This window comes from Roseibium aggregatum, assembly GCF_014692675.1.
Lineage (GTDB): Bacteria > Pseudomonadota > Alphaproteobacteria > Rhizobiales > Stappiaceae > Roseibium > Roseibium aggregatum_C.
In genome coordinates, this window is record NZ_JABFCZ010000008.1 from 1 (window position 1) to 57,338 (window position 57,338).

General features: G+C 59.7%; 53 protein-coding genes (1 of these 53 running past the window's edge). 23 read left to right on the top strand and 30 right to left on the bottom strand.

The window, feature by feature from the left end; genetic code table 11:
* Both HK439_RS08105 and HK439_RS08110 read left to right on the top strand, forming a co-directional pair.
* A partial coding sequence (locus HK439_RS08105; RefSeq protein ID WP_328804122.1) for a flavoprotein occupies positions 1-257 on the top strand: 257 nt, incomplete at its 5' end.
* Positions 258-434: 177 nt separating this feature from the next.
* Entirely contained in the window at positions 435-1,154 is a 720-nt protein-coding gene (locus HK439_RS08110; RefSeq protein ID WP_190290900.1) for a spermidine synthase, read from the top strand.
* 44 nt (positions 1,155-1,198) lie between these two features.
* Here HK439_RS08110 and HK439_RS08115 read toward each other — a convergent pair whose 3' ends face one another.
* The 7 genes from HK439_RS08115 to HK439_RS08145 form a co-directional block, all read right to left on the bottom strand.
* A complete protein-coding gene (locus HK439_RS08115) occupies positions 1,199-2,446 on the bottom strand; it encodes a cation:proton antiporter (RefSeq protein ID WP_190290901.1) in 1,248 nt (415 codons plus the stop codon).
* Between the two features lie 51 nt (positions 2,447-2,497).
* Entirely contained in the window at positions 2,498-3,115 is a 618-nt protein-coding gene (locus HK439_RS08120; RefSeq protein ID WP_190290902.1) for an O-methyltransferase, read from the bottom strand.
* A gap of 7 nt (positions 3,116-3,122) precedes the next feature.
* Complete coding sequence (locus HK439_RS08125) at positions 3,123-4,427, bottom strand: TRAP transporter large permease (RefSeq protein WP_190290903.1); 1,305 nt, start codon at positions 4,425-4,427, stop codon at positions 3,123-3,125.
* Positions 4,420-4,932, bottom strand: coding sequence for a TRAP transporter small permease (locus HK439_RS08130; protein ID WP_190290904.1), 513 nt, complete (start codon positions 4,930-4,932; stop codon positions 4,420-4,422). Before HK439_RS08130 ends, HK439_RS08125 begins: the two co-directional genes overlap by 8 nt.
* A gap of 7 nt (positions 4,933-4,939) precedes the next feature.
* A complete protein-coding gene (locus tag HK439_RS08135) occupies positions 4,940-5,929 on the bottom strand; it encodes a TRAP transporter substrate-binding protein (protein WP_190290905.1) in 990 nt (329 codons plus the stop codon).
* 631 nt (positions 5,930-6,560) lie between these two features.
* Entirely contained in the window at positions 6,561-7,205 is a 645-nt protein-coding gene (locus tag HK439_RS08140; protein WP_190290906.1) for a glutathione S-transferase family protein, read from the bottom strand.
* A 24-nt stretch (positions 7,206-7,229) separates the two neighbouring features.
* Positions 7,230-7,508 carry a DUF4242 domain-containing protein gene (locus HK439_RS08145; protein ID WP_190290907.1) on the bottom strand — a complete coding sequence of 93 codons (279 nt, stop codon included), beginning with the start codon at positions 7,506-7,508 and terminating at the stop codon, positions 7,230-7,232.
* A gap of 152 nt (positions 7,509-7,660) precedes the next feature.
* Between HK439_RS08145 and HK439_RS08150 the strand changes: the two genes are divergently transcribed.
* Positions 7,661-8,599: a LysR substrate-binding domain-containing protein gene (locus HK439_RS08150; RefSeq protein WP_190290908.1), complete on the top strand. Its 939-nt coding sequence runs from the start codon at positions 7,661-7,663 to the stop codon at positions 8,597-8,599.
* Here the strand turns inward: HK439_RS08150 and HK439_RS08155 are convergent.
* On the bottom strand, positions 8,596-9,171 hold the full coding sequence (locus HK439_RS08155; protein WP_190290909.1) for a TetR/AcrR family transcriptional regulator: 576 nt from the start codon (positions 9,169-9,171) through the stop codon (positions 8,596-8,598). The genes HK439_RS08150 and HK439_RS08155 overlap by 4 nt on opposite strands.
* Positions 9,172-9,292: 121 nt before the next feature.
* Between HK439_RS08155 and HK439_RS08160 the strand changes: the two genes are divergently transcribed.
* Complete coding sequence (locus tag HK439_RS08160) at positions 9,293-10,501, top strand: MFS transporter (RefSeq protein ID WP_190290910.1); 1,209 nt, start codon at positions 9,293-9,295, stop codon at positions 10,499-10,501.
* A 15-nt stretch (positions 10,502-10,516) separates the two neighbouring features.
* Here the strand turns inward: HK439_RS08160 and HK439_RS08165 are convergent, their stop codons facing one another.
* Positions 10,517-11,701: a DUF3095 domain-containing protein gene (locus HK439_RS08165; protein ID WP_190290911.1), complete on the bottom strand. Its 1,185-nt coding sequence runs from the start codon at positions 11,699-11,701 to the stop codon at positions 10,517-10,519.
* 268 nt (positions 11,702-11,969) lie between these two features.
* Here HK439_RS08165 and HK439_RS08170 point away from each other — a divergent pair, with 268 nt between their 5' ends.
* The 6 genes from HK439_RS08170 (at position 11,970) to HK439_RS27110 (ending at position 16,228) form a co-directional block, all read left to right on the top strand.
* Positions 11,970-12,941, top strand: coding sequence for an isopenicillin N synthase family dioxygenase (locus HK439_RS08170; RefSeq protein ID WP_190290912.1), 972 nt, complete (start codon positions 11,970-11,972; stop codon positions 12,939-12,941).
* 261 nt (positions 12,942-13,202) lie between these two features.
* Positions 13,203-13,775, top strand: coding sequence for a hypothetical protein (locus HK439_RS08175; protein ID WP_190290913.1), 573 nt, complete (start codon positions 13,203-13,205; stop codon positions 13,773-13,775).
* A gap of 88 nt (positions 13,776-13,863) precedes the next feature.
* Positions 13,864-14,712: a class I SAM-dependent methyltransferase gene (locus HK439_RS08180; protein ID WP_209011651.1), complete on the top strand. Its 849-nt coding sequence runs from the start codon at positions 13,864-13,866 to the stop codon at positions 14,710-14,712.
* Between the two features lie 251 nt (positions 14,713-14,963).
* Positions 14,964-15,404: a hypothetical protein gene (locus tag HK439_RS08185; RefSeq protein WP_190290914.1), complete on the top strand. Its 441-nt coding sequence runs from the start codon at positions 14,964-14,966 to the stop codon at positions 15,402-15,404.
* 231 nt (positions 15,405-15,635) lie between these two features.
* Positions 15,636-16,004, top strand: a complete 369-nt coding sequence (locus HK439_RS26840) for an SAM-dependent methyltransferase (RefSeq protein ID WP_235987705.1) — start codon at positions 15,636-15,638, stop codon at positions 16,002-16,004.
* A 98-nt stretch (positions 16,005-16,102) separates the two neighbouring features.
* The gene (locus tag HK439_RS27110) at positions 16,103-16,228 is read left to right on the top strand and encodes a hypothetical protein (RefSeq protein ID WP_268956877.1); all 126 of its coding nucleotides are present in this window, start codon (positions 16,103-16,105) and stop codon (positions 16,226-16,228) included.
* A gap of 612 nt (positions 16,229-16,840) precedes the next feature.
* On the opposite strand, the gene HK439_RS08195 is transcribed toward HK439_RS27110, so the two are convergent.
* Positions 16,841-17,779, bottom strand: coding sequence for a sulfurtransferase (locus tag HK439_RS08195; protein ID WP_190290915.1), 939 nt, complete (start codon positions 17,777-17,779; stop codon positions 16,841-16,843).
* Between the two features lie 750 nt (positions 17,780-18,529).
* On the opposite strand from HK439_RS08195, the gene HK439_RS08200 reads away from it, so the two are divergent.
* Entirely contained in the window at positions 18,530-19,537 is a 1,008-nt protein-coding gene (locus tag HK439_RS08200; protein WP_190290916.1) for a TerC family protein, read from the top strand.
* A 378-nt stretch (positions 19,538-19,915) separates the two neighbouring features.
* Here the strand turns inward: HK439_RS08200 and HK439_RS08205 are convergent, their stop codons facing one another.
* From HK439_RS08205 to HK439_RS08255, 12 genes are all read right to left on the bottom strand, one after another.
* Positions 19,916-21,772, bottom strand: a complete 1,857-nt coding sequence (locus HK439_RS08205) for a TniQ family protein (RefSeq protein WP_190290917.1) — start codon at positions 21,770-21,772, stop codon at positions 19,916-19,918.
* Positions 21,773-21,774: 2 nt separating this feature from the next.
* Positions 21,775-22,965, bottom strand: coding sequence for an ATP-binding protein (locus HK439_RS08210; protein ID WP_328804125.1), 1,191 nt, complete (start codon positions 22,963-22,965; stop codon positions 21,775-21,777).
* Positions 22,871-23,485, bottom strand: a complete 615-nt coding sequence (locus tag HK439_RS26845) for a Mu transposase C-terminal domain-containing protein (protein WP_235987706.1) — start codon at positions 23,483-23,485, stop codon at positions 22,871-22,873. The genes HK439_RS08210 and HK439_RS26845 overlap by 95 nt, the downstream gene beginning before the upstream one ends.
* Before the next feature lie 178 nt (positions 23,486-23,663).
* Positions 23,664-24,338, bottom strand: a complete 675-nt coding sequence (locus HK439_RS08215) for a hypothetical protein (RefSeq protein ID WP_190290919.1) — start codon at positions 24,336-24,338, stop codon at positions 23,664-23,666.
* A gap of 590 nt (positions 24,339-24,928) precedes the next feature.
* Entirely contained in the window at positions 24,929-25,444 is a 516-nt protein-coding gene (locus tag HK439_RS08220) for a hypothetical protein (RefSeq protein ID WP_190290920.1), read from the bottom strand.
* Between the two features lie 141 nt (positions 25,445-25,585).
* Positions 25,586-25,900: a hypothetical protein gene (locus HK439_RS08225; protein WP_190290921.1), complete on the bottom strand. Its 315-nt coding sequence runs from the start codon at positions 25,898-25,900 to the stop codon at positions 25,586-25,588.
* A gap of 809 nt (positions 25,901-26,709) precedes the next feature.
* Complete coding sequence (locus HK439_RS08230) at positions 26,710-27,594, bottom strand: diacylglycerol/lipid kinase family protein (protein ID WP_190290922.1); 885 nt, start codon at positions 27,592-27,594, stop codon at positions 26,710-26,712.
* Between the two features lie 114 nt (positions 27,595-27,708).
* Positions 27,709-29,748, bottom strand: a complete 2,040-nt coding sequence (locus tag HK439_RS08235; protein WP_190290923.1) for a bifunctional DedA family/phosphatase PAP2 family protein — start codon at positions 29,746-29,748, stop codon at positions 27,709-27,711.
* A 61-nt stretch (positions 29,749-29,809) separates the two neighbouring features.
* Entirely contained in the window at positions 29,810-30,337 is a 528-nt protein-coding gene (locus HK439_RS08240; RefSeq protein ID WP_190290924.1) for a hypothetical protein, read from the bottom strand.
* A gap of 11 nt (positions 30,338-30,348) precedes the next feature.
* Positions 30,349-31,101, bottom strand: coding sequence for an ABC transporter permease subunit (locus HK439_RS08245; RefSeq protein ID WP_190290925.1), 753 nt, complete (start codon positions 31,099-31,101; stop codon positions 30,349-30,351).
* Positions 31,098-32,003, bottom strand: coding sequence for an ABC transporter ATP-binding protein (locus HK439_RS08250; protein ID WP_190290926.1), 906 nt, complete (start codon positions 32,001-32,003; stop codon positions 31,098-31,100). The genes HK439_RS08245 and HK439_RS08250 overlap by 4 nt, the downstream gene beginning before the upstream one ends.
* Positions 31,993-32,190, bottom strand: a complete 198-nt coding sequence (locus tag HK439_RS08255) for a hypothetical protein (protein ID WP_190290927.1) — start codon at positions 32,188-32,190, stop codon at positions 31,993-31,995. Before HK439_RS08255 ends, HK439_RS08250 begins: the two co-directional genes overlap by 11 nt.
* Positions 32,191-32,485: 295 nt before the next feature.
* Between HK439_RS08255 and mprF the strand changes: the two genes are divergently transcribed.
* Positions 32,486-35,116: a bifunctional lysylphosphatidylglycerol flippase/synthetase MprF gene (mprF, locus tag HK439_RS08260; protein ID WP_190290928.1), complete on the top strand. Its 2,631-nt coding sequence runs from the start codon at positions 32,486-32,488 to the stop codon at positions 35,114-35,116.
* 152 nt (positions 35,117-35,268) lie between these two features.
* Here mprF and HK439_RS08265 read toward each other — a convergent pair whose 3' ends face one another.
* A complete protein-coding gene (locus HK439_RS08265; RefSeq protein WP_190290929.1) occupies positions 35,269-35,649 on the bottom strand; it encodes a PepSY domain-containing protein in 381 nt (126 codons plus the stop codon).
* Between the two features lie 173 nt (positions 35,650-35,822).
* Between HK439_RS08265 and HK439_RS08270 the strand changes: the two genes are divergently transcribed.
* Positions 35,823-36,395: a DUF1003 domain-containing protein gene (locus tag HK439_RS08270; protein ID WP_190290930.1), complete on the top strand. Its 573-nt coding sequence runs from the start codon at positions 35,823-35,825 to the stop codon at positions 36,393-36,395.
* Between the two features lie 11 nt (positions 36,396-36,406).
* Here HK439_RS08270 and HK439_RS08275 read toward each other — a convergent pair whose 3' ends face one another.
* Both HK439_RS08275 and HK439_RS08280 read right to left on the bottom strand, forming a co-directional pair.
* Positions 36,407-37,033 (bottom strand): undecaprenyl-diphosphatase, encoded by a 627-nt coding sequence (locus tag HK439_RS08275; RefSeq protein ID WP_190290931.1) that lies wholly within the window; start codon positions 37,031-37,033, stop codon positions 36,407-36,409.
* Positions 37,034-37,102: 69 nt separating this feature from the next.
* Entirely contained in the window at positions 37,103-37,369 is a 267-nt protein-coding gene (locus HK439_RS08280; protein WP_190290932.1) for a hypothetical protein, read from the bottom strand.
* A gap of 324 nt (positions 37,370-37,693) precedes the next feature.
* Here HK439_RS08280 and HK439_RS08285 point away from each other — a divergent pair, with 324 nt between their 5' ends.
* From HK439_RS08285 to HK439_RS08305, 5 genes are all read left to right on the top strand, one after another.
* Entirely contained in the window at positions 37,694-38,497 is an 804-nt protein-coding gene (locus HK439_RS08285) for a hypothetical protein (protein WP_190290933.1), read from the top strand.
* 205 nt (positions 38,498-38,702) lie between these two features.
* Positions 38,703-38,942, top strand: coding sequence for a hypothetical protein (locus HK439_RS08290; RefSeq protein WP_190290934.1), 240 nt, complete (start codon positions 38,703-38,705; stop codon positions 38,940-38,942).
* Between the two features lie 27 nt (positions 38,943-38,969).
* Positions 38,970-39,425: a DUF2231 domain-containing protein gene (locus HK439_RS08295; protein WP_190290935.1), complete on the top strand. Its 456-nt coding sequence runs from the start codon at positions 38,970-38,972 to the stop codon at positions 39,423-39,425.
* A gap of 66 nt (positions 39,426-39,491) precedes the next feature.
* Complete coding sequence (locus HK439_RS08300) at positions 39,492-40,169, top strand: winged helix-turn-helix domain-containing protein (RefSeq protein WP_190290936.1); 678 nt, start codon at positions 39,492-39,494, stop codon at positions 40,167-40,169.
* Positions 40,170-40,203: 34 nt separating this feature from the next.
* Positions 40,204-41,511, top strand: coding sequence for a sensor histidine kinase (locus HK439_RS08305; RefSeq protein ID WP_190290937.1), 1,308 nt, complete (start codon positions 40,204-40,206; stop codon positions 41,509-41,511).
* A gap of 166 nt (positions 41,512-41,677) precedes the next feature.
* On the opposite strand, the gene HK439_RS08310 is transcribed toward HK439_RS08305, so the two are convergent.
* Entirely contained in the window at positions 41,678-42,193 is a 516-nt protein-coding gene (locus HK439_RS08310) for a hypothetical protein (protein ID WP_190290938.1), read from the bottom strand.
* A gap of 366 nt (positions 42,194-42,559) precedes the next feature.
* Between HK439_RS08310 and HK439_RS26850 the strand changes: the two genes are divergently transcribed.
* The gene (locus HK439_RS26850; RefSeq protein ID WP_190290939.1) at positions 42,560-44,620 is read left to right on the top strand and encodes a J domain-containing protein; all 2,061 of its coding nucleotides are present in this window, start codon (positions 42,560-42,562) and stop codon (positions 44,618-44,620) included.
* 299 nt (positions 44,621-44,919) lie between these two features.
* On the opposite strand, the gene HK439_RS08320 is transcribed toward HK439_RS26850, so the two are convergent.
* The 3 genes from HK439_RS08320 to HK439_RS08330 all read right to left on the bottom strand — a co-directional run bounded on the left by HK439_RS08320 (position 44,920) and on the right by HK439_RS08330 (position 52,412).
* Positions 44,920-46,371, bottom strand: a complete 1,452-nt coding sequence (locus HK439_RS08320; RefSeq protein ID WP_190290940.1) for an argonaute/piwi family protein — start codon at positions 46,369-46,371, stop codon at positions 44,920-44,922.
* A complete protein-coding gene (locus HK439_RS08325) occupies positions 46,371-48,188 on the bottom strand; it encodes an SIR2 family protein (RefSeq protein ID WP_328804123.1) in 1,818 nt (605 codons plus the stop codon). Before HK439_RS08325 ends, HK439_RS08320 begins: the two co-directional genes overlap by 1 nt.
* Before the next feature lie 534 nt (positions 48,189-48,722).
* Complete coding sequence (locus HK439_RS08330; RefSeq protein WP_190290941.1) at positions 48,723-52,412, bottom strand: vitamin B12-dependent ribonucleotide reductase; 3,690 nt, start codon at positions 52,410-52,412, stop codon at positions 48,723-48,725.
* Positions 52,413-53,073: 661 nt separating this feature from the next.
* On the opposite strand from HK439_RS08330, the gene HK439_RS08335 reads away from it, so the two are divergent.
* From HK439_RS08335 to HK439_RS08345, 3 genes are all read left to right on the top strand, one after another.
* Entirely contained in the window at positions 53,074-53,775 is a 702-nt protein-coding gene (locus HK439_RS08335) for a response regulator (protein WP_190290942.1), read from the top strand.
* Positions 53,776-53,939: 164 nt separating this feature from the next.
* Positions 53,940-54,326, top strand: a complete 387-nt coding sequence (locus tag HK439_RS08340; RefSeq protein WP_190290943.1) for an NADH:ubiquinone oxidoreductase subunit NDUFA12 — start codon at positions 53,940-53,942, stop codon at positions 54,324-54,326.
* Between the two features lie 127 nt (positions 54,327-54,453).
* Positions 54,454-55,203: a hypothetical protein gene (locus HK439_RS08345; RefSeq protein ID WP_190290944.1), complete on the top strand. Its 750-nt coding sequence runs from the start codon at positions 54,454-54,456 to the stop codon at positions 55,201-55,203.
* Between the two features lie 69 nt (positions 55,204-55,272).
* On the opposite strand, the gene HK439_RS08350 is transcribed toward HK439_RS08345, so the two are convergent.
* Positions 55,273-55,941 carry an alpha/beta hydrolase gene (locus HK439_RS08350; protein ID WP_190290945.1) on the bottom strand — a complete coding sequence of 223 codons (669 nt, stop codon included), beginning with the start codon at positions 55,939-55,941 and terminating at the stop codon, positions 55,273-55,275.
* A gap of 299 nt (positions 55,942-56,240) precedes the next feature.
* Between HK439_RS08350 and HK439_RS08355 the strand changes: the two genes are divergently transcribed.
* Positions 56,241-57,338, top strand: the 5' portion of a protein-coding gene (locus tag HK439_RS08355; RefSeq protein WP_190291079.1) for a cysteine desulfurase family protein. 72 nt of this gene lie beyond the right edge of the window; the window shows 1,098 of its 1,170 coding nt (coding positions 1-1,098); the start codon lies at positions 56,241-56,243; its stop codon lies off the right edge, out of view.

Here is a 57,338-nt window from a genome sequence, read left to right on the forward strand (position 1 = left end):
CCCGGGCCGCCGACGTCTGCCTGAAGGAACGCCGCCCGCTGGTGCTGCTCGCCCGCGAGGCGCCGCTGCATGCGGGCCATCTGGAAGCCATGCTCAAGGTAACCGGTATGGGAGGCATCGTGTTTCCCCCGGTTCCGCCGTTTTACGCCGGACCGGAAACCCTGGCCGACATGATCCGCCAGATCGCGGCAAGGGCGCTTTTAACCGCCGGTATTGATCCGGGTCCCGCCCTGGACCGCTGGACGGGACTGTCCTGAAGGCGAACGGCCGGCAGAACTGGGTTCACACAATCCGCAACCGGCCGCGATAGTGCACGACCCGTCCGATCAGCGGCAGGTCGATCCCGCCGCCATCATCGTCGCAATCAGGGTGTTTTGCCCATCTTCTCGTACGCCGCCCTTTCCAAAGCGCTTGTCTATCGCCACAGTGGGCCAATGAGCGCTTTATTCGAAGAACTGGACTACGCCCCCACGCCCATCGGCGCGATTTCCTTGCGCCGGCGGCGCATCCTGGCCCTTGAAACCGACGTCTTTGAAATCCTGCTCGGCGACGAGCACCTGATGTCGAGCCTGTTTACCGCCTCCGAAGTGGCGCTTGCCGACAAGGGCCTGGCCGCGCTGAAGGGCAAGGGCTGGGACGTGCTGGTCGGTGGCCTTGGCCTCGGCTACACCGCCCGGGCCGCGCTGGCCCATGAGGCCGTTGCAGACCTCACGGTGGTCGACCTGCTGGAACCGGTGATCCGCTGGCACCGGGAAGGGCTCGTGCCCATGCAGACAGAGCTCGCCGACGATCCGCGCTGCCGGCTGGTGCAGGGCGATTTCTTTGCCCTGGCGGCCTCGGACACCGGCTTCGATGCCGAGCGGCCGGGGCGCCAGTACGATGCCATCCTGATCGACATCGATCACACGCCGGAGCGGTTGCTGCATGGCGGGTCGGCCGGGTTTTATACCGCCGGCGGCTTGCGCGCCTTGCAGCGGTTTCTGAAACCCGGCGGGGTCGTCGGCCTGTGGTCCGACGAGGCGCCGGACGAGGCCATCACGGGGTTGCTCGGCGCCGCCTTCGCCGAGGCCTGGGCCGAGCCGGTCGTTTTCGCAAATCCCTTGCAGGACGGCCGCGAGATCACCCAGGCCGTCTACCTGGGCCGCAAGGCCTGAGCGGGGGATCTTTTACGAATTTCCGGAAGGCGGAGCCCCGCCCGTCAGTCGACGCAGCGCTGGACGACGCCACTCAGGGTCAGGCCCTGGACGATGACGGTGAAGAGAACGACCGCGTAGGTGGCGGCGAGCAGGACGGACTTTTCCGCCACCTCCGGCAGGGACAGGGCCAGCGCGATGGAAATCCCGCCGCGCAACCCGCCCCAGGTCAGCACGGGGATGGTGCCGCGGCTGAACACATGGTTCGCGCTCAGGGCCAGCACCGGCACCGTCACGGCGACGAGCCGCGCGCAAAGCACCAGCGGCACCGCAAGTGCGACCAGCCAGCCGAAGGACGGGTCGAGGCGCAGGATCAACACCTCCAGGCCGATGAGCAGGAACAGCACCGAGTTCAGGATCTCGTCGACCAGCGTCCAGAAGGCGAAGATGTAGCGTTCCGTCCGCTCGCTCATGGCATCGTTCGGCCCGCGGTGGCCGAGAAGGACGCCGGCCACGACGACGGCGATCGGGCCGCTCATGTGCAGCTTGCCGGCCAGCGCATAGGTGCCGGCGACCAGCGCCAGCGAGATCAGCACCTCGATCGTGTAGTCGTCGATGGCGCGCATCGCCCGGTAGGCCAGATAGCCGGCGGCAAGACCGAGTACGGCGCCGCCGAGCGCCTCGATGAAGAACAGTTCGCCGATATGGATAAGATCGATGCCGTCGCCGGAGGCGCCGACCGCCGCCGCCAGCAGCACGGTGAAGATCACCACGCCGACGCCGTCGTTGAAGAGCGACTCGCCGGTCATTTCCGCTTCGAGCGCTTCGGGAACACGCACCGTCTTGAGCGTCGACAGCACCGCCACAGGGTCGGTCGGGCTGATCAGCGCGCCGAACACCAGCGCCCAGGCAAAGGGAACGGCAACGCCGAGCATGTCTGACGCGAGCCAGAAGCCGGTGCCGACGATCCCGGTGGAAATCAGCACTCCGACGGTTGCCATCGAACCCACGATCCATGCCCGGTCCCGAAGCTGCTCGAAATCGACGTGCAACGCGCCTGCGAACAGCAGGAAGGCCAGCATGCCGTCGAGCACCGTCTTCTGGAAATCGACCTGCCGGATGACACCTGCGAGCTCCTCGTAGGGAAGGACGCTGGGGAAGGCGAACTCGACCCCGATCAGCACGAGCGAGGCCGCAAGCCCCATCACCAGCAGGCCGATCGAATGCGGCAGCCGGACGAAGCGGTGATTGACCCAGGCGAAGACGGCCGTCAGCACCAGGAGCATCGAAATCAGGTCGAAAACGGACAGCATGATGGGATGGAGCTAACCAAAGGACGGTCGCTCAGGCAAGCAAGATCCCAATCATACCGAAGCACGGCCGAGGCGGCTGACGACAATGCCGGAGCCGACCGGCAGAACGACGCTGTCCATGCCCTCCGTCGCGCGGACCGCGTCCGCGAAGTCGAGCTGGCGTTCCTCGCCGTCGCGCAGCATGTTGTCGGCGACCAGGATGGCTCCGGGCGCAAGCTCCGGCCGCAGCAGTTCGTAGCTGGGCAGATAAAGATCCTTCCAGTGATCGATCAGGACGAAATCCCAGGGCCCGGAGAGATCGCGCAGGATGTCCAGCGCATCGCCGACCAGAAAGTCGACCACATCGGCCAGGTCCGCTTTGTCCAGCATCTGCCGGGCGAAGGCGGACTTCTCCTCGTAAAGCTCAATCGTCGTCACCCGGCCGCCGGCGGTCCGAGCGGCTGCGGCGAGCCAGAGCGTCGAATAGCCGAACGAGGTGCCGAGTTCCAGGATCCGCGGCGCCTCGAGGCTGCGCGCGAGGACCGCGAGCAGCTGTCCGGTCTCGGGCCCGACTGGCATGAAACGTTCACGCCCGTCGTTGAAGGGCGTCCCGGCCAGGGTCCGGTTCCGGTCCTCGATCAGGCGATGGTACTCGTCGAGAACGGCGGTAAAGCGGGGATCGTCGGTCATGGCTGCGCTACTGGAACATGGCTTGCGGGATCATCAGGGCGATGGACGGGAAGATCACGATCGCCAGCAGGCAGGCCGCCATGGCGAACCAGAACGGCAGCACGCCCTTGAAGATCGTACCCATGGGCACGTCTCCCGCCACGCTCTTGACCACGAAGACGTTGAGACCCACCGGCGGCGTGATCATGCCCATTTCGATGACGATCACGGCGACCACCCCGAACCAGATCGGATCGAAGCCGAGACCGGTGACGATCGGAAAGAAGATCGGGATCGTGACCACAAGCATGGCAAGTCCGTCCATGAACATGCCGAGCACCAGATAGGCGATGACGATCAGCAGAAGGACGCCGTAGGGGCCGAGGCCAGCCGTGGTCATTGCCTCGCCGAGCGTTGCCGGCAGGTGGGTCAGGGCCAGGAACGGGTTGAGCACGCTGGCGCCGATCACGATGAGATAGAGCATCGCGGTCGTGCGCACCGTATCGACTACGGCCTTCACGAAGGCATCGCCTTTCAGCTTGCCGGTAAAGAGCGCCATCAGAATGACCAGACCGGCGCCGACGCCGGCGGCTTCGACCGGTGTGAATACGCCGAGATAGATGCCGCCGATCGACACGACGATCACGATCAGAAGCGGCATGGCGCGCGAAAGCGCCACGAAACGCTGCACGAATGGCAACGCCTCTCCGGGACGGCCTGCTTGCGGGTCGAACAGGGTGATCAGCCCGACGGTGGCCATGAAGAATGCGGTCAGCAGGATGCCCGGCAGAATGCCGGCCATGAACAGCTGGCCGATGCTTTCTTCCGTCAGGATGGCATAGAGCACGAACCCGGTCGAAGGCGGAATGAGAAAGCCGAGCGTGCCGCCGGCCGCAATGGACCCGGTGGACAGCGCATCGGAATAGCCGAACCGTTTCATCTCCGGCAGGGCGACCTTGCCGATGGTTACCGCGGTTGCCACAGACGAGCCGCTGACGGCAGCAAACGCCGCGCAGCCGATGATCGAGGCCGACGCAAGCCCGCCGCGCAGCCAGCCGACCCAGGCGAAGGCGGCTTCGTAAAGGCGGCTGCTGAAGCCTGCGACCGAGGCGATGTTGCCCATCAGGATGAACAGCGGGACGACGGTCAGGGAATAGTTAGAAGTTGCCGAGAAGGCCTCGGTCACCAGCAGCGCATTGGCGGACCGGTCGCCGTTGAGGATGACGGTTCCGAAATAGCCGACCGCGAGCATCGCCATGCCCACCGGCATGCGCAGGATCATCAGCACGAACATTGCGCCAAGGCCGCTGACGCCGATCATGAAATCACTCACCGTGGCGCGCTCCTGCACGAAGGATATCTATCAGTTGAAGAAGGAGCACGATGGCATAAAGCGCCGCGCCCAGGACGAGCAGTCCGTAGAAAGGCCACAGCGGGATCTGCAGCATGTTGGTGGCGTCGCCGTATTCGGCCGCGTCCGCCAGTTTCTTCCAGGACCGCATGGCCAGCATCGCCAGGATATAGATCGCGATGCCGCGGGAAAGGATGTCGCCGAGAAGGCGGCCATAGCGCCCGATCTTGTGGTCGAAGACGTCGACGCGAATGTGGATCTCGTCGCGCGCCGCTGCCGGCATCGCCAGCATCACCAGCACCACCGACGCAAGCTGGATGATTTCGTTGCCGCCCAGGATCGGCGCCTCGAAGACGTAGCGCATGATCACGCCGGCAAAGGTCGCGACCAGCAACAGGCCCAGGGCCAGCGACGACAGGAGGGTGAGCAGGCGAACGGCCCATTCGACGGGTGTCGAACGGGCCAGTTCCTGTTTTGCGGTTTTCACTTTCGCATCACTCGCTCTTCAGCGCCTTGACATAGGCCGATGCGTCGAGGCCGGCGGCATCCGCATCGGCGATGACCTTCTTCACGACCGGCGCGGACGCTGCATTGAACTTGGCGGCTTCGGCGTCGGACAGGACGATCACTTCCTTGCCTTCGGTTGCCTTGAACTTCGCAAGCGCCTTGTCGGCAATGCCGAGCCAGGCCTTGTTGCCGTTCAGGGCTGCCGTCTTGCCCGCATCGAGCACGACCTTCTGCTGATCGTCGCTCAGACCGTCGAAGCTGTCGCGGTTCATGATGAGGAAAAAGCTGGAGATCGTCGAGTCCATGCCCATGGTGATGTATTTGGTCACCTCGGCCAGCTTGAACGCGCCGAGCGTCGTCGCATCGATCATGGCGCCGTCGATCACGCCGGTCTGCATGGCGTTGTAGATTTCAGGCGCCGGCATGGATACCGGGGTCGCGCCCCAGGCCTCGACGACGAGACCGGCGTTGCGCGACGGCACGCGGATCTTCAGACCCTTCAGGTCGTTAAGCGAGCGGATCGGTTTTTCCGCCGTGAACAGCAGGTTCGGCGCGTTGTTCCACAGGGCGAGCAACTGTACGCGGCGATACTCCTTGGCGAGCATGTCGGTATGGGCCTGAATCTTCGCGGTGCCGGTTTCCGCGTCGATGACGCCGGGCAGTTCGGTCAGCAGGGTCTTGGGGAAGTTCGATGCGGTGTAGCCCGGCAGACCGAAGGCGATGTCGGTCACGCCGTCAACCGCGCGGTTATACTGTTCCTTCGGGCCCGGGCCCAGTTCGCCGCCCATGAACACGGTGACGGTGACGTCGCCGTTGGTGCCGGCCTTAATCGCCTCGGCCATGGGCTTGTAGACCTTGTCGACGACGAAGTGGCTCGGCGGCTGGAAGTCCGCAAGCTTCAGCTCGGTTGCCGATGCTGCAGACGCGGTAAGGACCAGCGCGGCCGCCAGGGCGGCGTAAAGTTTCCTCGGTGTCATTGCATTTCCTCCTTTTTGATGGATCGTCTTGCCTGATGGTGACGGGGTGTCAGGTCTCCGCTCGCGCGCCGTTCCCGTCCAGGCGCGGATCAGTTGTCCTCGCGGCAATCCGGTGCCGGGACAAGCTGCAGAAGGCTGTCGGTGGATTTCCCATTCGGACCTGAATTTCCAATCCTGATCTGGTTTCTGATAGCGGCCGGCCGGGGAGGGCAGAAATTGAATGTCCGTCCCGATTATTCAAAAAGCGCAGAGCAGGCCGTGTTGCCGCCGCGCTCCGGGCCGGCGGGTTAACGGACCTGTGCGTGCCGGGCGAAAAGGAAGGAGAGGACGGCAGGCGACGGTGCGGCGCCGGTACCTTTGATGATGCGGGCCATATGCAACTCTCCCGTTCGCACCCGGTTTCCCGGAGGAGGCATCGCTGAATGGATGTCTGCGAACCGGACCGGGACCGGCCGGTCGGACGTCTGCGGCCCTCCTCCGCTGCCTACACTTATGCAGAGCTTTCCTGTTTCGAAGCAATACGCGTATTCGATACGCAGCGTTCACAATTTTGGACGATGGGACATGGGGAAGCGGAATGCGCGAACGGTTTGCGGGATCGATGGGGGCATCCGTCGCCGGGCTGTCGGCCTCAGTTTATTGCTTCGGATGATGTCTCGTTGTGGCGGGCGATGACTTCCCGGTACGATGCCCGCTCTTGGACGGCCGTGCACAATGCGGCAAGCCGCGAATGCCGCCCGAACAGGCCCTGCCGGTCGGCAGACCATTCGGTGAGCATGGTCAGATAGACATCGAGGGCAGTGAAGCCGCGCGGAAGAAAATAGGGCGCGCCCCTGATGGCCTGGTCCATGGTCGTGAAGAAGTCTTCCAGATGCTCTTCTGCGCGCAGGCGGACGGTCTCGTTGGCAGTCTCGTCCAGCGTGAACTGCTCCGGGTGCCAGGCTCTTGAGAAGATCGGATATCCATTCGCCGCCATACCGGCGAGCCAGAAGAGAAAAGCCGGCCGGTCGGGGTCACCCGGCATCGGGACAAGTCCGGCGGCGGGATGGCGCTCCCCCAGGACGAGCGTGATGGCCGACGTTTCGCCGATGACCTCGCCGTCCGGCAGGGCGAGGGCGGGGATCCGGCAAAGCGGGTTCTTGGTGCGATAGGCATCTTTGCGATGCGCATCGCCGGCCATGTCGATACGGTATCGCTGGTAGGGCGCGCCGATTTCCTCAAGCAGGACCTCGGGCGCAATCGAGCCGGAAAGGCGCTCCCAGTAGAGAGTGTACATGGCGATCGGTGTTCCTGTCGAAGCTTATGCCGATTTTGCGGTCGTCGGGTCGATCATCCGGCCGATTTCCGTAATGCGTGTCGCGGGAAAGCCGCTTTTTTCCGCGTGTTCGCGGATCGCGTCTTCGTGTTCGGCAAGATAGACGCAGAACGTCTTGTCGCCGGCCACATAGGAATGCTGCCACTGGATGCCGGGGCCGAGGTCCACAAGGGCCGCGTTGGAGGTTCTGGCCGCACCGCAAAGGTCAGCCTCGCTCATGGCGCCGACGCCGGGGAGCTCGCGTTCGATCACATACTTTTTCATGGCTTTCTCCTGATGGGAGCGGTTGGTTGGTCTAAATATTTTGTTTGCGGCCGGAACCTGTCCTCCTGGATCGTTTTCAGTCTGACAGGTTCTTGGCGATTTTCAGCTCAGATAAACTTTCAAGCCATAAAGCAGTGCTTTATAGCTAATGCATGAAGCTGGCTTACCTGAATGCCTTGCGCGCCCTTGAGGCCACCCTGCGTACCGGGACCTTCAGCCGGGCGGCGGCGGAGTTGGGCGTCACCACCGCCGCGGTCGGACAGCAGATCAGGAACCTGGAAGCCTATCTCGGCAAGACATTGTTTCTGCGCACGCCGACGGGTGTCGTCGCCACCGAGGATGCGCTTCGTATCAAGGCCCGGCTGACCACCGGATTTTCGGTCATCGGCGAAGTCCTGGCGGAAATGAGCGACATGGGAACCGCGCGCCGGGTCGCCATCACGCTGCCGGAATCGTTTGCGGAAAACTGGTTCACCAGCCGTCTCTCGGAGTTTTACCGGCTGAATTCGGAAGTGGATTTGCGCCTCAATGCCGCGAACCGCCGGATCGACCTGTCGTCGGAAGGCTTCGATTTCGCCCTCCGCTACAGCCCGCCTCCGGACGATGGGTTCGAAGCAATCGACCTGTTCGGTGACCATGTGCTCCCGGTTTGCACGCCGGGATTTGCCGATAAATACGGATTGCGTAACCGGTCGAACGATCTGCGCGGGGTTCGGCTGGTCCATCTGGACAACCGGACGCCGGATCCTGAATGGGCAAACTGGAACGACTGGTGCCGTGCCTTCGGCTACGACACGGACGATACAGTCGATGTCATGCGGTTTTCCCGGATCAGTTCGGGCCTGAATGCCGCCATTGCCGGGCAGGGACTGGTCCTGTGCGGCGTGATCGAGGCCTATGATGCGATCATGGCCGGCACGCTGGAAATGCCCTTCGGTCCTGCCAGGAGCGTTCCGGCCGGCTATCGCTATCGCCTGTTGTGGGTTCGGGGCCGGCCGCTCAGTCCGATGCAGGTACGGTTCCGGTCATGGGTGCAGGATCTGGCCGAAAAATTCCGGCGGGATGTGGCGGACCTCGGCTGTTTCGTCTAGCGCTCGGCGCCTGCCAGGAGCTGCGCGGCAGCTGATCCGGCCGCCTGGATATACTGCGTATTCCCGTGAATTAGGGACAGGTTCATGCTTCCCTCGATGAGCACCATGATCTGGCGGGCAAGGAGCGCCGGGTCCTTCAATCCTGCCGTTTCCAGCTGTTGGGACAGCCAGCGCTCGACGGCTTCCTTGTGGGAACTTGCCGCTTTTTTCGCGGGATGACCCGGCATATCCGCAAGCTCCGCGGCTATGCGCGAAAACCCCGAACCGAGCCACGTGTCCCGGTCGGCCCAGGCCTGCAGCTCTTTGAAAAGATTTGCCACTATCGCAGCCGGTTCGGCTGTCTCCGGGCCGGCCCATTTCCGGAATTGCGGCATCAGATGCCGGTGCAGGTCTCCAAGTGCCGCAGCGGCGATGTCGTCCTTGCTCTTGAAGTGGTAATAGACGGTGCGCTTCGTCAGCCTCGCACGCTCGGCAATGGCATCGACGCTGACCCGGGAAAAACCCTCGCGATAGAACAGGCTGTAGGCGGCCTGCAGGATGCGGTCTCTTGTGCTGGGGGGCTCGGCGCTCATGCCGTTTATGTATACTAACTAGTGAGGCGACACAATTCCCACCGGGTGCCATGATCCGGTCCCTCGCAAACAGGCTAAGCTGGGCCGCCCGGCGATCAACGCTTTTCGAAGGTGCGTACGCATGGATAACACGATCACAAAAGCCGAACCCCGGTACCGGTGGGTTATCGTCACGGCGGCGGCCCTTATCCTTGGCATCGCCATGGGCACGCTGGTCAACGGGCTTTCCGCATTTCTCGTGCCGCTGGAAACCCATTTCGGATGGGAGCGGGCCGAGGTCGCGGCGATCAATTCCATTGGCCTGATCGGCATTGCGGCGGGCGGGATCGTTATGGGGCTGCTCGCTGACCGTATCGCGATCCGGACGATCTGCCTGCTTGGCGCCGGGAGCTTGTCCCTGGCGCTTCTGCTTGCCGCGCATGCGCAGGCTCTGTGGCAGTTCTACGCGCTGTTCTTCGCCGCCGGCGTTATCGGCGGCGGCGCCCTGTTCGCGCCGGTGATAGCCCTGGTCGGCGGCTGGTTCCGCGCCGGTGCCGGGCTCGCGATCGGAATAGCGTCGGCGGGGCAGGCCCTCGGCCAGGGGCTGGTGCCCTATGTTGCCGGGTATCTTATCCAGATGTCCGGATGGGCAACCGCTTTCACGATGCTCGGAATCTTTGCGGCCGTGACACTGGTGCCGCTTTCCCTCGTGATGCTCGATCCGCGGAGGCCCGGCACACAGGCTGCCGGAGCCGCCGATGACAGCCCGCGTCTGTCGCCGAAGATCGTGCTTCCGGCGCTTTCGCTGGCCGTCCTGGGCTGTTGCGCGGGCATGGCCGTGCCATTGATCCATCTGGTCCCGCTGATCCAGGGCGTCAGCGGCGTCGGCGCCGAGGCCGGCGGGCCGTTGCTCTTGATGCTTGTTGCCGCCATCGGCGGGCGTGTCTTCTTTGGCCGTCTTGCGGACATCATCGGTCCCATGCGGGCATGGATGGCCGCGACCGCGTGGCAGACAGCGCTGATGCTCGGGTTCGTGATGCTCGGTTCGATCCAGTCCTTCTGGCTGTTTGCGCCGCTCTACGGATTTGGCTACGGCGGCGTGATGACCGGCGTTCTGGTCTCGGTGCGAGCGCTGACACCCGCCTCGCGCCGGGCATCGGCCACCGGGATCGTTCTGGCGTTCGGATGGTTCGGCCATGCCCTGGGCGGCTGGCAGGGCGGCTTTTTCTTCGATCTGACCGGCGCCTATTTCTGGTCCTTCGCCAATGCGACCCTGTTCGGCCTGATGAACCTCGCCATCGTCGGCACCATCTATGCGGCCAGTCGCCGAAGGCTCGTCGCCGCTCTCTGAGGCATCGCGGGCGGGTCAGCCGGCTTCGGTTTCGGCCATCCGCCGTTTCAGGTCCAGGGCGGCCATTGCATATCCGCCGTCCGCCCCGTCGATGAAGTGCACGTGATGGCTGTCTGCAAGGCTGAACAACAGGCAGGTCATCAGCGCCTCGTTTGCCTGCCAGACGCCGTAAACCAGCTTGCCTTCCCCGTGCTTCCGCTCGAGGATCGCCTGAATTTCGGCCGCCTGATCCGCGGTGATATCGAGCACCATGCGCAAGGAGCCGTCGTATTTCCGGAAATCCGTATTGGTCTGGACTTCCTGTCTGTAGGTCGACCGGTCGTATCCGCCGATTTTGACGCCGAACCTTTCGCAAAAATACTGCATCAGTGCCGTGAACCAGACCCAGAGTGTGCGCCGGACCAGGGCCGATTGTCTGGCTCCGGCGGCGATTTCCAGGGAAAGCCCCGAAGGGGGAAAGCGGTATGTCATGGTGCTGCCATGCACCGGAGCATGGTTCGAAATAGGCCCCCCGAGCACGCGTCGAATGGCGCTTGTCAGTTCGTGCAATTCCAGGCCGGCGTTCTTTTCGACCGGTTGCGCGATAATGGTGAGCATGGTGCCGTTGCGCGTTTTCAACGGCTCCCAGCGGCACGACAGGCCTTCCAGGTTGGGCAGGTCTTCATCGCCGCCGGTGTTGAGCGCATATCTGCTGCCGGTGCTGTCCGTCTTGAGCCAGCGGTCTGCCGTCCTCGGCCCGGCGCCGGCAAACATGGCAAGATCGTTTCCTTTCGACAGGGCGTATTTTCGAACCAGGGTCTCGGCGCCGTTCGCACGCAGATCGGCAACGGGGATGGCCGCGGCGCGCAGATCGAGCCCGAACAGCCGGGACGACGCGTTTTTCAATCGCGCAAGTTCCAGGGTCGCGGCTTCGCGCACCTCCGGCGGAACCGCGATCAGGCCGCCGTCGCCGCCGAAGGCGAAGGGCAGTTGAACGCCGTTGCTCACGTTGAGGACAGCCGTGATCGTCGCCGCGCCGACCATGTTGACGGTCTTGTACCGGCCGTCGGCAATCGCCGACGTGGAATCGACCACATCGGAGACCAGCAACGTCCAGTCATCCGGAAGCCGGCCGTATTTGTCGAGGTCGGTGATCTCCTCGAAATCGGTAAACGCCGGCAAATCGGCGTAGAAACTGGAGCTGGTTTTTGGTCCCGACATGAAAAGTCCGTCCCGGATGCCGGGATGTTTCGGCATCCACCGCACCGGCAAAGCCTCGAAAGCCTCATATAGGGCCGCCTTCGTTGCCGGCAATCCGCCGGACCCCTGCGTGAGGTCTTCGGCCATACCTCGCCGGACGAGCCTGCGGTTTCGTCGCATGATCAAAAAATCGGCAGTTGCCCAAATGGCTTGCAGGAGGGTCAGGCCCGCTTGCCTGCCCTGAGCGATCGGCTTAAGTGGAAAAGTCCTGTCCGAGGAGACCAAGCGCATGACCGACACCATTCCCGTTATCGACCTGACGCCGCTTCGCGAAGGCGGCGAGGCGGGGCGCGAGGCGGTCGCAGCTCAGATCGGCGAGGCCTGCCGCGGCATCGGCTTCTTCTATCTCTCCGGCCACGGGGTGCCGGCCAAACTGCGCGCCGACGTCTTCGCCATGGCGCAGACCTTCTTCGAAAGCCCGGACGAGTTGAAGATGAAATCGGCCTATTCCGCCGACACCGGCAACCGCGGCTATGTGCCGATGAAGGGCGAGTCCCTCGACCCGACCAGGGCGCCCGACCTGAAGGAAGGCTACAACATCGGCCTTGATCTCGCCCCCGACGATCCGGAGATCGTCAACAAGGCCCCGCTCCGGGCGCTCAACCTGTGGCCGGAGCTGCCCGGCTTCAAGGAGGTCATGCTGGCGTATTACGACGCCATGTGGGCCCTGGGCCGCACCCTGCACACGGCCTTTGCCATCGAACTCGGCCTGCCGGTGGACTATTTCGACGACAAGCTGGAGCGGCCGCTGGCGACCCTGCGCCTTTTACACTACCCGGAAAGCCCGGCGGACATCGAGGAAGGCCAGCTCGGCGCCGGCGAACACACCGACTACGGCTGCGTCACCCTGCTGGCCACCGACGACGCCGGCGGCCTGGAAGTGCGCACCCGTAACGGAGACTGGCTGGCGGCGCCCGTGATCCCCGACACCTTCGTCTGCAACATCGGCGACTGCCTGATGCGCTGGACCAACGACCTCTACGTCTCCACCCCGCACCGGGTGGTCAACCCCTCGGGGCGCGAACGCTACTCCGTGCCCTTCTTCCTCGACCCCGACCCCGACGCCATCGTCGAATGCCTGCCCGGCTGTTCAAGCGCCGACAACCCGGCCAAATACCCGCCGATCCGCGGCGATGAGTATCTCCTCAGCCGGCTGAACCCGACCTATGAGAAGTCGGGGTTGATTGGGGCAGCGAGTTGAGGGGGGAAATGGAAGTAGGTCAGTTGAGTTAGACTTAAATTATGCACCGACATTGCACGATAGCCACTGTTGGATATTTTTGCCGATAAAGTGTAATGCCACGCGAGTGCCTTCCTATCCGACGAATTCGAGATGGCTGAGGCAATTCAAGGCAGTTGTCGACATTGGCATGGCCGATATGTCAATTCTGCCTAGCAGAAATCATCGACTTTGACTCACATCCTATTTCCAACTTTTAGTTGTACATCTGGCTTTCGCATCATGTATTCTTGGTACTCAAAGGAATTGAAACAATTTCATCTTTCGAAAGGCAAAGCTGCGGAGCTCATGCAGCTGGCTGTCACAGCTTATGAAGATATACATGGCGTGCCACCAGATGAGGTATTCATTCACGGACGGACGCGCTTTGATAAAAACGAATGGGAGGGCTTTCGGTCAGCTGTCTCTGACCAGACCAAGTTGGTCGCGATCCGTATCAGGCCTACTGATGAACTGAAACTCTACCGACTTGCGAAACAGCCTCCTATTCGTGGTTCATATCTCGAAATCCATGAACGCATGGCCTATTTATGGACGAAAGGATACGTCCCACGCTTTGGCACCTATCCGGGTTTCGAAGTGCCCAATCCGCTTGCAATTAATATTGATTGGGGCGATGCGCCTATTGAGCAGGTTTTGACTGACATTATGGCGCTGACCAAAGTCAATTTTAATGGTTGCAGTTTTTCTGACGGACTGCCTGTCACACTGAAATTTGCGAATGCTATTGGTGAGATTTTAACTGCGGCTCCTAAACTCGAAGATGCGCCACAACCATTTAAATACTACATCTAATCGGAACCGCCGATTTAAGTAAGCGCGCAGCGTGTTACCGCTGGCAAGCCAGTGATTCCCGGATAAGGTGTCGGCGGAGGTGCGATTGATGACCATGGGCGAAAAACCACGTCTCGGCGAGCTGTTGCTCGGCACGGAGGGCCTGGCGTTGCTGAGGCTGGCGTTTACCGGCGACGAAGCGATGCGGGATGCACGCGTGACCGAGATGCGCGACCTGCTGGCGCATCTGGACGACCCGGATCTGGCGGCCGCGCTGGCTGCTCCCGAATATGATCTTAAAAGTGGCTATGCGTTGTGGTCGAAGACCTACGATGCGCCTTTGCGTCTGTTTTCCATCGAAGAGCCCGCCATGCAGGCGCTGTTTGACATGCTGGACCCCGGCACGGTGCTCGATGCCGCCTGCGGCACCGGGCGGCACAGCGTCGAGCTGGTCCGGCGCGGCCATCGGGTCGTGGGCGTCGACAGGTCCGAGACCATGCTGGAGAAGGCGCGCGCGAAGCTGCCGGACGCCGATTTTCGGGTGGGCGATCTTGAGGCCCTGCCTGCGGATGATCACGCGTTCGATGCCGTTGTCTGTGGACTGGCCCTCGTGCACCTTCCCGACCTCCACCGCGTCATGGCGGAGTTCGAACGGGTGTTGCACCCGGGTGGCCGCGTGATCGTCAGCGACGTGCACCCCTTCCTGACCCTGCTCGGCTGGCAGGCGCAGTTCCGGACCGGCAGCGGCGACGCCGGCTTCATGCGCCTGCATCGCCATATGCTCTCCGACTATACCAAGGCCGCCGCTGCGGCGGGGCTGTGGGTCAGATCGCTTCAGGAGCTGCCGCTGACGAAGGAGTCGGCCGTCACGGTCGCTTCCGAGCGTCTGCCCGAGGCCAACCGCGCCGCCTGGGTCGGGCTTCCCGGCGTGGTCGTCTGGGAGTTCGGGAAACCGTAGGAGCTGGACGGAAACGGGCGGCGTCTGCACCGGCCGACGGGGCCGATACCGCCCTTGCGGTAGCCGGTCACCCGTTCCGCATTGGTTGCATTCATCCACGATGCGCGTGAGGCCCCGGCGTCTGTAATTGCGATTTGTATATAAAATGCCAGCTCAAGATGTTTCGTGTATGATTTCATTGGCAGCAAATATTTTCAAGAGGTGAATTCATGGAGGATCGGCAAGAAGATAATGGAATTTAGAAAATCTTCATGAGAGTTTCAAAGGCGATTGAAGATGGAAACAGAAAAGAAGATATAGTTTCAGACCTGATACGCATGGGAGTTCCGGAAGATCAGGCTGTAGGTCTTGTCAACAATATAGCGGAAATTCGCGGCCAAAATCGCGAAAGTATGTTTTCCGAAGTCGGCCTGATGTTACGCGAAATGCTCTTCCTCATTCTTTCGTCGGTGGGGGTATGCGCAGCGGCAATTCTTGTTTCCAAAGCTCTTGGGTTCGCAGACGCTGCTTTTAATGTTCTGGGACTTGGTCTGCTTGGGCAGATTATTGTAAAAATTGGAGAAATGGCGGCAGGTCTCGGGCTTGCGGCCGGGGCATCGATTGTGGCCAGGGAAAGCGGTTCCATCGGCGTCTTTATCGGCGGCTGGATCGGTGCGGCTCTCTATTATGGCTGGATTTTCTATACCTTTTAAATTGCGATGCCGGCCGCACGTGTCTGCCGGCCTGAAGCTGCGTGTCCCGCGGCATCAATCTCGCCGCGACGGTCAGCACCCAATCTCCCGCCTCTCGCAGTTCTGCGGCAATCTGACCCTCATGGGCAAATCCCGCATCTTTGCCGTGCGGCACACACGCTCATGGATTACGATCCGGGCTTTCCGGTCCAACCCGAATGCCCTCCAACCCGAATAAAGGAGCCCCTTTGAATGTGGGACGAACGCTACGCCACCGACGCCTACATCTTCGGAACCGCGCCGAGCCAGTTTCTGGAAAAGAACGCCGGTCTGCTGACACCCGGCGAAACGGCGCTGGCCGTTGCCGACGGCGAGGGGCGTAATTCGGTTTATCTCGCGGAGAAGGGCCTGGCGGTGACCGCGATGGACAGTTCCGCCCCCGGCGTCGAGAAGGCGCGCCGCCTTGCCGAAGCCAAGGGTGTTCAGGTGGACTTCCGGCTGGCCGATCTGAAGACCTGGAGTGGACACCCGCGAAATACGATGTCGTCGCGGCGATCTTCATCCAGTTCGCGCCGCCTGAGTTCCGGGCGGAGATCTTCAACGGCATCGAACGCACCCTGAAACCCGGCGGGCTGCTCCTGCTGCACGGCTACACGCCGAAGCAACTGGACTACAAGACCGGCGGGCCGTCGGCCGTTGAGAACCTCTACACCAGGGACATGCTGTCGGACCGCTTCGGCGCCTGGGAGATCCTGCGCCTGGAAGAATACGAAGCCGAACTCGACGAAGGCGCAGGCCATTCCGGGCGCTCCGCGCTGATCGACCTGATCGCGCGTAAGCCTTAGGCGGTGTGAAGGGGGTATCCCGTCATACCAGACAAGCGCAGCGAAGCTGCGTGCTGATCTGGTATCCAGATATCAGCCGCGCGCCAGCGCGTCTTGCTTCCCTTTGAAAGCGGACCTCGCTTGCGCTCGTGCTGTCAGCTGGATCCCAGATCTCGCGATGACGCTCGCGCGCCACGCGGTCTGGGATGACGAAGTAGGCACGGCCGCGCCCCACACACAACCGTCACCCCGGACCTGATCCGGGGCCTACTCGCACGGCCGCTTGCCGCAGCTTTGGTTGAAGGCAACAACCGCTCTGCAAACGAGTAGGTCCCGGGTCTCGCGTTGCTCGCCCGGGATGACGGCTGCGGAGGAGGCACGGCCGAGCCACTCACTCGGGTTGTCATCCCGGTTTGACGCGCAAGCGGCAAGACCGGGATCCAGTACGCCGTGTGGCTTGCGATTGGAAAAGAAAGCAAAATCTGGAGGTTACTGGGTCCCAGCCTGCGCTGGGATGACAACCCGTTGCTTGGCAAAGCTTCGGCTCTCTTCGAAGCCTTTCATAGGAGCGACGGCGATCTGCCGGGGAAAGGAGGCGGGGTAGCCGCCCCCTTCCTTATGCCGGAAAGACGGTCAGTTGACCTCCACCTTCGCGACCATCGGGTGGGTCGCCGGATCCATGTGGGACCATTCGCTCATGGAACCGTCGTAGAGCTTGGTCTTCTTGTTGCCGAGGACCTCCGCGTTGACGAACCAGCCGAGCGAGGCCCAGTGGCCGGTGTTGCAGAAGGTGACCGCGTCGCCTTCGGTGGGCACGCCGGCGGCCGCATAGAGCTTCTTCAGGGTCGCCGCGTCGCGCAGCATGCCGCCGCCCTTCACGGTCATCCACTCGCCGGGCAGGCTTTTCGCGCCGGGCAGGGTGCCGTAGCGGGTGACAACGCCGCTCTTGTCGAGGCCGAGGTTCTGCGCGGGCGGCCGGGAATCGATCAGCGGCACGTTGGACTTCATGTCGGCGCTGACGTCATCCGCGGTGGCAAGATAGGTGGTGTCCAGCTTCGCGGTGAAGGTCTTCGCCGCAGGCTTGACCACGCCGGGTTCAAGCGGATCGGACTTGTCGGCCATGTAGGCCTTCATCCCGCCGTTGACCACCGAGACATTGTCGTGGCCGAGCACCAGGAAGGTCCAGTAGAGGCGGGTGGACATGCCAAGGTCGGCTGCCTCTTCGCCCGGCGACAGCAGCACCACGTGGGTGTTGTTGTCGATCCCGAGGCCGCCGATCAGCTTTTCAAGCGACGCCGTATCCGGCAGAAGCCCGCCGATCTTGTCGCCGGTCTCCTTGTTCAGCACCTTGTTGACCCGCCAGCCGTCCTTGCCGAAATCGGTGTGCAGCGCGCCGGGCACATGGCCCTTTTCGTAGGCGGCCATGGGGCGCAGGTCCAAAAAGACCGTGTCGGGCTGGCCGACATTCGCCTTGACCCAGGCGGCATCGACCAGCGGCTCGGCAGCAAAGGCCGATGAGGCCGCGCAAAGCGTTACGGCTGCTGCCAATGCAGTGGAAAATCTCCCAATCATGTCAGTTTCCTCCCTGCGGGACGGAAGTCCCTTTTTTGCGGATTTCGAGTGGTTCGATCAGGTCGGCAGGTCCCGTCGGGCAAGCTCCTCCGGCCCGAACGGTCCTGTCTCAGGGAAGAATAGCTAATTTCCTATTCAATGAACAATGAAAATATCGGTATTCGAAAGCCGGCGAGGAAACTCTTCGAAGCCAAAGGCTTCGCAAGGCGAACAGCCGCCCGAGCTCATGCGAGGCCCCGACTGGAGCCCGCGCTCAAGCAGCCGAAGGCGGTAGCGCGAAAAATCCAGACCTATCGAAGCCGCAGGCTTCGCAAGGCGAACAGCCGCCCGAGCTCATGCGAGGCCCCGACTGGAGCGAAGCGCCTTTGGCGCGGCAGCGTGAAGTCAAAACGAACGCCCGCAGGCTTCGCAAGGCGAACAGTCGCCCGAGCCAATGCGAGGCCCCGACTGGAGCGAAGCGCTTAAGCAGCCGAAGGCGGTAGCGCTGCGGAATAAAGAACTGGTCCGCCTTTGGCGCGGCAGGCGCAGGCACATATGGGCGATCGTGGACGCTCTGCGGACAGCTCCTCTGCAATCTGTCTCGCAGACCGAAATGCCTACGGGACCGGCAAGAAATATTTTTTCGGAGAGCTTGCGGCGCGGTCGGCGCTTCCCACATGACCATCGCTCGAGTTCCGATCCCGCGCCGTTCCGGCTTCCGGACGCCGTCGCGGAGCGTCTCTGCGGGCGGATCCATTTCGGAGTCTAGTCGTGGACATCCTGTTGCTCGACGTCCTGGGCAAACCAGCCTGGAGCTGGGGTCTCTTTCTTGGTCTCGTCGCCGCTCTTCTTGTCTTCGACCTCGGTGTCCTGCACCGGAAATCCCACGAGATCGGCGTCGGCGAAAGCCTGCGCCTCTCGGCCTTTTACATCTCCATCGGCCTGCTGTTTTCTGTCTGGATCTGGCAGTTCATGGGAGAACGGGCCGCGCTTCTTTATCTCACCGGCTTTGTGGTCGAGAAGAGCCTGGCGATGGACAATATCTTCGTCATCGCCATGATCTTCGCCTATTTCGGCGTGCCGCGGGCCTATCAGCACCGCGTGCTTGTCTTCGGCATCCTGGGGGTGATCATCCTGCGCGGCATCATGATCGGGATCGGCGCGGCGGTGGTCGAACGCTTCGAATGGATCCTGCTGATCTTCGCAGCTTTCCTGGTTTTCACCGGAATCAGGATGCTGCGCAACGGCGACGCCGAATATGATGTGGCGCACAACCCGGTCCTGCGCTTCATGCGGCGGCGGTTCCGGGTGACCGATGACCTGCGGGGTGAAAGCTTCTTCGTCCGCCAGTCCGTCGGGGCTGCCGGAAAAACGGTTCTGTTCGTCACGCCGCTCTTCCTGGCGCTCGTCATGGTCGAACTGGCGGACGTGATCTTTGCCGTAGACTCGATCCCCGCGATCTTCGCCATCACGACCGATCCCTATATCGTCTACACATCCAACATCTTCGCGATCCTCGGGTTGCGCGCCCTCTACTTCGCGCTGTCTGCGATGATGCACCGCTTCATCCATCTGAAAACGGCGGTCTCGCTTGTGCTGGTCTTCATCGGCGCCAAGGTGATCGGCGCAGAGCTTCTGGGGATCGAGAAGGTGCCCGCTGTCATTTCCCTGGGGGTGACAGCGGCTCTTCTGGTCGGCGGCATCGTTCTGTCGCTCTGGCAAACACGCAGAAAACTGTCTGCTGCGCCGGCTGTTGCTGTGCCGATAGAACCCGAATGACCGTCCAGGCCGTTACCGGACCCGTTCTTTCGCGGCACCCTGGGGCGGCGGCGTTCCGAGGTCCTGCGCGACTTTCGAACCGGAAGCGATATTCCGGCCCGAGAATCGAAAAACCCGCCCGATCGTCTCCGATGGGCGGGTTTCGTTTTTTTCAGGTGTACCTGCAAGAATAGTATGGCTCATGCGATTTGTAAGTTATTGAAAACAAACAGCTTTATTTTCTATTTTGGCTCAGTCCTTCTGGAATTTCGGTCAAAGCCGTAATCAAATGAATGCAAAGTCTTGCTCAATAGCGGCTGAAACGTCCGGAAGCCGGGCTCCGGGCACAAAAAAGCCTCCCAAAATGGGAGGCGGAAACGGGGGTGGTATTTGAAGGGATCAGGGATCCGGAAGGAGATCCGGATCAGCAGACCTGACCTGGTCCAGAGCATAGATGGTCGCCGGAATCTGGTCCTTCGGAAAGGCAGCGTCGACCCCCAAACCGTGAAGCCGTTTCATCAACGTCTGGAGATGAGTTCCGGATCGACGTGACAGGGAGCTGGCGGTCTCGAACTCGTCCATGAAGGCGTCCAGGACGTCCCGCTTGACGATGGTCTGCGGACAGCGGTTGATCGGATTGACCGCGGTTTCAGCTGCGAGATGGTGGTGGTTGATGAGTGCCTTGACCACGCGTGTCGTCGTCTTCAGTTTCTGTTCGACCTCGCGAAGGGAATATCCGCCGTGGTCTTCCCGGCGGACCTGCGGTTTGACCTCATCCGGATCAACGAGCACGGAAAGAAAGCCGGTCAGTTCAGGATCCGTCCGGACCGTGTCCAGTTGTCCATCCAAGATCAACTGAACGATTTCCGGGGTGGAGCAGTTCGCCATCTTCGTTACGCGCAGGATCGGCACCAAGGTGTTCTCGTCATTCGCCGCCGGCACTGCATCGGCAGTCAACGCTGACAGGAAATCATCCAGATCGCGTTTTGCGAAGGCATGGTCCTTGAAAGTTTCGGTACCGCCCTGAAGCCAAGGTTTCAGAATGCCCGCCTCGAAGAGCACCCGGTCGACGGGGCGAGGCGCGTTGATGTAGGCCCTGACCTGGTTGAGGGACATGCTTTCTTCGATCCGCTGAAGATAGAATTCTGCATCGTCGGCCCGGAAGAGGATGCGCTCGTCAGACTGGCGGAGCTGTGCTTCGTCGATCAGGCCGACCGTACGGAGAACCTTTCTAAGCCGCTTCGGATGGGATCCTGTTTCAAGGTGGGCGGAGTGAATGGAATGGAGGATCCGCTTCTCCGCTCGCTGGCCGAAGATCTCATCGTCCGGTCCCATGGGCAGCGTTTTGAAGGCGTGCTCAGTGATGATCTTCCGGAGCTCGTCGTAGGCGGTGTCATCAGTCTCGTGAGCGAGCCATTCATAGAGACGCCCATAGATCTGCCTGGGCCCCCAGGCATGACGCGTTTCCGCGAATTTCTGTTGCATGTGATCCAGGTAGCCGCGGATTCCCTCGGCGCCCCGAACGGCAATTTCAAAGCCTGCCTGACCGGCCTCGTACCATTGGTCCTCGGTCAGGCTTTCCGCCATGACATCGGCGCCATGGAACTTCGTAGCACCAATGATTTCACAGGCCCTTGCGCCGGCATATGCGGGGAGGGACGACAGCCAGATGTCAGACCGGTCGCCGTTGATCCGGTTTTCGAGATAGGTCTCGAGATCGGAAGGTTCACGGTATTGCGCAGTGTCGACGTGCCGGTCGATGTCATCCACGAACGGTTGGAGCAGCATCGAAAAGTCATGCACCATCTGAGGACTGTCGTCGGCCGCAGCCACGATCAAAGGGGTCTTGTGTTTCGAACAGGTGCGAATGGAGGCGATGGTCCAGAACCAGCGTCCGTAGGACCTGGCCTTTTCATGATCCGCGTCCCGAGAGAGGTCTTCCTGAATGCAGTGAGGGCAGACCCGAACTGTCGCGCGACGTAGCGACGCCCTGGGAAGGGGGGCTCCGTTCAGTTCGAACCAGCGTTCGCCGGTGCGTTTAAAGGTTGTTCCCGGAAACCCGTCATCGAAGCCGGCAAGTTCGGAGAAGGCGTCAATCTCGTCCGCGTCCCCATCGCACAAGGCCTGGAAGTTCAGTCCCATGTCGAGGCAGAAGTCACGGGCACTACGAGAAGCCATGGAGGCGACGCGCGAAACGAAACTCGTGAGGGTTTCATCCGGGTGACAGGTGGGGATGTAGAAAGGATTGAGTTTCATGTTCAAGCTCCCCGGACGACCTTGCGACGCCGCTTCTTCGGCTTCGGCTCTTCCTCAATTTCCTCCTCGGGAAAGAGGGTGTTGCGGACGTCAACGTTCTGCCACTCGACGCCGTCGGCGAAGACATTGTGCTCCGGGCGGCAACCGGTCTTGGCCTCATAGGCCCGCTCGAAATCACCCATGAGCGGGTTCTTCCGCCACTCTTGCAGGGTCAGGGAAAAGGCTTCCTGCACGACTTCAATGAGATATCCCAGGCGACCCTCAGTGCCATGAAGCAGACGGCTGGCGAGTTCCAGAATTGGAAGGTCGTCGAGGGACAATTCCGCTTTGTGACCAAAATTTCCGAGCACTTTTCGGATTTCCTTCAGGTCTTCCTTGCAGGCGGTCAGCTGATCAAGGCGAACAAAGGAACTGCGGCGGCGCAGCTGGAAGTCACTCTCGATGATGCGCGCGAGATTGGGCATACCGGACAGGATCATCCACATCGGCCAATCCGCATTCTGCATCAGACCCTTCAGGGTATCGCAGACCTTGAAGGCTTCGGCCGGGTTGTTCAGCTGCGTCAGATGCTGCAATTCATCAATGTGCAGGAAGCGGATCTTGCGCAGGGCAAGCTGTTTCCGGACCAGGCGCCAGACGACGTTTTCCCGAAAGTCGCGTTCAAGCGGATAACCAAGTCCATCCAGGATCTCGATGCCAAGCTGCTTGAGGTTGCAGGGAGAGGGGGCCCGGACAGAGACGACAAAGGTCTTGTCCGATCGGTTGGTCATCCCGAGGTTGGCAAATGCGCGCTCCAGAGAGCGGGACTTGCCGGCGCCGGATTCACCAACGACGACGACGGCCCGACCTTCGTTCAACCGACCAACGCGGCCGAGACCCGCCTGGGCGGCAATTTCATCAAAATCCTCGAAATCGTCCAGCAGCTTGTTGAGTTGGTCGAGCAGCGCTTGGTCGCGGGCGTGAGGATAATAGGTGTGCTTCAGTTGGGCTTGAAGGACCGCGACTTCCGAACTGCGCTTTCGCCGGCGGCGCGCGCCTTCCTGTTGTTCCGGAGCCTTGGCTCCTGAGTTTTCATCATGGGTGATTTCAGTCTTCATCTCAGTCCTCCAAAACGTATTCGAAGTCATCGTCATCGTCATCGTCGTCGCCCAGGAACGGCAGGGCTTCGTTGACGTATGACGTCGTGGTTTCATCGGCGGCGCCGGGATCCCCGGTTTCACCGGCGTCGTCGGTTCCATCGAGCCCCAGGATGTCGCCATCGAAGTCTTCATCGACCCTCAGACGGTCGTCGGAGAACAAGCGGTCGAGTTTGGCGAGGTTGTCAGCGGTGAAGACCGGGGAGGCGATGCTCCGGTTTTCACGGCTTTCGTCCGAGAGCCGGCGAAGGTCCGCAAGCGCCTTCTTGACGATCGCTTCGGACTGCGCGGCCTCTTCGCCGTAGCGCGCCAACATTCGCTGCCGGTTGGCGACATGCGCCTCCAGCGGGATTCCATGCATCTCCGGCGTGGTGCACGGGACCTTGAGCCAGCCTTTCGGCGTTTCGACAGAGATGTGTCCGAGATCGTTCGGATCGAAGCGAACTCTCAACTTCTTCCGGAGGCGAAAATCCCGACGAACGCTTTGAAGCTCCGTGGACTGGTACTTGTTGCAGTAGAGCTGGATACCTTCACTGCGGAGGTCGCGCTCAACGGTGATCCCGAAGCAGGCGCGCATCGCGTCTTCGTTGGGAGAAAGCGGGACACCGACCTTTTTCCGAAGGGACAGCCAACAATTTCGCGGCGTCTGGCCACCCAGGCCTTCATGGGGCTTGTTGTGGTACACAACGGGATGCCGGGGTTGGATTGTTCTTCGGTTCAGTGCAGTTCTTAGTCATGATCAAATTCCTTTCCTGTTAGGCTGCTTTGCAGATTTCGAGTTCGGTGTTGTCGTTGAAGAGGCCGCGGGTGACCGGCTTCAGCTCCTGCATGTCGATGAGGTTGAGGACCGCGTTGAAGCCAACTGCTTCTTCGTTGAAAAGCGCGACCAGCGAGGCGAACTGGAACACCCCGTGCATCGAGGCGAGGTGCCGGCGAAGCTCCTCGATGGTTTCTCCATCCCAGAGGGTTCGTGCCCTGAGGATCAACTCGGCGTTCCGGACCCGATCGCGAGAGATCTGGCGGTCGGTGCGGACAACGTACTTGTCCGCATAGTTCGGATGCTGCTTGCTGATGAGACGTTGAATCGCCTTAATCTGACTACGAGCTCGACGCTTCTCGGGCTTGATGTCGTATGCAACCTTCCGACCGTTGCGGAGATAGACCACAACGTCGAACGTATGCGTCCGCAGCTTGCCGTCTGCATCGACATAGGTCACCGGCTCGGGCTGCTCCTGAAAGCGTTCAGCATCCGGGTGTGCGAGCAGGATTGTCAGAAAGTCCCTTTCGAGGAAACTTTCGTACCCGGCCCAGCGATGGCAGGTGTGGTTCAGGAGAAATCCGCGGGACGAAGCCGAGGACTTCAGAGTGATGGTGCGCGAGGCCCAGGATGGACCTGCGGGGATGTAGTAGTTGGAATCTTCGTTAGACACAGTGGTCTCCTTTCCTGATGAGTTCTGACGTGACTGTTCACGGCAGCTATTCGGCAGGCGGAACCACCGGCATCGGTGTTGCCCGGACGGGCAAACGAGCGGATACGGTTCAATGCATTCCACATGGCACAGTTCTCCTGTTCCCGCGCGGCGGCGGGTTCGAAATTCAAACGCTTGAAGGGAGAGCTGCTGTGCCGGTTAAAACGACAATCAAAGGAGATCGTTTCCCGACATCAGCAACGGAAACTGTTCGACACGACCGGCAGGGTCACGAGGAGACAGCGGTAGGTAACCCACTCCGGCGGATGTCAAAGGTCAGACATCGCGCAGGCGGTCGGTTACCCAACTCAAGCGTTGTGTATCGGGAGATCTTGTGCGGCTTCGCGGAGAGCCGAATTGTTCTGCATGAAAGTCATGGTCGGCAACCTCCTTTATCCTGCCAGACTGAGCTGGGGGGTGAAGCCGAATTCAGGCCACACCGCGCGGAATTGCGACGGCCCAGGACCTGAGGAGGCGGACAGTACCGGCACGTATTCCGGGAGTCGAGCTCGAAGTGATGAGTTCGCATTTTAACGTTATCCCCTAGATAATTATTTGAATTTATTATTGATTTGAGTGGAATTCAGCAGCGTGGAAATCTGTTCGGAAGAAAGGGTTTTTGACCTGAGCAGGCTGTCCGAAACAGCTCTCAGCTGGTGCTTTTTCCGCTTAAGAAGGGCTGTCACGCGCTTTCTCTGAGAGCCTAGGATTTGGTTGCAATCCCCCGCGAATACCCTGTCGTTTTTGATCAAGTTCCTGAGCGCTGAACCGGAAATTTCCGAGCGGAAAATCAGGTCATCTGCCAGACCTGAGGAAGCCATCAGCCGAGCCGCCAACAAGGTCGCTCGCTCAAGATCCGACCCGGCAACCAATCCGGAGCCGTCGGAGGGCTCGTCGAAGAAAAGGCCTTCCGCCGCATGTCCTGCCAAAAGCACGGCGATCTTGTCGAGGTAAGCGGTCCGGTATTGGAGATCCACGCATTGGCGGAGTGCATGGCGAACTGCCATGCGGGCCATCAGTAGACCGACGTGGCGTCCGGTGCCGTAGATCGTGTTTGATCGTTTCATTCGAGTGCTTTCAGGCATGGGTGTCGCGTGCGCTCCGGAGGAATTCGGAACGGTGCCGTCGCGTATTGGTGGAATTGGGAGAATTGTGAGAAGGACGAGGCGCTCAGAGTGAGGGGAGGCCGGGTTCTAATCCTTCCGGGTTCAGGGAGTTATGCGGCCAGCGATATCGAGCCGGTCGTCGATGTGATTTTCAAGGCGGACCCAGCCTCGGGACAAAAGTGCCCAGGAGTTGTCGTCGGAAAAGGCAAATACGGGTTCCAGAACAGTGTCAGTTCCGGAGGTGCCGATGATGCCTGGAAAGGGCAGCAGCGTTTTGCTCCAGTCCACAATGAGGGGAGCCGACGACGGCATTCCACGACCGGGATGTCCGGTGGCTCGGTACGTCTGGAGGTCTTGAGCGATTGATCGGAAGGTCTCAGGCTCATAGGAAAACGCACGCGGCGTCTGAGTGGTCATGATGCAATTTTTCCGATTTTTGGGCGTGACTGATCCTCACGTCGAGATATCCACTGACACAGCAGCCGAGATCCTCAACATGTTCGGATTTGGGGGAGGGGGAGTGTTCGCTGGTTGGCGAACCGACTGGTCCGCCAAGGGGCTATGAAGGATTCATGTGCCTTAACGGCATGATGTCATGTTGACCGCGCCTTGGGCTTCAGAATGGTGGGTTGAAAACGAAATTTCTGCTTCCGGATTTAACCATCGTGGTGAGCCGCCGGGTGATCTGAATGAATCCTTTGAAGGCATACTTACCTTCATAATATCAGTGAGATAGGTGATTTTCGTCTAGATCATTTCCGGCTCCTGCGGTTTTGCAGGTCTTGTTTTTCCGGAAGAACCCGGACAAAAAGTTAACGCGAACGATAAAATTGGCAGAATTGACGATAAGGTCAGAAGGGATCATCGGTAGATATCGAAACAGAGTCCCCCAGTGGCCCAGCGCGCTGCCGCCCCTAGCTCAAATCTGTTCTGGGAATTGGTGGGATTACGCCGGGAACAGCCGGACAGCGGTTCCGGTGCCTATTCGACTTTATCCTGCTCCATCTCGATGAAGCGGTGCTAGCTCACGGTAGCCAGACCGGCCACACGACATGCTGGTGGTAAGGGTCGGGTTCTCCGGAAAGCCAAATAGGCGATAAAGTATACACCATTTTTGATAATTGAGAGTGCCCGGTGAATTCGATACCTGGGCTGCTGTTCTTTACAGGGGGACACAATGGCTATTGTCGACCGTATTCGGTGTTCGTAGATTGGTGCATCGTAGGCTATGGCAGGATCAATCGCAGGTCTTTATCGTTGAAACCGATCTCCAGCGGCAGTTGGCCGAGTGCTTCTCCGTCGATTTGGACCGGTGTCGTCGGGTCTCCGTCGATGCGAACCCAATCCGTGCTATCGAGGATCACGCTTGGATCATGGCGAAGCAACCCGGTGGCAAGAGCCGACAGCTGGCGAACGCGGGTCAGGACGCCGCTGCCTCGAAGGCACAGGACATGGAACTGCCTGCGACGCAGATCGGCCTCAGGCGCCAACAGTAGGTCGCCGGCATAGCGCTTTGCCCTCGTCACGATGACCCATTGCGCTTCGTGCTGCCCGGTCCGGGTGATCACACGCAGCGGGTCGTCGCGATGAGAAAGGAGAGCTCGCATGACCGGCCATACAAAGCCGGCCTGTCCCCATTCCCGGCTGCTACCCTTTTCGAATATCTGAACCGCTTCTGCGTCGAAGCCAACGCCGACAACGAACAGAAAGGGCTTCCCATTCACTTCGCCAACCGGAATTTCGCCAACCTCACCCTGAAGCAGCATCCGGGCGACCAAGGCGGGCGATCTCGGCAGGTTCAGTTCTCGGGCGAAGACATTGCCCGTTCCCATCGGGATGATGCCGAGGGGGATCTCGCTGCCCGCCATGCCTTCAGCAGCGTCATGTACGGTGCCGTCACCGCCGGCAGCCACCACCGCGTCGAAGTCGCGGCTCGCGGCCGCTTCGGCCGCCGCCTTCATGCCTTCGCCATGGCGTGCCGTCACCACTATTTCGACATGGCTGGAATGCTTTTTCAGCGTCGCCACGGTGGCGTGATAAAGGCTCTGAGCCGCGCGGCCGGAGCGGGGGTTGTGGATGATGAAGAACCGGGAGCGCACTTTGCGGACCACGCAGGATTATATCGCGGGCGTCTTGTCCCGGTTATTGAGGCTTGCTTCAGATATTAGTTTTGTCGCCGTGTGCGAACAAGAATAAGCCGCACAACCCTGCGCACTCCAGAGCAATTAACGCGGGGCAGGTGAATTCTTGTCCTCCGGAACGGCCGTGATCAGATTGACTTTTACTCCTGACGGAAATGCTTGCGGCTTAACCGTAAAGCCAGGGAATTGGCCCAACCGCTCCGCGATGGCAGAAGGGACGGCCAAGGACACGGGTTCGTCCGACATGGTGGTGAGCGCCGAATAGGGATGGCGCACGGTCTCTTCCGTGATCGAGCCGATCAGGAGCGGAACGCGGCCCGATTTCGTCGTCACGGCATAACCTGACGGCCAGAGGCGTAAGACGAAACGCCGATCGTCAGTTTCTCTCGTCCTGGTCAGCATCAAAATCGGCCATTTGCCATCGTGCAGAAGAGGCCAGGGCGGCATGGAGGCGAGTTGGGTCGCTGGTGAGAGAAGGCGCAAAAATCCGGCTCCGCTGCTCAACTCAGCGCCATGCCATCCGGACTTTTGCAGCACTTGCGTCAGTTGGCCTGTCCCTCCCGCATACTGGAAAGTCAGCGGCTCTTCGGTTTCACCGAAGAGATCGACACGCTGTTGGGGAAGCCGTTCCCAGCCAGAGGCCCGCCAGTCGGTTTCGCTGAGTACTGTCGGCGCGTTGACCGGCGCGTAGCGGGAAAGATCGCCCGTTGCATTGAAATGGACATGCGCCGCGCCGAAGCCGATAAAGACAATTCCAGCCAGCACGCTGCTCCATAGGCTCGCGCGCTGAACACTGGTTTTGTACCTCAGAAGCAGGGCCAGAAGGCTACAGATAAACAGGCCGAAAAGAACGCCGCCCACCACGTCCGAAGGCCAATGCGCGCCAAGATATATCCTAGATAGACCAACCGCCAAGGACCCGAGGATTGCCGCGGTCCATATGGCGATCTGACCTCGAAGGCCAAGGTGCGGGGAGATCAGGAGCGCCAGCGTGGCCAGGAGAAGTGTTGTGAAGGTGCTGTGTCCGCTCGGGAAGGCGAACAGTTCGGCGCCCGAATATATATCGATCGGCCGTTGTCTTTGAAGGATCAGTTTGATGAGCGGCACCGATATCGCGGTAATCGCGAAGGCGCTACTGACAAGTGCGATGACCCGCCAGCGTCTGGCGACGGCGAGGGCGGTCAGCAAGGCCGCCGCCGTTATAACCACGACCACGCCATCTCCGAATTCGGTGATCGTAATCATGATCCGGTCGAGCGGCTCGGTCCGTACCGATTGAACGAACTGTGAGATGGAAACATCCGCGAGCGTCAGGGTGTCCCTGGTAATGACGTCCTCGATCACGCCCGCAAAGCCGATCACGGCCAGGATGAGCAGCGCGCTCCAGATGATGCCGCCCACAAGCCTGGGGTCGCGTGGATCCGCGGCCTGGGCAATCAGGCGGGCGGCGCCGATCCGGGACGTCGCGAGGCGCGCAACCATCATCTGATAGTTGCCGATGAACCACGGAGCCGCCTTGACGACCAAAAGGTGCGCAAGCAAGTACGCCAGGAACAGGCCGATGACTGCTGCGGCGAAAGCGGCTAGTAGCCGGTCGCTGATTGAGCCGACCGCAGCGATCAATACGCCTGCGGCGGCTGCCGGAAGAACATGGCTCGCCGCCCAGACTACTCCGGAGCTGATGTTGGCGACGGCAAATCGGGGAATGGACATTCGGGCAACACCGGCAACGACCGGAACAACGGCCTTTACACCCGGAACGAAGCGGCCGAGAAAGACGCTTTTTCCGCCATGGCGTTTGAAGAAACTCTCGCCTTTTTCCAGCAATTGCGGTCTGGCAGAAAACGGCCAGCGTTGATTCAGTGCGGGCCCGTAGTGGTGCCCGATCCAGTAGGAAACCCCGTCGCCCAGTGCCGCGCCGACTGTAGCCCACAGCACCAACGGCCAGAGCGGGAGGTTGGCGGCACCGGCAATGCCCGAAGCTGCGAGTATAATAGCAGTTCCGGGAAACAGCGCCCCAACGACGATAATTGCCTCTGCTGCGGCGCTGGCAAAGATGAACAGTCCCAATAAGTGCGGATGAGTGCCGGCAAGGGAAAGGATCTGGTCAATCCACTGGTTCAATCCGTTCTCCCACGCTTTAGAAACACAGCGATATTGGCTAGCCGTGCCGAGATTCTGTGACCTATTGCTTATGGGCCCTTCTGCGGCGCTGCAATACCATTCCTGCACCAATCAGAACCGGAATGCCGAGGGCAATCGGCAGGACGCGCCCGGATTCGACCACCGGCTTTTGCCTGACCGTAAAATCCGAGAAGGGGCTTGTCGCCAGTTCCTGTCCTGAGCGCGTGGCGGCGCTCACGATGACCCGGTAGTTGCCGGACTGGATGAGGCGCATAGGCCAATCCGTCTTTATTGAGCCTCCCGATGCCAGGCTTGATGCCGTAACGGCCTTGTGTGCGCTCCAATCCTCAAGGTCGACGGGCTGTTCCTTTCCCTTGTCGACCTGAACGAGGCTGATCCAGGCGATGAGGCCGTCGACGGCTTCTGTGCCGTTATTTTGGATGACGGTTTGGAATTTGAGGTTGTCGCCCATCTGCGGCGAAGACGGGTTGGTCGATGCAGGGTTCAGGCTGATCGACAGGGGAGAAGCAAGTGCCGCCGGACTTAGGATTGCCAATCCCGCTGCGACCAGGAAAGCAGTGAGTTTCATTGTAATTCTCCTTAACGCGTGATCTTACCGAAGCTGAAACGAGCAAACCAAAGGCATGCGAAAAGCCAGGCGAGAGCGATCGCAAAGTGGGTGCTCTGCGAGATAATTGACTGGGAATCGATGATGACTGCGTCATAGGCGTTGACGGCCGCGGAAAAGGGATTGACCGCGTCGAACATCCGGCCGATTGCAGATTGCCGCAGGCTTGGGCCGAGCAACACGGGGCTAGCTGACAGAACCAGCGTGACCAGACCTGTCAGCAGTGCGGTTCGCGCTGAATCCGCCCGGCTGCCAAGGCTGATACCCAGGAAGCCAAACATCAAGACGACGGGCGTGCCAAGCAATGCCGTGATAAGCATGCCCTGGCCCATGTTTTGACCGGTGCTGCCAACCGCCCAAAGATACGGCAGGGACAGAACGTAAATAACGGCCCAGGCAATGGCCACGCCGCTGAGTTTGCCCATCAGGATCGTACCGCGTGGGGCGGGGGTTAAAAGCAAAGGCACCAGGCTGCCGCGTTCGCGTTCTCCGGCGACCGTATCAACCCCGACGATCAGCGCGAGTAAACAGCCAAGCGCCGTGACGATGGCGGTCATGTCGTAGACAACTTGCGCATTGTCGAGCAGGCTGAGTTCCGTACTGCCAACGAGAAGCAGGCTGAACGCCGACAGAACGATTGTGACGGCCATGAGCCACAGCAGCCCCCGAATATCGAGAAGCAACTCCCCCGTTTCCTTGCGGGCGATCAGATAAATCGGGTTCATGCTGCGCTCCCTTCGGTCAGTGTGAGGTATAGGTCTTCGAGGCCGCCGCCCTCGCGTCGGATCTCGGTAATCGCCCAGCCATGGGAAAGAAGTTCGCTCCATGCCTTGTCCGGTGTTAAAGCAGGGTTCAGGTCCACGACCCACCACTCGCCTTCGCGCGCGACTACGGTCACATTGGCTTCGTCAGTTTGAGTCGGGTCACTGGCAAGTTTGAGACGAAAACGGGCGAGCCGATGTTCGCTCCGGACGAGTCCGGCGATAGTTCCCTCGGCGACTGTCCTGCCGCCGACAATGATGCCGACACGCTGACATAGTCGTTCGACGTCATCGAGGAGGTGGGTGCAAAGGAGGATGCCAACGCCTTTGCCTGCCAACTCGAGCAAAATGTCATGCACTTCACGCCGTCCGCGCGGGTCCAGACCATTGGTCGGCTCATCGAGGATGAGCAGGTCCGGATTTGCTATCAGGGCCCGGGCAAGTCCAAGACGCTGACGCATGCCGTGCGAATAGGTGCCGATTGGCTGGCGCGCACGGGTGTGGAGCCCGACCGTATCAAGGCGTTTCCGGATTTCATTTCGGCTCAGGCTAAGTCCGTTCATGGCTGCGAAGAAGGCGAGGTAGTCCTCGGCCGACATCCAGCCGTAAAATCCATTCTGCTCGGGCAGCACGCCAAGGTGACGGTGAATTTCGTTGGCGAAGACCTGAGGGTCCTTGCCCAACATCCGGATGTGACCTGCGTCTGGTTTAAGGAGCCCGATCGCGGTCGCAATCGTCGTGCTCTTGCCAGCGCCGTTCGGACCGAGCAGGCCGAAGATTTCTCCCGCGGAGAGCGCCAGATGCACATCATGAAGAATGGGGGTCGCTCCGATGGAAAGGCGGAGGCCATCGATTTCAACAAGCATTGCCGACCTCCATGGAAAAACGATCGAGGTGTAGGCTCGGTATCGCCGCGAAGATTGCTTCCGCTTGTCCGCCCGTTTTCTTCAGGTCATCGGCCTTGGTCATCGTGGAAGCGACGAACAAAAAGACCGAGGGGACAACAGCAAGCGCAGTCCCTTTCGTTATTGGTAGATCTTGAGAACGAAACATCGGTGCGTTCCTTCTGCTAGTTGCTATGCGCCCGACGATGGGCGCCTTTAAGCAGAGATAGACATTGATGTTTGGGAGAATCTGGCCCGGATTTTACAATTCTGTAAGAATGCCTGCCTGCCTCTTGACCGAAGCAAACTGAATATCGGATGTCGTTGGTTCAAAGGTATTCCGGACCACAGCAAAAATTCGCTACGTCGATGGCAAAGGGGGCTATCTTGAAAGTGCGTATTCGACCTTCAACGGTTCCAATCGCTATATTTTCACTACGGTTTTGGGGCTGACGATTTTTAAAATGGAAAATTCAACGTCCGAAACCCGTTGGCGTATTGCATCCTTTGCCCGTTCCCACGGGCCGGCATTGATCACGCTTTTGGTTTTCGTATTTGGTGCTTTCGCAATTTACAAAGCTCTGCATGGCGTGACCGTACATGACGTTATCGGGCAACTGAGGCAAATCACGACCAAATCTGTCGCGCTCGCCGGGCTCGCGACCGCATTCGGCTACGCGGCCTTGATCGGCTATGACTGGTCAGCGATGCGTTTCATCGGGAAGTCGGTTCCCCTTCGCACGATCGCCATCGGCTCGTTTACGGCTTACGCGCTCAGCAACTCGGTCGGGTTGGCCGTCGTTTCGGGCGGGGCCGTGCGATACCGGTTCTATAGAGGACTGGGGCTGAATCTGACCGATATCGCAATCGTTTCCACGTATTGCGCGCTCGCCTTCGGCGTTGGCGTCACTGTTGTCGGCTTTGCGGCACTGGCCTATCACCCGGCGGCCTTATCAAGCGTAATTACAATTCCACCGCACCTGGTTCGCCTGGTTTCCGTAATCATTCTTGTCGCTGCTTGTGGCTTTCTGGCCTGGGGGGCGATGTCGAAACACAAGATTGGAATCGGCAAATACAAGATCGTCATGCCCGGATTGCGGCAGGCCGTTCTCCAGATCCTGTTCTCGCTGCTCGACATCCTTTTCGCGGCCGTGACGCTTTACATCTTGCTGCCAAACGCAGCATCGTCCGCGATCCCGTTTTCAACCTTCGTGGCCGTGTTTGCCGGAGCAGCCGTGGCCGCCGTGCTGAGCCATGTTCCAGGCGGCATCGGTGTTTTCGAGGCGGTTATCCTCGGGGCCTTTGCAGCGCTTCCGGACCAGACCGCAGGCATTGCCGCCTCGTTGCTCGCCTATCGGATTGTCTATTACTTCCTTCCGCTTTTAGCCGGCATTTCCATCCTGATCGGCGTGGAATTCCGGGAACGGGTCGGTAAGCTGCGTGGCATTCCGATCCCCCGCGGCACGGCGCTGGGAGCGGTCTCAACCCTGGTTCCTCTCATTCCGACGTTGGCCGCGGCCCTGACATTTCTCACCGGAGCAACGCTCGTTCTGAACGGTATCGTTCCGATACCGAAGGATATCATCGAGGAACTGCAACCGGTCGTATCGCTGAGCGTTTTCGAACTTTCCAATGTCGTCATGGGAATTGCCGGAGGGGCCTTGCTCGTCCTTGCGAATGGTCTTCGCAAACGCATCCGGGGCGCCTTATGGCTGACGATCGGCATGATCGTCATGGCCATGATGTCTCTCGTGCTACAGCATCTCGATTTCGACCTTGTCGTCTTCATGGCGCTGTTGGCATTGGCGCTTTGGTTCTCCAGGTTCTGTTTTTATCGGCAATCTCGGCTAAGTGCGGGCATTCTGTCTGTTGAATGGTTGACCGTTTTCGGCGGATTTGTGCTTTTGCTTGTCCTGTTTTTTCTGTTTGCCCATCAGGACGCCGAATACAAGCACGATCTTTGGTGGCAGTTTGCCTTTGATGCGAACATGCCCCGGGCCCTTCGGATCGGTGGTGTTGCGCTTGCCGTGTCGATTCTGTCGTTGCTGCTGTTCGCACTCCGTCCACCGGCAAACAGGTCGGGATCGAACGCCGCCCCTTCGAGCGAATGGCTCAGAACAATCATTGCGGGCCAGGATAACCCGGACGCCAATTTCGCCCTGACAGGGGACAAGGAATTCCTCGTCTCCGAACAGAACGATGGTTTCATCATGTTCGGGCGGCATGGCCGTAGCTTTGTTGCGCTCGGTCCCCCGGTCGGGAACGCTGAAGCTGCAAGCGATCTCATAGACCGGTTCATCAGCGTTGCAGACGACGCAAATTGCCGTCCGGCATTTTATCAAATCGCGGCCGATGATCTTGCGCTCTTCGTGGATGCCGGGTTTATGCCGAGCAAGTTGGGTGAGGAGGCGATCGTCAGTCTTTCAGACTTCGGTCTGGAAGGGCCGGAACGCCGCAAATTGCGCCAGGCCTACAATCGCGCTCAACGCGACGGCCTTTCGCTCGAAACGCTGGCTCCGCCACACTCAGCCCAATTGCTTGGCGAACTAAAGAGGATCTCCGACGAATGGCTTTCGTCGAAACATGCTCGAGAAAAAGGCTTTTCGCTTGGCCGCTTCGATGAAGCCTATCTCCAGAACTTCCGTTTGGCGATCGTCCGGGAGGGGGACGCAATCGTGGCTTTCGCGAATATTTTCGAAACGGAAACGAAGAACGAGGTGACGATTGACCTTATGCGCCATAGTGCCGGTTCGCCTCCTTCGACGATGGATTTCCTGTTCGTTGCACTGCTGCTCGAGTTGAAAGCAGAAGGCTTTCAGAGGTTCTCCCTGGGCATGGCACCCTTGACCGGTCTTAAAAAAACGCGGCACCCGCGCATCTGGGACCGGGTCGCCGGGTCCATTTCGCGGTTTGGCGGGCATTTCTACAATTTCGAGGGGCTGCGGGACTACAAGGATAAATTCCAGCCGGAATGGAAGCCTCGCTACCTGATGACCTGGGGAGGCGTCGATCCTCTGCTCGTCGCGAACGACATCAATGCACTGGTGAGCGGGGGGGTGCGTGGCGCGATAAGGCGGGATCGGGCCCCGACATAAGTTCACCTAACTGTATCGCACTCGATCGCGGCCCGGCGTTTGCCTCGAGATTGCTTTGCCTTATCGGTATTCGGCATCGGCTGACAGTGGAAATTACGAAACGAAGAACGCCGTCCGGTACGAGGACCGGACGGCGATCTGATCAGAGGCTGTCAGTCATTGTCATTTTCGTTGTCTTCCGGGCCGTTTTCCCGGTCTTCGCCGGATTGATCGCCATTGTCCGCTCGTTTCTTGACTGATCCGGACGTCGCGTCGACCATGAAATCGTGCTCGATACCATCCGCGGATACGATCGAGATTTCATAGGCCGGTGCGCCTTTTTCCGTTTCGAACTGGACTTCTGCAACCTTGCCCGCCTGAACCGCTGTGGCGGCCTTGATCGCGTCGGTTGCCGAAAACTTGGTCGCGAGCAGCGCCTGAATTTCAGCCTTGTCGCTGCCTTCGTTTCCGTTGCCCGCGATAGCGGTCGTTATTCCGGCGGCTCCAATGCCCGCGGTCAGGACAGCGGTTGCGATCATCATTTGCTTTTTCATGGTCTGTCTCCTGTTTAAAGGGCGGCACGGTGCTGCCCGATGAACGGAAGGTGGGAAGCAGGGATTACAGTCACCTGACCGGTGCTTTACAGATTTGTATGTTGCCCGTTCCATCCATTGGGGGAACAGATCGGTCTGTCGGCACAACGGGCTTCGGTATTTGGAGATAACTCATGAACCGGGACATACAACAACTTGCGGAGCACCTGCTTCAAATCGGCTACGACGACTTGCCCGCACGCGAACAACGCGTTCTAAAGAGAATGGCGAAACGCCTGGCGGTTACGAAAAACATCAACGAAGCGTTTCATGAGCAACTTACCTTTGGGCAGCGCCTGGCTGACAAGGTCGCCGCCTTCGGAGGGTCCTGGACCTTCATTATTTCTTTCGGTGTGGTCCTGGGTGCCTGGGTTCTGCTGAATACGGTCGGGTTGCCCAACAAGGACGTCTTCGATCCCTATCCCTTTGTTTTTCTGAACCTCGTGCTGTCAATGCTGGCCGCAATCCAGGCGCCGGTGATCATGATGTCGCAGAACCGGCAGATAAACAAAGACCGTCTCGCGGCCACCAATGACTATGAAGTCAATCTCAAGGCGGAACTGGAAATTATGGATCTGCACGAGAAGATGGACCGGATGAGGACTGAACAGCTTGCCGTCATTCTGCGGCAGCAAGAGGAAGAAATAACCCAAATTCGCCGGATTCTCGAAGGACTGGCAATCGAACGCAAGAAGCAGGGCGAATAGGGTTCACTCGCTCAAGGGCGGCACCAGTTGTTCCGAATGGGGAAGGAAAAGACACGCCGGTAGATCGGGAGCACCAGGTTCGCCATCAAGCGGGTTTCAACAGGCTTCAGAATTGGCCGCACAAGGCCAAGGCCAAGCGCGCCTATTGCTAGGCCTCCGGCCATGTCGAGAGGAAAGTGGACCCCCAGATAGATCCGCGACCACGCGACAAGGATCGTCAGGGCGAAACAGGCCGCTGAAATCAAACGGTATCCGGCGAGCAGCCACAGGCCAAGGGCAATGGCGGCCATGAACGTGATGTGATCGCTCGGAAACGAGCTGTCCGCTGCATGCGGGATCAGCGTATGTCCGATAGGGATCATGAATGGACGTGGATGAAACCAGAAAAGCGGGATTATCTGGTTGAACAGGAGGCCGAGCTCGGCACCCAGAAAGGTCACAAGCAGGCGCCCGCGTTTTTCAGGCCGGCCCCAAAGCCAAAGCGCGGCCAGGACAAGCGGGAAAAGATAAATAATGTCGTCAGCGGCAAACCTGGCAAAAGCGATCAGGTTCGAATGTGTGGCATCAGAGGCATTGATCAGGCCGAAGAGTTTGAAATTCGCGTTCTCGATAAAACTGAAAGGCAAGAAGCGATTCATCGGCCGGTACTCATACTGGGCGGCCGGCCTGCATTATAAAATGCAAGCCGGCGAAATAATTTCCGATCTTTAGTTTTTAACACCCAGAAGGGCAAGCGCTTGGGTGTAGAAGTCGTCGGCGCGGCGGTCGTCCTCTGCGGTGCAGCGTTCATCCGCACGCGCTTTCAAATCCTGGAACTTGGCCTGGTCGGCCGGTGACGGCTGCGTGGTCGCCATCGTGCTCTCCAGCTTTGCCTTCAGATCCTCGCAGGGGACTGGTGCGGCGTGTGCATAGCCGCTCGCGACTTGAGTGAATACCGCGGTCGCCAGAGCGGCGGTCAGGATGATTTTGCGCATGTAGTAAACTCCTTTGAGACAAGATTGGGTGTCGGGCCAGGATGGTTCATTTCAGCCTTTTTAATGCTCGGCACCGAACGCAAAGGAAGCATCGGTCAAGATTCTCACGCGTACATTTCCGCAAGTTTACAGGTTTGTAAGCTCGCGAAATTGACGGCCCGCGGTTCCTTACAAATTTGTAAGGCCTGAGAAATCTTGGCTTGAGATTGGGATCCTAGTGTCCCGGTGTTCGCATCCGGAAGGGGATGGCGAACGGTAAGCGGATCGCGCCGCTTTCCAGCTCAAATCCCAATCAATGGCGGCAGCGCCGCTCTGGAGATACCCATGAATACGCTCACGTTCGAAAACAGCGCTGAGGCCGTTCCCGACAAACGGACCTACAATCGCGTCCCTCAGGTCACGCCGGATTTCTGGATCGTCAAACTTCTCGCGGTCACGGTCGGCGAGACGGCGGCGGACTATATCAACATGACTCTGGGGCTGGGGCTGTCCACCACTTCCCTGATCATGAGCGGCTTCCTCGTCGCAGCGCTTATCCTTCAGTTCGCTCAACGCAAATATGTTCCGTGGATCTACTGGATGACAGTGGTCTTGGTCAGCGTGGTCGGAACGCTCATTACCGACAATCTCACCGATAACCTGGGCGTGAGCCTTTGGACCTCGACCGCAGGATTCTCGATCGCGCTGGCTGCCACCTTCGGTGTGTGGTTCACCTTCGAAAAGACCCTCTCGATCCATACGATCTACAGCTTCCGGAGAGAGGCCTTTTATTGGCTTGCAATCCTGTTCACATTTGCGCTGGGTACTGCGGCAGGGGATCTTGTTGCCGAGACCATCGGGCTCGGCTACCTCCAGGCGGGGCTGATCTATAGTGCCGTGATCGGTGCCATTGCATTCGCCTGGTATGTCCTGAAGCTGAATAGCGTTCTGGCCTTCTGGCTGGCCTATATCCTCACTCGACCGATGGGTGCATCCTATGGCGACCTGATGGCGCAGCCGGCCGATTACGGCGGCATGGGCTTCGGCACCACCTGGACCAGTGTCATCTTTCTTGTCGGGATCCTTGCCGTCGTCGTCTACATGACGATTACGCATGATGGCGACGAGTGGCGTTCAAAGCAGGGATGAAGCCTGTTTGTTCACACGGGAAATGCACGGAGCGAGCAATCTCGCTCCGTTTTTGTTGGGTGTTGGGAACGGCATTCAAAGAATCGATCCGGTCCCGCACAGGCTTTCGGCAGCATTCGCTTAGCTTACAAATTTGTAAGCCAGACGTCAGGTTGCCGTCAGGAGACATGGTCAAAGTAGCGGCTCGAAAAGGAGACCTGAAGCGATGTTGACCTTTATCTTTCAAACCCTGAGCAACTTGGCTGTCGTAGCGATGATAACGTTTGCGGTCGTTGCCGCAACGGTGGTCGCGCTCAGCGTCGCCGTTCTTGGATTGGCATTTCGAATGATGCCACGCATGCGTGCCGCTGCACCGGCTCATCCATTCCAGATGACTGAAACGGACAGGATGTCGGTGAAGGGCGGCCCGGTCATCGAGACTGACTATGCCGTCATTCAAAACTGAAGGCCTATTTGTTGGAGAATTAAACCTATGCGTATCGAACTCATCCATCCGATGATCATACATTTCCCGATCGTTTTGCTTATCAGTCTGGTCTTCGTCGATACGATCTTCGTGTCGCGAGGTGACAGACTGGAGGCCGGCTCAGCAGTAGGCAATGCTTCGGCCGTCTTGGCTCTCGCAGCCGGCGTGTCCGCCATTCTGGCCTTCATGTTCGGAGATCAGGCTTATGATGTGGCGGTGGCAGCTGCGAAGGCTCCCAAAGATATGCTCGAAATCCATCAGGAGCTTGGCACATTCACCGCATTCGCGATTGCTGCCTGGGCGGCAATTCGTTCCGGGCTGTGGTGGAAAAAAGTTGCCCTTGGCAAAGGGCTGGCATTTTCGATCGTTGGCGTGGAGTTCGCCTTGACGGCGGCGATCCTGGCAACCGCATGGTTTGGCGGTGAGCTTGTGTATAGTTACGGTGTTGCCGTTGCGTCATAAGGCGTCAGGCCACCATAAAGAACCGGGTAGCTCGGGCTCAATTGGGTGATTGAAAGCAAACGTGCCATGAAAATTCTGCTGATCGAAGACGACAAGAAGATCGCCGACTATGTTGTCAAAGGTTTCTCTGAAGCCGGACATGTCTGCGATCATCTCGAAAATGGATCAGACGGTTTGTCCCAGGGGACCCGCGAGCGCTACGACATTATCATTGCCGATCGGATGTTGCCCGGTCTCGACGGATTGTCGATGGTCAAGGCGCTCCGCGCGGCGGGCACGAAGACCCCGGTCATATTTCTCACTTCGGTCAGCGGCGTTGATGATCGGGTCCAAGGTCTTGAAGCCGGAGGCGACGACTATCTGGTCAAACCGTTTGCGTTTTCGGAACTCGCTGCGCGTGTCGCTGCCCTTGCTCGCAGGCCGGCGATGCAGGAACAGGAAACGGTGCTGCGCGTACATGATCTCGAACTGGATCTGATCCGGCGTCGGGTCACGCGGGCGGGCAAGGAAATTGACTTGCAGCCGAAGGAGTTTCTGCTGCTCGAAACACTCATGCGCGCGGAGGGGCGTGTCCTGACCCGGACAATGTTGTTGGAGGCGGTCTGGGATTTTCATTTCGATCCGCAGACGAGCGTCGTCGAAACCCATGTCAGCAGGCTGCGGGCCAAGATTGACAAGCCATTCGACGTTCCGCTTCTGCATACTGTCCGCAGCACAGGCTATTCAATCCATGCGCCTCGCTAATACCTTTAAAAGTAGCGGGACGAGAACGGCCCTTATGTCTCTGGCGATCTTTTTGGTCGCGGCGACACTTGCGGCTACGGCGGCTTTTCTGGTGATCCGGCAGGAGCTGGAAAAGAGACACGCCGTGCATGCAGATCAGGAATTTCGGCTCATGGCGCAGGTCTATGAAAAAGAAGGCCTGACGGGTCTTGCCGAGACGATCAACACCCATATCGACGCAACTGCTGGCCGTGACAAGGTTTATCGTCTCGAAGATGCCTCAGGACGATCGCTTGCAGGGAATTTTTCGGTGTCCGCGAGTCTGCCATCTAGCGGTGAAGTGTCTTCGGCGAGGCTAGGGTTTGATGATGACTTCACCTATTTCATTCGAAGCGGCACCCTTGGTGATTTGAAGTTGGCCGTTGGCATCAGCGCAGAAGATGTCAGTGAGGTCGAGGAAGTCTTTATCGACGGGGTCATGTGGGGCAGTCTGCTTCTGGCTGCTATTTCGATTGCCGGCAGCTTCGCGCTTTCTATGCAATCCGATCGCCGGATTGCGGGCATTGAAAGTGCGCTTCAGCAAGTCAATGATGGGCATCTTGACGTCAGGATTCCCAAAAGCGGCAAGGACGACGACATCGATCGTATCGCCACCATGATCGACAAGACAATTGCTGCTCTTGGCGCGAACGTCGAAACGAACCGACAGATTTCCTCCGACATTGCCCACGACCTCAAAACCCCCTTGAACCGCGTGAGGATCGACATCGAAAGCGCAATCGAGCTCCAGCAGAAGAACCAGCCTGTCATCGCGGAGTTGGAAGCGATCGAAGGCGAGGTCGGAAACATCCTCTCGACATTTGACGCTTTACTCCGGATCGCCCAAATCGAGAGCGGAGCACGGAAGGAAAGATTTGAAAGCCTCGATCTGGCTAAGGTGATTGAGCCCATGGCCGAATTCTATTCGGCCTATGCGGATGAGTGTGGTGCGGTTCTTGAATGCAAAATCCAAGACGGTTTGCCACCGATCCAGGGTGACAAGGAGCTCCTGACCCAATTGCTGGCGAACCTCTTTGAAAATGCATTCAAACACGGCGGCGAAGGCTTGAAACTCGAATGTCAGACGCGAGTCACGGAGCACGCCGTCGTCGTCGAAATATGCGACAATGGACCCGGTATTCCCGCTGAAGAGCGCGAGAATGTTCTGCGCAGATTGTATCGACTAGACAAGAGCCGGTCCAAACCGGGCTCAGGCCTTGGCCTCTCGATGGTCAAGGCAATCTCTGACTTGCACGATGCGAAGCTTAGTTTAGGAGATCATCATCCGGGACTAACGGTGAAAATCGAATTTCCGACCACATAACTGTCTCAAATTAAAGCACGCGCTGATGGGAAACATGGGCCAATTGGGAGCTTGGCAGGTTGACGGCTCCCCCAGTTGCCCTTGTCAGAAGGCTCGTTATGCGAAGCTAGCCCGTCATCGTGATCGAATGATAGTCTCTACACCAAATTGGAGGAGATCAGGGATCTCAACTCAAGGGGCATGGAGAATGAGCGATAGGCAACTCAGACTTCGACAGCAAACCAGCACTCAGAAGCTCTGGCGTGGCAAAATGCTTTCGCATAAGCCTCCAGTTCACGAGTAATCCGCATTCGCCTTCGCTGTGTTTCATCATCTCGGTCAGGAAGTCCGCTCTGAACGTGACGCCGAAATAGACGTGTTGCTCTGCATCTTTCCAAGTCGGGTCAATCACTGCGCCGCTTTCATCTACGAGCCAGGCGTGTTGAATGGGTAGAGGGAACGCCGGGTCGAGTGCATATCCTTCTGAATAGAAAAGATCCCTGTGAGTGAGGGCATAGGCAGTAGCGTTGGCATAACATGCCTTGGCGTCCGCACGAGGTAGCCGAGACGATGCATCCAAGCTGGGGTGGAAATCAGTGCCGAATTGCTGGAAAGCCCGGCTAGGACCAAATACCTGCTCGCCAGCGGCAAGGGCGTCGATGTGGTCTTTTAGCTGTTCAATAGCGTGTTGATGGGCGGTCATATGTGTGTCTGCGAGGTACAATCTTAAAAAATGAAACCGCCGCTACCCCTCAATGTCAAGGCGCCGGAATGCGGGCGAGGCATACCGGCATCATGCGACCGAGGATAATCGTCGTGCTGCCAGCGATATCGCACTCGTTGAGCTTGCAGCTATCGTTAGGGGGCATCAAGAAATTCTATTGTCAGATGATCCGGGACTTGCCTTCCCAAGGCCGATCGGACTCATTCGACTGGCTGACGCTAGCCGAGCACGGCTTGAAAGGGCGATTGAGATGCTCCTTCGCCTAATCCGCAGTGGGCGCTCATCGGACCTTTGCTGCCGGGTAGGGCAGACGTTGAAATAGACAAGATATTTCGAAGGCAATTCATGGCCGGCATTTTTAAATGGCTTTTCGGCGGATCGTCCGCAGGGGATGATCGTGTGGAGAAGGATGCGCGCGGGGAACCGCGCGGCTGGTCAGAACCTGAGCCAGACCCGGAAATTGTCCGCGCCCCAGACCTTTCCCTGCCCGAACAGAAGTACTTTATCCAGCTCGAGCGACTGACAACTTCGGTCTCCGCCCAGGACTATCCGGCCGCAGCCGCGGCGGCGCGAGCTAGCCTGCCGCTGCTGCGCAACTGGCTGAAGGACCCGCGCGGCGACGGACTGCGCCTCGAACTCCGGATACCGGCCTTATCTCAGGGAGGTACGATGATGGCCATTACCGGGGACAATGAGGGACTGGCCGAGCTCCGGAAGTTGGTACAGGACTTCGACCACCTGAAAGATTACCGGGAGGAGGCGGAGGAACACTTTTCTGATCTGGAACTCTTCAACCGGATCCGGGCAGTCATTCGCAGTAAACCGGGCGTGCTACAAAACCGGATGAAAGCGGAGTTGGATATCGAAGATGGCCGTCGAGCCAGTCGGCTGGTTTCCTACTTGGAAAAGAACGGGGAGGTGCAGCGCGCGAAGAGCGGTAACACATATGAGCTCTACATGGCCGGCGTCGCGATGCCCGAAGCCGCTGTAGAGACGATTTACACGGAGCCTGACAATCCGGGGTCGCATCGGCGAGAGACACGCGGAACCCATCCCCGTGAACTAGACCTCAAGCGTGTGAGCATCGTACCCCTCCCTCCGTCTCCGAATGCCTGGGATCGATCGGTCGATCTTCCGGTTACGAACGAAGCCTTTGAGGACCCTGAGAGCGCTTGGCAGGAGATCATCGTCGAACCAATTGCGAAGGACGACCGGCCCGACCCAGCCTTCCGTAGACACTATAGTACCCGGGGTGGCACGCTGTCGTTCGATGATCTCGCGAAGTCGGATGCGAGCTTGGGCGCACCCGGGGCGGTGATGTTCGCCAACGCGAATGGGCAGCCCGGAACGACAGTTCCCCTCCATCGCGCCCCCTACCGCATTTCGGTCCACCCGGAAGGTGACGGCTTCGCGATACTCTCAAGGAGCAATGTGCTGACGGTCTATGGCGGCGATCTAAAGGTCGATTTCGAGACGGATCTGGAGAGCGCTCCGGAAGTTGTTGCGAACCGGGATCGCCTGGGATTGGCGGAGACCGAGGCGCACCGCGCACTACGCTGCATCGCCCTGACACCGGAACGCGACCGTTATCTATTCACGCACATCGATGAGGCCTGGTGTATCGGTCGGGACGGGAAGCGCCTCTGGGGACTTCGGATGCCGGCCAGTGAGCCCACTCGCATCCGGGTAGGCGGCGAGGCTTTCGGCACAGCGGCCGAAATCGATGAAGCGCTTGAGGCTTTGGGACTCGAGATGCCAGTCACACCTGACGAGATCCGCAAACGCTACCGGCAGCTGGCGCGCGAGCTGCACCCGGACCTCAATCCCGGGAACGAGGAACGGATGAAAGCGGTAAACGTCGCCTCCGAACGCCTGACCGGCCTAGATCCGGAACAGCTCGACGGAAGCGGAGGTGGGGAAGGTGGTTTTGAGATCGTGATCAGCCTAGGCCTGGCGGGCCAAGCGGACTGGATCTATGCCGCTGCTTTCTCGGGGACCGGGGAGACTGCGCTCCTGGGGACATATGCCGGTCGGGTCGTGCGCGTAGACCGGGAAGGTATACCGACGACGATCTATGACGTCGGTTCAATGCCGGTCCGGATCATCGAGACCGAGGCCTACCTCTACGTGATGACTACAACGCGCCTTTATGTACTGGACGGAGATCACTTGGTGGCGCTGGAGGATTGCTCAGCCAAATGCGACCTGCTCGTCAGCGGCGGAATGGTTCTCCTGGTCGAAAACAAGGGGGTTCGGATCTTTGCAGAAGATGGAAGGCCGCTTGGGATCGCCCTGACCAAGGCGCCAATCCGACGTGCCTATGTCGATTCAGGAGAACTTGTCATCGAGACCCGGACGCAATGCGGGCGCTTCCGCAGTGTCCGGTCCGCGCCAGAAAGGGCGTAACATTGTACATCGAACGGTCGCTGCCCGCCCTGGTTCGAATTTGAAAGTTCCGCAACGCACGTTATGCGAATCCGGGGCGAGCGACTACATTCCAAGTCAATCCGGATGGGAAGGGGATTGTAGCCCTGAGCACCTTTTGTGCCGTATTCGGACCGCTGACCGATTTGCGTATGCTCTTGATCGTCGTTCAGACAGCCATCGACCGCCCTCAAGACCCTAATTTTTAGATCGTTCAGCGGCCTCCGTTCCCGCCTTTCATTTCAGACGCTCTGGTATGAATTGTTCGCCGCGATCAGCGCTTACATGAACAGCCGATAGGGATAGACGTTTCGCGGCAGGTCTGGGACATTCGCGATCGTGCGGGCGAGTCTCTGCGAATAGCGGATGCTTACCGGTACTGGATCGTAGAGGGCGTCGTTGTTCCAATCCATCTTCGTCAACGCTAACGCCTCGTGAGCGGTCAGTTCGAGCGGGCCACTGCCAGCATGGCGGATCAGCTGTAGCGGTCGTGGGATACTCTTCTTGCCTTGATAATAATCGCCCGTGGTCGAAACATCGGGTGCATTGCCGGCAACCCATACCAGCGCGGAATTGCCGGACCTAACTACCATCGTTCCTCGCGGCACCGGATACCTCGACGGTTTGGTACGGGGCTTTCGCACGCCGGAGTCGATCAGCCAAACGCCGCGCCAGCAGGATGCTGAACTGACTTCGATGCACTCGATTTCCGGGACGCCTGCCAGCGCATCGAACGCTCCCTCAATCTCACCGTCCTTGAAGGCTGTGGTCTTGTGGATGACCATCCTCTTGGGCAGGTTGCCGCCATTGCGCCCTTGGTAGAGCTCTAAACTGCGCGCAAGAACGGCACGCATGTCATCGCGGCTCAAGAACGGATTCCTGCGCGCCTCGGCAAGGTCGGCGACGGGGTCTTGGGCTTCGAAGGCAACGAACTGCATGCCGCCACCATCCATATCGAACACTTGCGAGCAGCACGTCACATAATGCGCATCTTGTTGGTCGCCGCGCAGCGCATAGGCCAGCCCGATATACGCCGTGTCGGCCGGCACGCCCTTCAGTGGCGCCAATTTCCACGGCGTGCCGGCGGCCTTCACATAGATGGCTGTCGCCAGTCGCCATGCGAGCGACGCCTTGTGTGAGAAGGTGAAAGCGCGATCATTTACGACTTGGGTTGGGATGTTGAATCTGGCACCCAGTGCCTTGAGCGCGTCATGGGCATCGAAGAATCTGCTACGCGTGGCCGGATTCCAGCTGTCAGGAAAGTGCACGAGCACGACGTCGAATTCGTTGCGCACCAGCTCCAGCTGTCTGAATGCTGCCTCCATCGCGAGGAAGAGTCGGGCGTGCGGATCGCCATCGCCGGGCAATTCGTTGACATGCTCGGGCCACTTGATGTGGGCTTCACGTGGTGCCGACACCAGCGCCACATGAAAGAGCTGCTCGAAGCCGGGATAGCGTGGGACATATTCGGACCTGTCAGTAGGCCGGTGCGCGTTGCGCAGCAACAGCATCAACTCGCCGCGCCGCTTGAAGGCGCTCTCCGGGCCCACGGTCGCGATCCTGATGCGCGAGGTAAAGCCGCCGAAGGATCCTTTTGAATAGGGCCCAAAATTCGCAAGTCCCCGAAGAGGATGGATGTCGACTTGCGTTACGTCCGAGGGCGAGAAGGATAACTTCGGTTCATCCAATAGCGTGAATGGCGGAAGCTTTGTAGATTGGGCCGGGCTGCTCATCACGTGGTCCTGTCGAAATAGACATGATGATGGCCTGGGCGGCTCCAGCCAGTGACTGGAGAGACCTTGAATACGGCATCAATCCCAGTGCCTTCCTCCAGTCTGAACGCTTGCTTCCTCCCGTCGCCGTTATTGGTCAGGAGCTGCGCCCAGGCAGCGATGATCTTCGCCCAGTTCGGATTGTAACGCTGCGCCCAACGTTCCCGGCGCCAGTCGCCCGCTGGGTCGCCACCCCGGTAAGGACGGGAAGCCATCGGATCCGTGTTGGCGACTTCCGAATGGTCCAGATCTTCGTCCTGAGTGATTTCCGGACGAGGGATATGTACGAAGGTGTAGGGCTCGAAGCCGCACCACCACCGCCCATCGATCAGGTCAAGTTTCAGGAACAGACCTTCCTGAAAGGGATATCCGAGGTTGGGAACGGTGCCAGTAAGATCGCTACCATAGGCGTTCCGAAGATTGGATAGCACCTGCGCGTTTCGGCGGGTACGTTCCGGATTATCTCCGGCGCCGGGTGAAGCAATGACGACGGAATGTCCGGCGCGCTTATAGCGCGGAATGAGCGGAAGGTGTCTGGTCAGGCCCCTGACCAACGCGTCGTAAATGAGGCCCACCGCCCAGCTGTCGGCGGCCGGATCCAGTTCGATCTCACCATCGAGTGTCGCACCAAGCGGTAAAAGCGCGTCAAGGATTTCCCGATCTCTGCCGAAGACTGCGAGTTCTCGCCCGTGTGCCGCTACCGTCGCCCTGATCCCTTTTTCATTCAGCAGCTCCCGTACGGCGGGAGAGGTCGTGTGCTGCGCGAGTTTTATCCGCCGAGCAGCGCGTGGCATCTCTTCGATTAGAAGTGAGGAATAACGTAGGACGGGAAAGGCTCGAGCTTCTGTAGTCGGCAGCTGCACCGGCACCAAGCGCGGTGTCGGGCGCCCCGCCATTACCCGATCGAAGAGCGGTCGGGGCAGGTCGGTCGTCTTTGTGATATCGGCGCCCAGCTCGTCGAAGGTCGCGCACTCGACGACATTCACATCGACGTCGGCGAGCAGGGCCCGTTTCAGGAATTCGGTTACAGCGGGCAGCAAGCGTGAGGTTGACGATGTGAGCCAGTAAAGCCCATTCGGGAAAGGCGAAGGCGCATCGAGGACGGCGGTCAATGCTTCCATGATTGAGGCGTCGCGGCCGCTATAGCCGACAAAGACCATCCCGAAACGCTTGCCGACTTCCACCAGGACATGCCGCATGCGAACGTCCTGCTTCTCCAGCTCCGATCCCGTATTCTTGATCGAGATCGACTGGTAATCGCCGTGAAGTTTGGCGACCATCGGCCAGTCCGCCTCATTGAGGCAGCGCATGGCCCGATCTGCTGAGTCGATTGCCGCTACAGTCGGGCGATTCTGGTCGACGACAGGTAGGATTTCGTTTGCCGAAAGCGCCGCTTCCTCAATCAGCGGATCGAAGTTCGTCGTGAAAACGCAGTCTACCTTACCGGCCGCCATCAGGCTTCCCAGCACCTTATGCCCGAAACAGGGCGTACCCTTGGAGATCGCGTCGTCTATGTATTGCCGGCGGTGTCGGGGCTGCGGGTATACCGCTTCGAAAGCTTTCGCATATTCTGTAGGATCGCCGTCGGGCGGCAGTAGCGATGTTTGCCGAAAGAAGGCATCGATCCTGTCGATCCAGATTGGATCAGCCGTATCAATCTCCTTTCTCGATAGGTTTGTCTCGCGACAAAAGATCTGTGCCTTGAAATCCCGGATCATGGCATAGCCGGTTGGAATACCGGAGGCAGCTGATGCGCCGGCTCCGAGGAACCAAGCCACCAGATTTGGCCTGAGATCGAAGGCGGTCGCGAATTGAGCGGCGGATATCGTCGGGATTGGGTTGATGATTATATTCCTTCAACCGACCTTGGACCACGATAGTATTCGGTGTGGAGAAGTGCTGTAAAGCCAATCCGGCTATTTCACACAGGAACGTTCTCGTCCCTGAATCTGTGCGGTGATAGTTCGTTCATCAGCTCATGCATGCAATGCTGCACTTGCCAAGAATGGACTTATATCGACCCCAAACTAGCGATTGGCTCTGGCAGGACAATGTGTTTTCTTCGGCCTTTCTAAAGCCTCGGATCAGCAAGCCCGAAAGGAAGATACCTCATCTCTTTTGCCAGAATACGGTCAGATAAGAAACAGCCTCCGGAGCTGATGTCGAAGCTCGTTGAAATCGTCTGACAAGGAAAACCCGCCCGATCGTCTCCGATGGGCGGGTTCTTTCGTTTCAGGGTCGTTTGAGCCGCTTATTGACCTAAATTGGCCATACTATGCGACTCGGGACATTTCAGGCCTTGGCCTCGATGTTTAGCTGCAGCCGCTGGTGCTTCCGCAGGTGTCGCACTTCAGGCAGGTGCCGTTGCGCACCATGGTGAAGTTGCCGCATTCCGAACAGCTTTCGCCTTCGTAGCCCTTCATGCGGGCCTGGGCGATCTGCTGGGCCGCGTCATTGGCCTGCGGGGCAGGGGGCGTGCTGACTTCTACCGCCGCGACCGCTTCGGAACCGCGGGCGAAGGCGGTTGCGATCGCCGAGGTCTGGGCCGCCGGGGTGTTGGTCGTCTTGGCCGACACTGCGTCGCCGAGCGCGCCTGCCGGTTCGCCGCTGGTGACCAGGCGGAACCGTTCGGTCTGACCGCGCACAAGGCCGTGGGAAACGACGGCCGGCTGGGCGGCGTCCTTGTCCTTGCCTTCGTTCGGGCCCGAGCTCATGGCCGTGTTGCCGATGGCTTCCGGTGGCACATGGGCGAGGTCGTGACGGCCGAGATAGGACACGGCCAGTTCGCGGAAGATGTAGTCGAGGATCGACGTCGCGTTCTTGATCGCCGAGTTGCCCTGCACCATGCCGGCCGGTTCGAACCGGGTGAAGGTGAAGGCGTCGACATATTCCTCCAGCGGCACGCCGTATTGCAGGCCGAGCGAGATGGCGATGGCGAAGTTGTTCATCAGCGAGCGGAAGGCGGCCCCTTCCTTGTGCATGTCGATGAAGATCTCGCCGAGACGGCCGTCCTCGTATTCGCCGGTGGTGAGATACACCTTGTGGCCGCCGACGCGCGCCTTCTGGGTGTAGCCCTTGCGGCGGTCCGGCATCTTTTCCCGCTCGCGGATGGCCCGTTCGACGATGCGTTCCACGATCCGCTCGGCAACCACTTCGGCCTTGGCGGCCTGCGGCTTGGCGGCGATGGCTTCCGCCACCTCGTCGTCTTCCATGTCCTCGTCGGCGAGCAGTTGCGCATTGAGCGGCTGGGACAGCTTGGAACCGTCGCGGTAGAGCGCGTTGGCCTTCAGCGCCAGGCGCCAGGACAGCATGTAGGCTTCCTTGCAGTCGTCGACAGAGGCGTCGTTCGGCATGTTGATCGTCTTGGAGATCGCGCCGGAAATGAACGGCTGGGCCGCTGCCATCATGCGGATGTGGCTTTCCACCGACAGGAAGCGCTTGCCGATGCGGCCGCACGGGTTGGCGCAGTCGAACACGGCGTAGTGCTCTTCCTTGAGGTGCGGTGCCCCTTCCAGGGTCATCGCGCCGCAGACGTGGGTGTTGGCCGCCTCGATCTCTTCCCTCGTGAAGCCCATGTGGGTCAGAAGGTCGAAGGCCGGGTCGATCAGCTTTTCTTCCGGAACCATCAGTTCGGCCATCTGTTCGTCGCCCACCGTCCAGCGGTTGAAGACGAACTTGATGTCGAATGCGGAACCGAGCGAGGCCTTGATCTTGGCAAGGCTCTCGTTTGAGAAGCCCTTGGCCTTGAGCGTCGTCGGGTTGATGTACGGCGCCTGGTCGATGGAGGCGTGGCCGACCGCATAGGCCTCGATCTCGGCGATTTCCGCTTCCGAGTAGCCGAGGCCGCGCAGGGCTTCGGGAACGGCGCGGTTGATGATCTTGAAGTAGCCGCCGCCGGCGAGCTTCTTGAACTTCACCAGGGCGAAGTCGGGCTCGATGCCGGTTGTGTCGCAGTCCATGACCAGACCGATGGTGCCGGTCGGGGCGATCACCGTTGCCTGCGCATTGCGGTAGCCGTTCTTCTCGCCGAGCTCAAGCGCCCGGTCCCAGGCCAGCTTGGCCCGTTCGATCAGGGTCTTGTCCGGGCAGTTGGCGTGGTCGAGGGCGACCGGATTGGTGTTCAGCGCCTCGTAGCCTGCATCCTCGCCGTAAGCGGCGCGGCGGTGGTTGCGGATGACCCGCAGCATGTCCTTGGCGTTCTTGTCGTATTCCGGGAAGGCGCCGAGTTCGCCGGCCATTTCCGCAGACGTTGCATAGGACACACCTGTCATGATGGCGGTCAGAGCGCCGCAGATCGCACGGCCTTCGTCGCTGTCGTAGGGAATGCCGGAGGTCATCAGGAGGCCGCCGATATTGGCGTAGCCGAGACCGAGCGTGCGGAACTTGTAGGAGAGTTCCGCGATTTCCTTCGACGGGAACTGCGCCATCAGCACCGACACTTCCAGGACGATGGTCCACAGGCGGACGGCATGCTCATAGTTGTCGACAGCGAAGGACCCGTCCTGGCGGCGGAACTGCAACAGGTTCAGGGATGCCAGGTTACAGGCCGTGTCGTCCAGGAACATGTATTCCGAGCACGGGTTGGAGGCGCGGATCTCGCCCGAGGCCGGGCAGGTGTGCCAGTCGTTGATGGTGGTGTGGTACTGGATACCCGGATCGGCGGACGCCCAGGCGGCATAACCGATCTGTTCCCAAAGCTCCTTGGCCTTGATCGTCTTCACCGTCTTGTTGGTGATGCGGGCGGTCAGGTCCCAGTCGCCGTCTTCCACGACTGCCGACAGGAAGCCGTCGGTGACGCGTACGGAGTTGTTGGAGTTCTGGCCGGAAACGGTCAGGTAGGCTTCCGAATCCCAGTCCGTGTTGTAGGTCGGGAATTCGATCTTGGTGTAGCCCTGGCGAGCGAACTGGATGACGCGCTGGATGTAGTTGTCCGGCACCATCATCTTCTTGGCGGCACGGATTTCCCGCTTCAGCGCCGGGTTCTTCGCCGGGTCGAAGCATTCGCCGTTGTCCGCCTCGCAGTTGACGCAGGCGCGCATGATCGCGTTCAGGTGCTTCTGGCAGACCTTGGAGCCGGTGACGAGGGCGGCCACCTTCTGCTCTTCCTTGACCTTCCAGTTGATGTATTCCTCGATGTCCGGATGGTCGACGTCGACCACGACCATCTTGGCCGCACGGCGCGTAGTGCCGCCGGACTTGATCGCGCCGGCTGCCCGGTCGCCGATCTTCAGGAAGCTCATCAGGCCGGAGGACTTGCCGCCGCCCGACAGCCGCTCGCCTTCGCCGCGGACGCGGGAGAAGTTGGAGCCGGTGCCGGAGCCGTATTTGAACAGGCGGGCCTCGCGGACCCACAGGTCCATGATGCCACCTTCGTTGACCAGGTCGTCGCCGACGGACTGGATGAAGCAGGCATGCGGCTGGGGATGCTCATAGGCCGTGGCGGAACGGGTCAGTTCGCCGGTCTGGAAGTCGACATAGAAGTGACCCTGGCTCGGGCCGTCGATGCCATAGGCCCAGTGCAGGCCGGTGTTGAACCACTGCGGGGAGTTCGGCGCCACCTTCTGGGTCGCCAGCATGTAGCGCAGTTCGTCGTAGAAGGCGTGGGCGTCTTCTTCCGTGTCGAAGTAGCCGCCCTTCCAGCCCCAGTAGGTCCAGGTGCCGGCCAGGCGGTCGAACACCTGACGGCCGTCGATCTCGGACCCGTAGCGCTGGTCTTCGGGGAGCTTCTTCAGCGCCTTTTCGTCCGCCTCCTGACGCCACAGCCAGGACGGGACGGTGTTTTCCTCGACGGGCTTCAGTTTGGCCGGAACGCCGGCCTTGCGGAAATACTTCTGCGCGAGAATGTCGGCCGCAACCTGGGAGAATTGCGACGGCACCTGAATGTTCTCCAGCCGGAACACGATCGACCCGTCCGGATTACGGATCTCGCTCGTTGCCGTCCGGAAATCAATGTCGGCGTAGGGAGACTGTCCCTGTTTCGTATAGCGCCGCTCAATCCGCATTCCATGTCCCCTTCGTCTTCCCGGTCGGGCCGTACTTCAATTTTCCGGCCGCGAATCCCACGCATTTCAATCCGAAACCAATTTGGTCCGGACGGCGATAACGCCGTTCCCTGTTTTTGTCGGATCGCTTTGATCGATCTGTTATCTAGTGTTTTGCGTGCTGATGACTACTAAATATAGTGCTCATCAACAGCTTTGTCACGGGGCCTTGCGAAACTGCTGACGAGGATCAGGCACACCGATAGTGAGCGCCCGAATGGCGTTTGCCAAGGCCCGGGACGCGCTACGCTTGATACTGGATACTGGAGGATCGGAAGCGGGGAAGACCGCTTCCTGATACGCACACTGAAAGTGATAAAAAACTAGAGTGAATCAATCGTTACCGTCAAGCGTGCATCGACAAGCTGTTGTGTCTAAATTTGGTGCAAGCCCCAAATATAGTGTGAGTATGTGGATAGCGGGGAGTGTTGCCGAAACGCGCGGACTTCTGCGATTCCGGGCCTGAGCCGGCTCAAAAACCCGCTTCTGCCGCCCTGCCGCAAATTTCGGCGGAACCATGCGATTTCGATGAAAATTTTATGAAAATGGCGACCTGCGGATTGAACGCGACTTAAAGCGCCTCTGGCATTTTATCGCCTGGGGACAACTAAGAGCGCATTTCATGAAGCATCACGCAGCATACGGCCTTGGGCTGGAGGATCTCGACGTGGTTATCGTCGAGGACAGCAAACCCATGCAGACCCTGATCCGGTCGATTCTCATCAGTTTCAAGGTCGCGCGCGTTCGCGTGTTCGATTCGGCGGACGAGGCGCTTGAGGCCATGCTGAGCGAACCGCCGAACGTGATTCTGGCCGACTGGCGCATGGCGCCGACCTCCGGCTATCAGCTGCTGCGCCTGATCCGCCACCGGCATATGGAGCCGCTGTGCTATGTGCCGCTGATCTTCATCACCGCTCACGGCACACGGGCCCTGGTCGATAAGGGGCTTCGGGCCGGCGCGCATCACCTGCTGGTCAAGCCGCTTTCGCCGTCGACCCTGCACAGTCGTCTCGCATGGCTGGTCACCGACGACCGGACGATGATTCTGGAAAACTCCGGCTTCTACAATATCGACGGGATCCACAAGACCCTCGACGTTCAGGCGGAGAAGCTGAAGACCCTGGAAAATGCGCGGACCTATCACGAGCAGGCGACCAAGCGCCTGGCAGCGGTGAAAAGCGCGGTGGAAAAGGAATTCGCCTCAGCCTCCAAGGGCGTGCCCGAATCGCCGGAGCATATCGCCAAGCGGGTCATCCCGGCCGCCAGGGACAGGAAAGCGCCGCGTATTTCCGCCTTCGGCGCGACGCGCGCCACCGGCACCTGACGGGCAATACCGTTCAGCGGTCTTTCCGGGACCGATCGGCAAGTGTGGGAATTGCGGGCTGGACAGCCGCTCTGCGAGCCGTCATATTCGCGCCAATCCTACCGGCGGCACGGCTTATACCGTCCGCGACACGAATGCTTTTCGCTCAAGGATCTGCACAGGCGATGTGGAAGCTCATACTCGAATTGTTCACCTGGTGGAACGGCCAGACCATGGGAACGCGCTTTTTCACCTGGCGCAAAGGCGAATTCGTCGGCGAAGACGAGTTCGGCAACAAGTACTACCGGGAGCGCGGCGGCAAGAAGCGCTGGGTGATCTATAACGGCCTGGCCGAAGCCTCGACGATTCCCCCGGGCTGGCATGGCTGGATGCATCACCGGGTCGACACGCCGCCCACCGACGAGACCTACTATCCCAAGCACTGGCAGAAGCCGCATCAGCAGAATTGGACCGGAACGCCGGGCGCCTATCGCCCGCACGGGTCGATCCTGACCCCGGAACACCGCCCGGAAGTCTCCGGCGATTACGAAGCCTGGACGCCGGGCCAGTAAGACGGCAACCTTGTTGCCGGAGTTTCTAGGCGCTGCTTCAGTGGAAGCGGCGCCTTTTTATTTGGGCGGAAGCAGGACTGTCTGCGTTCGAAAAAAACGACGCAAATGACGGTTTGAGGAGGGCGGTGTGTCAGGCAGCGGAAGCAATATCTCGATCTTCAGCCTGGTTTCCGATGCCCTGGATCGGGGGCCTTGCGACACACCGGAACAGCGCCTGGCGATTTACCGGGCGCTCGAGGCTCGCCTTCTGGAGACAGCCGGCGATGAGGCGAAGGGGAGGAAAGCGGTCGACGAATTGCGCCGCACCATCGCACGCCTGGATGTTGCGCACGGATATTTCGATGATTTGTCGGCTTTCGGTGCTGCGCCGCCCGAGAACCGAACCGAAGAGCGGATTGTTCATGCCGAAAAATCGAAAGTTCCGGTGATCACGCGCATCGGAAAGCGCCGCTTTCCAATATTCGGGGCTCTGTTCGGCCGAGGCTCCGGCGTTTCCGGCACACCGCCCGGTCCCGCTCCGGGGCCAGACGATGGGCCGTTTTCCGATCATGTCTATCTCAGCATCGATGCCGAGCTGGACGGAGTGAACGTTACCTGCCGGTATGCCTATTGTTATGATCCCGCATGCCAGCTGCAGCTCAGCATCGTGACCGGCAGTGATCAGTCGCTGTTTGAATTCCGCACCCGGGCTTTCAGTTTAAGATATGCGTTTAAACATTTATCGCAGGCACTTGAGAAAAAAGGTTTAAGCGTTCCATCCGCCGGCTTGCAGGCAGGTGCGGTCTGGGAAACGGAAGAACGCGACTGCGAGGAAGTCCGGCTTCCGCCGTCCGGGGAGCGTTTGCATGCTTTCGAATTCGTTCCGGTTCCTGGCTGACGCACGGGCCGGATGAAAAAAAAACCCGCCAGATTGGCGGGCTTTTCATTCCAGGTCCGTTCGAGGCACTCAGTCGATCTGAACGTAGTCGTCCGGCGTCAGGCCGAGGCGGCCGTCAAGGTAGGTCCCGCAGCGATCCATCAGATCGTCCATGTGGCTTTCGAAGAAGTGGTTCGCACCGGGGATTTCCTGATGGTCGATGACGATGCCCTTCTGGGTCTTCAGCTTGTCGACCAGGGTCTGCACATCTTTCTGCGGCACGACCTTGTCGTTCTCGCCATGGATGATGAGACCCGATGACGGGCAGGGAGCCAGGAACGAGAAATCGTGCAGATTCGCCGGCGGCGCAACCGAGATGAAACCTTCCACTTCCGGGCGGCGCATCAGGAGCTGCATGCCGATCCAGGCGCCGAAGGAGAAGCCGGCGATCCAGCAGGCGCGCGCATCCGGATGCACGGTCTGCACCCAGTCGAGGGCTGCGGCCGCATCGGACAGTTCGCCCTGGCCATGGTCGAAGGCTCCTTGCGATCGGCCGACGCCGCGGAAATTGAACCGCAGGACCGCAAAGCCGCGCTGCGCGAACATGTAGTAGAGCTGATACACGATCTGGTTGTTCATCGTGCCGCCGAACTGCGGATGCAGATGAAGCACCAGGGCAATCGGTGCATTGCGTTTTTTCGCGGGGTGGAACCGGCCTTCCAGCCGGCCCGCGGGACCGTTGAAGATCACCTCGGGCATGAAGCGCTATGTCCTTTTTTGGTGCAGCACCCCCGGATTCCGGGGCGCTACCTGCGGTTCTGTGTACGTGAAATCCCTAAGTCTAAACTTGACTCTCAGGTTCCGAGTTTCTAGAACCTTCTTTAGAATTATTCGAAAGTCGCCCACGTCTCATATCGTGGAAAATGGGACGCGACGTCGTCAGGTGGGCACGTTTACGCCATCGGAGCGGAAAATTTCAAGTTTTCCGTAACGAAGGGTAAATGAAAAGATTTTCGATCCGGCTGAAAACAGGTGAAACACAGGCGCGCAGACGGGCAATGCCTCAGGCGAAAGACCATGTCTATCTCGACCATAACGCAGGTGCGCCGCTGCGCCCCGGCGCCCGGGAGCGCATGGTCGAAGTCTTGAGCGATGTCGGTAACGCGTCGTCCGTCCATGCCGACGGCCGCCGCGCCCGGGCAAGGATCGAGGCCGCCCGCGAACAGGTGGCCGGCCTCTGCAAGGCCCGCACCCGCGCCGTCACCTTCGTCTCCGGCGGTACCGAGGCCAACATGACGGCCCTGACTCCGAACTGGCAGGATCAGGGCGCTCCTTATTATCTGGACCGTCTGCTGCGCGGCGCCACGGAACATCCCTCCGTCGCGGCCGGGGGACGGTTTCCGGCCTCCATGCAGGAGGTCATTCCCGTCGACGCCAATGGCTTGATTCGACTGGATATCCTGAAAGACATGCTGGCAGGCGGAGGTCCGGCGCTGGTCTCGGTCATGGCGGCCAACAACGAAACCGGCGTCATCAGTCCGTTGGCCGAAATCGGTGCAATGGTTGCAGAGGCCGGCGGCTTCTTCCACGTCGACGCGGTTCAGGCGGCCGGGCGCATGGAAATAGACATGGACGCCTGGCAGGCGGATGCCATCAGCCTGTCCGCCCACAAGTTCGGCGGGCCGCAGGGGGCAGGCTCTCTCGTTGTGCGCTCCACGGCCCGTGTACCCGCGCCGCTGATGCTCGGCGGCGGTCAAGAAAACTGGCGCCGCGCCGGCACGGAAAACGTTGCCGCCATTTCAGGTATCGGTGTGGCCGCGGAAGCAGCAGAAAAAGAAGCGCAGGATTGGGCGCGTCTGGCCGCCTTGCGCGACAGACTGGAGGCCGGGGTGCGTGAAATCTGTCCGGCCGTCACCATATTCGGGGAAGAGGCACCGCGTCTTGCGAATACGAGTTGCTTTGCCGCTCCCGGAATTTCGGCGGAAACGGCGTTGATCGCCTTCGATCTGGAACGTCTGTCCCTGTCATCCGGTTCCGCGTGCTCATCGGGCAAGGTTTCCGTTTCCCATGTGCTGACCGCCATGGGTGCCGAAGAGGCAACCGCCCGCTGTGCGCTGCGCGTCAGCCTCGGCTGGAACTCGACGGACGCCGATATC

Bases quoted from the DNA above. Each gene is read 5' to 3' on its own strand.
- HK439_RS08155 (WP_190290909.1), bottom strand. From the start codon at position 9,171: ATGAGCGCCGAGCCCCCCAGCACAAGAGACCGCATCCTGCAGGCCGCC.
- HK439_RS26840 (WP_235987705.1), top strand. From the start codon at position 15,636: ATGTGGGACGAACGCTACGCCACCGACGCCTACATCTTCGGAACCGCG.
- HK439_RS08290 (WP_190290934.1), top strand. From the start codon at position 38,703: ATGTTGACCTTTATCTTTCAAACCCTGAGCAACTTGGCTGTCGTAGCG.
- HK439_RS08305 (WP_190290937.1), top strand. From the start codon at position 40,204: ATGTCTCTGGCGATCTTTTTGGTCGCGGCGACACTTGCGGCTACGGCG.
- HK439_RS26845 (WP_235987706.1), bottom strand. From the start codon at position 23,485: ATGCGCGCCTGCTTCGGGATCACCGTTGAGCGCGACCTCCGCAGTGAA.
- HK439_RS08175 (WP_190290913.1), top strand. From the start codon at position 13,203: ATGTATTCTTGGTACTCAAAGGAATTGAAACAATTTCATCTTTCGAAA.
- mprF (WP_190290928.1), top strand. From the start codon at position 32,486: ATGGAAAATTCAACGTCCGAAACCCGTTGGCGTATTGCATCCTTTGCC.
- HK439_RS08265 (WP_190290929.1), bottom strand. From the start codon at position 35,649: ATGAAAAAGCAAATGATGATCGCAACCGCTGTCCTGACCGCGGGCATT.
- HK439_RS08250 (WP_190290926.1), bottom strand. From the start codon at position 32,003: ATGCTTGTTGAAATCGATGGCCTCCGCCTTTCCATCGGAGCGACCCCC.
- HK439_RS08165 (WP_190290911.1), bottom strand. From the start codon at position 11,701: ATGTCGGGACCAAAAACCAGCTCCAGTTTCTACGCCGATTTGCCGGCG.
- HK439_RS08255 (WP_190290927.1), bottom strand. From the start codon at position 32,190: ATGTTTCGTTCTCAAGATCTACCAATAACGAAAGGGACTGCGCTTGCT.
- HK439_RS08220 (WP_190290920.1), bottom strand. From the start codon at position 25,444: ATGAAACGATCAAACACGATCTACGGCACCGGACGCCACGTCGGTCTA.
- HK439_RS08170 (WP_190290912.1), top strand. From the start codon at position 11,970: ATGACCGACACCATTCCCGTTATCGACCTGACGCCGCTTCGCGAAGGC.
- HK439_RS08335 (WP_190290942.1), top strand. From the start codon at position 53,074: ATGAAGCATCACGCAGCATACGGCCTTGGGCTGGAGGATCTCGACGTG.
- HK439_RS08330 (WP_190290941.1), bottom strand. From the start codon at position 52,412: ATGCGGATTGAGCGGCGCTATACGAAACAGGGACAGTCTCCCTACGCC.
- HK439_RS08110 (WP_190290900.1), top strand. From the start codon at position 435: ATGAGCGCTTTATTCGAAGAACTGGACTACGCCCCCACGCCCATCGGC.
- HK439_RS08295 (WP_190290935.1), top strand. From the start codon at position 38,970: ATGCGTATCGAACTCATCCATCCGATGATCATACATTTCCCGATCGTT.
- HK439_RS08340 (WP_190290943.1), top strand. From the start codon at position 53,940: ATGTGGAAGCTCATACTCGAATTGTTCACCTGGTGGAACGGCCAGACC.
- HK439_RS08225 (WP_190290921.1), bottom strand. From the start codon at position 25,900: ATGACCACTCAGACGCCGCGTGCGTTTTCCTATGAGCCTGAGACCTTC.
- HK439_RS08300 (WP_190290936.1), top strand. From the start codon at position 39,492: ATGAAAATTCTGCTGATCGAAGACGACAAGAAGATCGCCGACTATGTT.
- HK439_RS08285 (WP_190290933.1), top strand. From the start codon at position 37,694: ATGAATACGCTCACGTTCGAAAACAGCGCTGAGGCCGTTCCCGACAAA.
- HK439_RS08270 (WP_190290930.1), top strand. From the start codon at position 35,823: ATGAACCGGGACATACAACAACTTGCGGAGCACCTGCTTCAAATCGGC.
- HK439_RS27110 (WP_268956877.1), top strand. From the start codon at position 16,103: ATGCTGTCGGACCGCTTCGGCGCCTGGGAGATCCTGCGCCTGGAAGAA.
- HK439_RS08245 (WP_190290925.1), bottom strand. From the start codon at position 31,101: ATGAACCCGATTTATCTGATCGCCCGCAAGGAAACGGGGGAGTTGCTT.
- HK439_RS08120 (WP_190290902.1), bottom strand. From the start codon at position 3,115: ATGACCGACGATCCCCGCTTTACCGCCGTTCTCGACGAGTACCATCGC.
- HK439_RS08150 (WP_190290908.1), top strand. From the start codon at position 7,661: ATGAAGCTGGCTTACCTGAATGCCTTGCGCGCCCTTGAGGCCACCCTG.
- HK439_RS26850 (WP_190290939.1), top strand. From the start codon at position 42,560: ATGGCCGGCATTTTTAAATGGCTTTTCGGCGGATCGTCCGCAGGGGAT.
- HK439_RS08115 (WP_190290901.1), bottom strand. From the start codon at position 2,446: ATGCTGTCCGTTTTCGACCTGATTTCGATGCTCCTGGTGCTGACGGCC.
- HK439_RS08140 (WP_190290906.1), bottom strand. From the start codon at position 7,205: ATGTACACTCTCTACTGGGAGCGCCTTTCCGGCTCGATTGCGCCCGAG.
- HK439_RS08135 (WP_190290905.1), bottom strand. From the start codon at position 5,929: ATGACACCGAGGAAACTTTACGCCGCCCTGGCGGCCGCGCTGGTCCTT.
- HK439_RS08320 (WP_190290940.1), bottom strand. From the start codon at position 46,371: ATGAGCAGCCCGGCCCAATCTACAAAGCTTCCGCCATTCACGCTATTG.
- HK439_RS08195 (WP_190290915.1), bottom strand. From the start codon at position 17,779: ATGATTGGGAGATTTTCCACTGCATTGGCAGCAGCCGTAACGCTTTGC.
- HK439_RS08275 (WP_190290931.1), bottom strand. From the start codon at position 37,033: ATGAATCGCTTCTTGCCTTTCAGTTTTATCGAGAACGCGAATTTCAAA.
- HK439_RS08310 (WP_190290938.1), bottom strand. From the start codon at position 42,193: ATGACCGCCCATCAACACGCTATTGAACAGCTAAAAGACCACATCGAC.
- HK439_RS08185 (WP_190290914.1), top strand. From the start codon at position 14,964: ATGAGAGTTTCAAAGGCGATTGAAGATGGAAACAGAAAAGAAGATATA.
- HK439_RS08205 (WP_190290917.1), bottom strand. From the start codon at position 21,772: ATGAAACTCAATCCTTTCTACATCCCCACCTGTCACCCGGATGAAACC.
- HK439_RS08160 (WP_190290910.1), top strand. From the start codon at position 9,293: ATGGATAACACGATCACAAAAGCCGAACCCCGGTACCGGTGGGTTATC.
- HK439_RS08240 (WP_190290924.1), bottom strand. From the start codon at position 30,337: ATGAAACTCACTGCTTTCCTGGTCGCAGCGGGATTGGCAATCCTAAGT.
- HK439_RS08280 (WP_190290932.1), bottom strand. From the start codon at position 37,369: ATGCGCAAAATCATCCTGACCGCCGCTCTGGCGACCGCGGTATTCACT.
- HK439_RS08350 (WP_190290945.1), bottom strand. From the start codon at position 55,941: ATGCCCGAGGTGATCTTCAACGGTCCCGCGGGCCGGCTGGAAGGCCGG.
- HK439_RS08145 (WP_190290907.1), bottom strand. From the start codon at position 7,508: ATGAAAAAGTATGTGATCGAACGCGAGCTCCCCGGCGTCGGCGCCATG.
- HK439_RS08210 (WP_328804125.1), bottom strand. From the start codon at position 22,965: ATGAAACCACGACGTCATACGTCAACGAAGCCCTGCCGTTCCTGGGCG.
- HK439_RS08180 (WP_209011651.1), top strand. From the start codon at position 13,864: ATGACCATGGGCGAAAAACCACGTCTCGGCGAGCTGTTGCTCGGCACG.